The 57,671-nt window shown below is 63.6% G+C and carries 43 protein-coding genes (2 of these 43 only partly in view); 23 read left to right on the top strand and 20 right to left on the bottom strand.

Going from position 1 to position 57,671, the window contains the following annotated elements; genetic code table 11:
* On the top strand, window positions 1–3,304 hold the 3' portion of the coding sequence (locus BM282_RS16025; protein ID WP_089882912.1) for an Eco57I restriction-modification methylase domain-containing protein. It extends 188 nt beyond the left edge of the window; the window shows 3,304 of its 3,492 coding nt (coding positions 189–3,492); the start codon falls outside the window, past its left edge; its stop codon occupies window positions 3,302–3,304.
* Between the two features lie 262 nt (window positions 3,305–3,566).
* On the opposite strand, the gene BM282_RS16030 is transcribed toward BM282_RS16025, so the two are convergent.
* Window positions 3,567–3,845 (bottom strand): HalOD1 output domain-containing protein, encoded by a 279-nt coding sequence (locus tag BM282_RS16030; RefSeq protein WP_089882914.1) that lies wholly within the window; start codon window positions 3,843–3,845, stop codon window positions 3,567–3,569.
* A 156-nt stretch (window positions 3,846–4,001) separates the two neighbouring features.
* A complete protein-coding gene (locus BM282_RS16035) occupies window positions 4,002–6,764 on the bottom strand; it encodes a bacterio-opsin activator domain-containing protein (protein ID WP_089882916.1) in 2,763 nt (920 codons plus the stop codon).
* A 187-nt stretch (window positions 6,765–6,951) separates the two neighbouring features.
* Here BM282_RS16035 and BM282_RS16040 point away from each other — a divergent pair, with 187 nt between their 5' ends.
* The gene (locus tag BM282_RS16040) at window positions 6,952–7,929 is read left to right on the top strand and encodes a hypothetical protein (RefSeq protein ID WP_089882917.1); all 978 of its coding nucleotides are present in this window, start codon (window positions 6,952–6,954) and stop codon (window positions 7,927–7,929) included.
* Between the two features lie 460 nt (window positions 7,930–8,389).
* Here BM282_RS16040 and BM282_RS16045 read toward each other — a convergent pair whose 3' ends face one another.
* Complete coding sequence (locus BM282_RS16045) at window positions 8,390–9,298, bottom strand: hypothetical protein (protein ID WP_089882919.1); 909 nt, start codon at window positions 9,296–9,298, stop codon at window positions 8,390–8,392.
* A gap of 48 nt (window positions 9,299–9,346) precedes the next feature.
* Complete coding sequence (locus tag BM282_RS16050; protein ID WP_175501591.1) at window positions 9,347–10,174, bottom strand: helix-turn-helix transcriptional regulator; 828 nt, start codon at window positions 10,172–10,174, stop codon at window positions 9,347–9,349.
* 364 nt (window positions 10,175–10,538) lie between these two features.
* Here BM282_RS16050 and BM282_RS16055 point away from each other — a divergent pair, with 364 nt between their 5' ends.
* The 5 genes from BM282_RS16055 (at window position 10,539) to BM282_RS16075 (ending at window position 18,034) form a co-directional block, all read left to right on the top strand.
* Window positions 10,539–10,901, top strand: coding sequence for a hypothetical protein (locus BM282_RS16055; protein WP_089882921.1), 363 nt, complete (start codon window positions 10,539–10,541; stop codon window positions 10,899–10,901).
* A gap of 75 nt (window positions 10,902–10,976) precedes the next feature.
* The gene (locus tag BM282_RS16060) at window positions 10,977–12,539 is read left to right on the top strand and encodes a helix-turn-helix domain-containing protein (protein ID WP_139229745.1); all 1,563 of its coding nucleotides are present in this window, start codon (window positions 10,977–10,979) and stop codon (window positions 12,537–12,539) included.
* Window positions 12,540–12,696: 157 nt separating this feature from the next.
* Window positions 12,697–15,480 (top strand): bacterio-opsin activator domain-containing protein, encoded by a 2,784-nt coding sequence (locus BM282_RS16065; protein ID WP_089882924.1) that lies wholly within the window; start codon window positions 12,697–12,699, stop codon window positions 15,478–15,480.
* Between the two features lie 318 nt (window positions 15,481–15,798).
* A complete protein-coding gene (locus BM282_RS16070; RefSeq protein WP_089882925.1) occupies window positions 15,799–16,770 on the top strand; it encodes a hypothetical protein in 972 nt (323 codons plus the stop codon).
* 247 nt (window positions 16,771–17,017) lie between these two features.
* Window positions 17,018–18,034: a hypothetical protein gene (locus tag BM282_RS16075; protein WP_139229746.1), complete on the top strand. Its 1,017-nt coding sequence runs from the start codon at window positions 17,018–17,020 to the stop codon at window positions 18,032–18,034.
* 175 nt (window positions 18,035–18,209) lie between these two features.
* On the opposite strand, the gene BM282_RS18680 is transcribed toward BM282_RS16075, so the two are convergent.
* Window positions 18,210–18,377 (bottom strand): DUF7331 family protein, encoded by a 168-nt coding sequence (locus BM282_RS18680; protein WP_175501592.1) that lies wholly within the window; start codon window positions 18,375–18,377, stop codon window positions 18,210–18,212.
* 463 nt (window positions 18,378–18,840) lie between these two features.
* Here BM282_RS18680 and BM282_RS16080 point away from each other — a divergent pair, with 463 nt between their 5' ends.
* Entirely contained in the window at window positions 18,841–19,359 is a 519-nt protein-coding gene (locus tag BM282_RS16080; protein ID WP_089882929.1) for a DNA integrity scanning protein DisA nucleotide-binding domain protein, read from the top strand.
* A 380-nt stretch (window positions 19,360–19,739) separates the two neighbouring features.
* A complete protein-coding gene (locus BM282_RS16085; RefSeq protein WP_089882930.1) occupies window positions 19,740–20,711 on the top strand; it encodes a hypothetical protein in 972 nt (323 codons plus the stop codon).
* Window positions 20,712–21,358: 647 nt separating this feature from the next.
* On the opposite strand, the gene BM282_RS16090 is transcribed toward BM282_RS16085, so the two are convergent.
* Window positions 21,359–22,669: a right-handed parallel beta-helix repeat-containing protein gene (locus tag BM282_RS16090; RefSeq protein WP_175501593.1), complete on the bottom strand. Its 1,311-nt coding sequence runs from the start codon at window positions 22,667–22,669 to the stop codon at window positions 21,359–21,361.
* Between the two features lie 320 nt (window positions 22,670–22,989).
* Between BM282_RS16090 and BM282_RS16095 the strand changes: the two genes are divergently transcribed.
* Window positions 22,990–23,643 (top strand): bacterio-opsin activator domain-containing protein, encoded by a 654-nt coding sequence (locus BM282_RS16095; protein ID WP_175501594.1) that lies wholly within the window; start codon window positions 22,990–22,992, stop codon window positions 23,641–23,643.
* A gap of 30 nt (window positions 23,644–23,673) precedes the next feature.
* Here BM282_RS16095 and BM282_RS16100 read toward each other — a convergent pair whose 3' ends face one another.
* Both BM282_RS16100 and BM282_RS16105 read right to left on the bottom strand, forming a co-directional pair.
* Window positions 23,674–24,186 (bottom strand): hypothetical protein, encoded by a 513-nt coding sequence (locus tag BM282_RS16100; RefSeq protein WP_245758400.1) that lies wholly within the window; start codon window positions 24,184–24,186, stop codon window positions 23,674–23,676.
* A 79-nt stretch (window positions 24,187–24,265) separates the two neighbouring features.
* On the bottom strand, window positions 24,266–25,990 hold the full coding sequence (locus tag BM282_RS16105) for a S8 family peptidase (RefSeq protein WP_245758401.1): 1,725 nt from the start codon (window positions 25,988–25,990) through the stop codon (window positions 24,266–24,268).
* A gap of 359 nt (window positions 25,991–26,349) precedes the next feature.
* Between BM282_RS16105 and BM282_RS16110 the strand changes: the two genes are divergently transcribed.
* Together BM282_RS16110 and BM282_RS16115 are read left to right on the top strand one after the other, a co-directional pair.
* Window positions 26,350–26,727, top strand: coding sequence for a winged helix-turn-helix transcriptional regulator (locus BM282_RS16110; RefSeq protein WP_089882937.1), 378 nt, complete (start codon window positions 26,350–26,352; stop codon window positions 26,725–26,727).
* A 100-nt stretch (window positions 26,728–26,827) separates the two neighbouring features.
* Window positions 26,828–28,393: a DUF4397 domain-containing protein gene (locus BM282_RS16115; protein WP_089882939.1), complete on the top strand. Its 1,566-nt coding sequence runs from the start codon at window positions 26,828–26,830 to the stop codon at window positions 28,391–28,393.
* Between the two features lie 22 nt (window positions 28,394–28,415).
* Here BM282_RS16115 and BM282_RS16120 read toward each other — a convergent pair whose 3' ends face one another.
* Window positions 28,416–29,813 carry a hypothetical protein gene (locus BM282_RS16120; RefSeq protein ID WP_089882940.1) on the bottom strand — a complete coding sequence of 466 codons (1,398 nt, stop codon included), beginning with the start codon at window positions 29,811–29,813 and terminating at the stop codon, window positions 28,416–28,418.
* Between the two features lie 399 nt (window positions 29,814–30,212).
* Window positions 30,213–30,776 (bottom strand): PAS domain-containing protein, encoded by a 564-nt coding sequence (locus BM282_RS16125; RefSeq protein WP_089882942.1) that lies wholly within the window; start codon window positions 30,774–30,776, stop codon window positions 30,213–30,215.
* 292 nt (window positions 30,777–31,068) lie between these two features.
* Between BM282_RS16125 and BM282_RS16130 the strand changes: the two genes are divergently transcribed.
* A complete protein-coding gene (locus BM282_RS16130; protein WP_217642721.1) occupies window positions 31,069–32,424 on the top strand; it encodes a methyl-accepting chemotaxis protein in 1,356 nt (451 codons plus the stop codon).
* Between the two features lie 90 nt (window positions 32,425–32,514).
* A complete protein-coding gene (locus BM282_RS16135; protein WP_089882944.1) occupies window positions 32,515–33,966 on the top strand; it encodes a pyridoxal phosphate-dependent decarboxylase family protein in 1,452 nt (483 codons plus the stop codon).
* A gap of 32 nt (window positions 33,967–33,998) precedes the next feature.
* Here the strand turns inward: BM282_RS16135 and BM282_RS16140 are convergent, their stop codons facing one another.
* The gene (locus tag BM282_RS16140; RefSeq protein WP_139229748.1) at window positions 33,999–34,805 is read right to left on the bottom strand and encodes a hypothetical protein; all 807 of its coding nucleotides are present in this window, start codon (window positions 34,803–34,805) and stop codon (window positions 33,999–34,001) included.
* Between the two features lie 1,120 nt (window positions 34,806–35,925).
* Between BM282_RS16140 and BM282_RS16145 the strand changes: the two genes are divergently transcribed.
* Window positions 35,926–36,531, top strand: coding sequence for a metal-dependent hydrolase (locus tag BM282_RS16145; RefSeq protein WP_089882948.1), 606 nt, complete (start codon window positions 35,926–35,928; stop codon window positions 36,529–36,531).
* Window positions 36,532–37,224: 693 nt separating this feature from the next.
* On the opposite strand, the gene BM282_RS16150 is transcribed toward BM282_RS16145, so the two are convergent.
* The 4 genes from BM282_RS16150 to BM282_RS16165 all read right to left on the bottom strand — a co-directional run bounded on the left by BM282_RS16150 (window position 37,225) and on the right by BM282_RS16165 (window position 41,175).
* Window positions 37,225–38,511: a glycosyltransferase family 4 protein gene (locus tag BM282_RS16150; protein ID WP_089882950.1), complete on the bottom strand. Its 1,287-nt coding sequence runs from the start codon at window positions 38,509–38,511 to the stop codon at window positions 37,225–37,227.
* Between the two features lie 4 nt (window positions 38,512–38,515).
* Entirely contained in the window at window positions 38,516–39,535 is a 1,020-nt protein-coding gene (locus BM282_RS16155; RefSeq protein WP_089883175.1) for an NAD-dependent epimerase/dehydratase family protein, read from the bottom strand.
* Window positions 39,528–40,553 carry an NAD-dependent epimerase/dehydratase family protein gene (locus BM282_RS16160; RefSeq protein WP_089882953.1) on the bottom strand — a complete coding sequence of 342 codons (1,026 nt, stop codon included), beginning with the start codon at window positions 40,551–40,553 and terminating at the stop codon, window positions 39,528–39,530. Before BM282_RS16160 ends, BM282_RS16155 begins: the two co-directional genes overlap by 8 nt.
* A gap of 142 nt (window positions 40,554–40,695) precedes the next feature.
* Complete coding sequence (locus tag BM282_RS16165) at window positions 40,696–41,175, bottom strand: GDP-mannose mannosyl hydrolase (protein ID WP_245758402.1); 480 nt, start codon at window positions 41,173–41,175, stop codon at window positions 40,696–40,698.
* A 154-nt stretch (window positions 41,176–41,329) separates the two neighbouring features.
* Here BM282_RS16165 and BM282_RS16170 point away from each other — a divergent pair, with 154 nt between their 5' ends.
* Window positions 41,330–42,340 (top strand): NAD-dependent epimerase/dehydratase family protein, encoded by a 1,011-nt coding sequence (locus BM282_RS16170; protein WP_175501595.1) that lies wholly within the window; start codon window positions 41,330–41,332, stop codon window positions 42,338–42,340.
* A 107-nt stretch (window positions 42,341–42,447) separates the two neighbouring features.
* Here the strand turns inward: BM282_RS16170 and BM282_RS16175 are convergent, their stop codons facing one another.
* Window positions 42,448–43,785 (bottom strand): sulfatase, encoded by a 1,338-nt coding sequence (locus tag BM282_RS16175; RefSeq protein WP_089882955.1) that lies wholly within the window; start codon window positions 43,783–43,785, stop codon window positions 42,448–42,450.
* A gap of 162 nt (window positions 43,786–43,947) precedes the next feature.
* Window positions 43,948–45,168 (bottom strand): glycosyltransferase family 2 protein, encoded by a 1,221-nt coding sequence (locus tag BM282_RS16180; RefSeq protein WP_089882957.1) that lies wholly within the window; start codon window positions 45,166–45,168, stop codon window positions 43,948–43,950.
* A 460-nt stretch (window positions 45,169–45,628) separates the two neighbouring features.
* Between BM282_RS16180 and BM282_RS18685 the strand changes: the two genes are divergently transcribed.
* Both BM282_RS18685 and BM282_RS16190 read left to right on the top strand, forming a co-directional pair.
* A complete protein-coding gene (locus BM282_RS18685) occupies window positions 45,629–46,387 on the top strand; it encodes a carbohydrate-binding protein (RefSeq protein WP_175501596.1) in 759 nt (252 codons plus the stop codon).
* A 39-nt stretch (window positions 46,388–46,426) separates the two neighbouring features.
* On the top strand, window positions 46,427–47,551 hold the full coding sequence (locus BM282_RS16190; protein ID WP_089882961.1) for a hypothetical protein: 1,125 nt from the start codon (window positions 46,427–46,429) through the stop codon (window positions 47,549–47,551).
* Between the two features lie 54 nt (window positions 47,552–47,605).
* On the opposite strand, the gene BM282_RS16195 is transcribed toward BM282_RS16190, so the two are convergent.
* Window positions 47,606–48,835 (bottom strand): glycosyltransferase family 4 protein, encoded by a 1,230-nt coding sequence (locus tag BM282_RS16195; protein WP_089882963.1) that lies wholly within the window; start codon window positions 48,833–48,835, stop codon window positions 47,606–47,608.
* A gap of 219 nt (window positions 48,836–49,054) precedes the next feature.
* On the opposite strand from BM282_RS16195, the gene BM282_RS16200 reads away from it, so the two are divergent.
* The 3 genes from BM282_RS16200 (at window position 49,055) to BM282_RS16210 (ending at window position 53,255) form a co-directional block, all read left to right on the top strand.
* Entirely contained in the window at window positions 49,055–50,512 is a 1,458-nt protein-coding gene (locus tag BM282_RS16200) for an oligosaccharide flippase family protein (RefSeq protein ID WP_175501597.1), read from the top strand.
* Window positions 50,513–50,627: 115 nt separating this feature from the next.
* Window positions 50,628–52,244, top strand: a complete 1,617-nt coding sequence (locus BM282_RS16205) for an alkaline phosphatase family protein (protein WP_089882967.1) — start codon at window positions 50,628–50,630, stop codon at window positions 52,242–52,244.
* A 96-nt stretch (window positions 52,245–52,340) separates the two neighbouring features.
* Entirely contained in the window at window positions 52,341–53,255 is a 915-nt protein-coding gene (locus BM282_RS16210) for a glycosyltransferase family 2 protein (protein WP_175501598.1), read from the top strand.
* A gap of 58 nt (window positions 53,256–53,313) precedes the next feature.
* On the opposite strand, the gene BM282_RS16215 is transcribed toward BM282_RS16210, so the two are convergent.
* Window positions 53,314–53,577: a hypothetical protein gene (locus BM282_RS16215; RefSeq protein WP_089882971.1), complete on the bottom strand. Its 264-nt coding sequence runs from the start codon at window positions 53,575–53,577 to the stop codon at window positions 53,314–53,316.
* Window positions 53,578–53,785: 208 nt separating this feature from the next.
* Between BM282_RS16215 and BM282_RS16220 the strand changes: the two genes are divergently transcribed.
* The gene (locus BM282_RS16220) at window positions 53,786–55,765 is read left to right on the top strand and encodes a hypothetical protein (protein WP_089882974.1); all 1,980 of its coding nucleotides are present in this window, start codon (window positions 53,786–53,788) and stop codon (window positions 55,763–55,765) included.
* Window positions 55,766–55,849: 84 nt separating this feature from the next.
* Window positions 55,850–56,788, top strand: coding sequence for a sulfatase-like hydrolase/transferase (locus BM282_RS16225; protein WP_089882976.1), 939 nt, complete (start codon window positions 55,850–55,852; stop codon window positions 56,786–56,788).
* A gap of 18 nt (window positions 56,789–56,806) precedes the next feature.
* On the opposite strand, the gene BM282_RS16230 is transcribed toward BM282_RS16225, so the two are convergent.
* Window positions 56,807–57,671, bottom strand: partial view of a glycosyl hydrolase gene (locus BM282_RS16230; RefSeq protein WP_175501599.1) — the 3' portion only. The gene runs 158 nt beyond the window's last position; 865 of the gene's 1,023 nt are visible here — the last part of the coding sequence; its start codon lies beyond the right edge, outside the window; its stop codon occupies window positions 56,807–56,809.

Raw genomic sequence — 57,671 nt, forward strand, 5'->3', positions numbered from 1 at the left:
ACTCGCCGCGCCGTCCAGTGGCGACGGCCGCGGCGATGCACTCGGTGTCGACTGCGACGACGGCGACGGCGACGACGATTGCGGCGGCACGGCCACCACCGCGCCAGTCGCCGTCGAGTCGGTTTCGGCGGGCGGACTCGACGCCGCGGGACGCGAACCGGCCGCGAGGAGACTCGTCCGACGACTCGACGAGACCACCCGTTGGGGCGTCCTCACCGACGGCCGGTACTGGCGACTGTACGGCGGTGACGACCCGGACGAGGAACGGTTCGCGGAGTTCGACCTCCGAGCGGTCTTCGTCGGCGGTGACGGCGACGCCGACTCCGCGTCGCCGTCGCTCCACGCCTTCGTCTCGCTGTTCGCCCGCGAGGCGTTCGCCGGCGACGACTCGTTTCTCGACGGACTGTTCGACGCGGACACCGAGCGACGCCGGACGACGCGAAACTCGCTCTGCGACCGGTTCGTCGCGGCCGTCGAGACGCTGTCCGAGACGACCGGCGCGACGCCGGAGACGGCGTCGGCGCTCTGTTTCTGCCTCCTGTTCGACCTGTACGCCCTCGACCGGGCCGGCGTGTCGCGGTTCGCCGGCCGCTCGGACCACCTTCGGCGGGCGCGTCGGCGACTCGCGGCGTCCGGAGGAACTACGCCGGCGACCACTGACGAACTCGACTCCGCGACGCGCGACTGCCTCTCCGCGTGGGTCGCGAGCGCGGCGGATTCGACGCTCGGCGGGCCGTCCGCGGGTCGGTCCGACGCCGACCCGTCCGAGAGCGTCGCCGACTCCACTTCTGGAGTCCGCGCGCTCGATGCCGGCGCACTCGACGCCGACACGGTCCGGCGAGTCTGTACGCTCCTCGCGGCCGTTCCGGTCGGTGACGACGTCCGCGTCGTCGACTTCCGAACCGTCGAGACGCGTCTCTTCGCGGACGCGCACGAACGACTCGTCGACGCGCCGTTCGCCGACCCGTCTTCCGGTTCGACGACTCGACGGAAGGCGGACGGGTCGTTCTACACGCCGGCTCCGGTCGTTCGGTACCTCGCCGCGCGGGCCGTCGACTCGGCCGTCGGAGACGCGGAGACGGCGACTGCCGAAGACGGGACGGCGTCGATGGGCGCGGTCCGGGAACGACTGTTCGACGTGCGAGTCCTCGACCCGGCGATGGGGGGCGGGACGCTCCTCGTCGCCGTCGCCGACCGTCTCGTCTCGCACCTTCGGCGACTCGCCCGCGAGCGAGACGCTCCGGTCGAGTCGTACGCGTCTCTCCGTCGAACCGTCGTCTCGCGATGTCTCTACGGTGTCGACGGCAACCACTCGGCGGTGGCGGTCGCCCGTCTGGCCTGCCACGCGGAGACGCTGGGCCCCGATTCTCCGCCGCGCGACCGACCGCGGTGGTTCGACCACCTCCGATGGGGCGACACCCTCCTCGGTCCTGGTCCCGACGCGGAGTCGGAGTCGCGGTCGAACGACGCCGCCCGCCCCCCGGAGCAGTCTCTCGATTCGCCACATCGCAGGCCGCCACCGATACGCTGGAATTCGGGGTTTAGCGGTGCTTTCGGAGCCGAGAACAGCGGACAAGGTGGTGTTCGGTTCGACGCCGTCGTCGGGAACCCGCCCTGGAAGGGGACGGCGGGGCGGGCCGGCGTCAGTGCTCGCCTCGCGGCCGACGTGTCGACGTACCTCAGAGAGACGTTCGAATCGACGAAGGGAGCGCAACCGAACCTGTACGCGGCGTTTCTCGAACGCGCGTGTCGCCTCGCGCCGAGCGGATACGTCGCGTTCGTCGTCCCGGACGCGATACTCGTCAGACTCTCCGCCGCCCCCGCCCGTCGGTTCCTCCTCGAACGCGGCGTCCTCACGCACGTTCTCCGCGTCGGCCACGTCTTCCCCGACGCGAACGAGGGGGCGGCTATCGTCGTCTGCGGCCCCGTCGAGGTTGTCGGTACCGAGGTGGACGCTTCCGGCGCGGCCGAGACGGCGATTCGGACGTGGTACGGCGACGCCGACGAGTTCGCGGACGCCGTCGCGGCGGGGTCGCTGACGTACGGCCGACTCCGACGCGACGTGGTCGAGACCGAACCGTACGCTCGCCTCCAACTGCTCCGCGACGACATCGCCGACGGAGTGTTCCGAAAACTCGAACGGTTCGACCCGCTCGAATCGGTGGGAACCGTCGCTCGCGGCGAGGAGTTCGGCAAGCGGGACGAACGCGTCGTCTCGGGCGCGGACCCGTGCGGGGAGACGCGACGGCTCGTCCCCGGGTCGGCCGTCCGGCCGTACGCGCTTCGGAGCCGAGAGGTCCGGCGTGTGGCGACCGACGCGGTGACGAAAGACGTGTACGACCCGCCGAAACTGTGCTGTCGGCAGACCGGCCGGTTCCTCGTCGCGACGCTCGACACCGACGGCGTCGCGAACCTGAAGTCGGTCTACGACGTCCACGCTCGAGACGGCGACGAGCGGACGCTCTCGCACCTCCTCGGCCTCGTGAACTCGACGGTGTACAACTACTACCACTACGTCCGACGGAACGCGTACCCCGCGCAGTTCCCGCAGAACAACCAGCGAAACTACGAGACGCTCCCCGTCTGGAACGGGAGCGCCGACGACGAACTGGTCGAACTGGTCGACCGGCGGCGAACCCTCGCGCGAGAACTGGCCTCGCTGGACACCGAGATAGCCGCCGCCGTCCCCCCGGAAGCGGCGTCGGTCCCCCTCTCGCGGTTCGACCCCGTCCGTCTGGACGACTCGCTCTCTCGGTCACACCGGCGAGCGACCCCGGGCCTCCGTATCGCAGACCTGTCGGTGCGGGTCGAAGACGGCGCGGTGGTCCTCCGGGTGACGTACGTCGGCGGCGACGGCGGGGATGACGCCGACAGGCGTGGCGACGGGGCGGGCGACGACGGACGCGCGTGGACGGCCGCCCGAGACGTGTTCCGGTTCGAGGCGCCGACCCCGGACGAGAGGGCGGTCCTGACGACGTGGCTCCCGGCCGTCGGCGCGGCGACGGCGGCGGTCCGACGGGCGTCGGGACTCCGGCCGGTCGGCCGCAGTTCGCGGACGACGCCGGAGAAGCGACTTGCGGCGCTCTGCGTCCCGGACCCGACCGAGTACGCGCGACGAGTGGCGCGGTACGCGCGAGACTGCCGCGACGCGGCCGCCCTGTCCGCGTCGGCGTCGGCGTTAGACGACCGCATCGACGACCGCGTCGCGTCGCTGGTCGGTCTGACCGACGCGGAACGCGCGCACGTTCGAGCGACGATGACGGCGGTTCCCGGGTGGACGTCGCTTCGCGACGCCTCGCCGTGAGTCGGCGACCGATTGCGTGTTCGACGGCGGCACCCTCGCGAGCGTCGTCTTCCCGTGACTGACGGGTCTCGCGCCGACTCCCGTCGACGTTCTCGGCCGGACGGCTCTCTCGGAACACTGCTGTTTACGGAAGAATGATGGAGCACGTCGAAGTCGCCACGCGTCCGACGTGCGCGTTGGAGCGCCACGAGACGCCCGAGTTCCCCCCGGAACGCATCGGCGTCTCGTCGGTCAGCGGTTCGCTCGGTCGTCGTCGGGTCGTTCAGTCGGCCGCGATTTCGGTCTGCGGGATGACGTCGACGTCCCACGACTGGTCGACGACGACTTCGCACCCGTCCAGGGTGAAACTCACGTGACCCTCGACCATCGATTCGCTGCTCGGCATCCCGACGAACAGTTGCTTGACGGCGTCGAGGTCGACCACGTCGTGGAGTCGTTCGCCGAGTTCGAGCGGTTCGACGCCCTTCGCGTCTGCCACTGCGGTCACGATCTGCCAGTCGAGGTCTTCGTCCACCGTCTTGCCACCGTGTTTCTGAGTCATACTACAGCAACTGGGCTATCGGGATAAGTCAGTTGTAACTAACACGTTAGAGGGGAGACGACCTGGATACTATCTGTATAGCTATTCACTCGTGTCTTATTTTCTTCAAACTCGATATATTCGTCGTCTCCGCGTGTCACCCGGACCGAGGGGCGCTCAGAGCCGCCTCTCTCCGTCCTCTGCGAGGAGTTCGTCGAGGAGTTTGCGCTCGGCCACGCGGAGATGCCGCGCGAACGTCGGTTGCGCCACCCCGAGTGACTCTGCGAGGCTACTGGCCGTCCGCTCGCGCGGCCACGCGAAGTAGCCGGAGAAGTACGCGGTCCGAAGCGCCTCGAACTGCCGGTCGGTCAGCGACTCCCGAAGCCGCGCCCGGAACGACTGTTGCGTCTCGATGGAGCGTTCTCGCGTCCGCTTGGCGCTCAGCTCGGTTCCGGGGAACGTCTCCTGAAGGCGTTCGACGAACTCGCGGACGTCGGAGCCGGGCGTGAGTTCGACGACGACGTCGAGTGCGTCCGGCGTCGCGGTGAGCGTTCGGACGACGCCACCCAGTTCTGCGAGCCGCGACGGGAGCGCTTCGCTCGTCAGTTCGACCTCCAACAGCGTCTCGTCGTCTCGAGTGACGATGTCGCGCACGTGTTCGACGGCGAGGACCGACGACAGCGAGTCGAGGTCGACTTCGGTCCCCGTCACGGTCAGATAGAGCAGCGTCGACCCGCCCGCCTGCGGAACGCTGCCTTCCAGCCGTATCTCTCCGCCGACCGTCTGCGCGAGGCGGAGCAGTGGCGCGTTCGGACTCGTGACCCGGACGCCGAGTTCGATGAGCGACTCGGTGTGCAGCGACTCCTTTGCCTCCGCGCCGTTGATGGCGTTCGCCGTCGTCACGCCGAGTTCCTCGAACATCAGTCGCGTCTGGTCGTCGAACGCGTTCGGCTCCGTCGCGTAGACGGTCAGCGCGCCGTAGCTGAAGTCGTTGTACTGCAGTGGAACGCTGGCGACCGAGCCGAACTGGCGGTCGAGTGCGTCGCGCCGCCACTGATGGTCGCGAATCTCGGCGCCGACGTTGTCGACGAGCGTCGTCTCGCCCGAGTCGATGGTCAGCACGCTCGGTTCCGTCGCGAACGCGTCCGGGTCGTCGGCCAGGCGGTCGAGGTAGCCGCGTTCTTCGCCCGCCCACGCGTGCGGGACGACGGTCTCGGCCACCCGGTCGTACGTTCCGACCCACGCGAACGCGATACTCGGCCCGTCGACCAGTCGTTCGCAGACTGCCCGCTCTATCTCCTCGCGCGAGTCGGACTCGACGAGGACGCGGTTGACCTCCCGGAGCAGTTCGTTGAAGCGGTTGAGGTTCGTCAGTTCGTCGTTTCGCTCGGCGAGTTCGCCCCTGCGACGTTCGAGTTCGACAGAGCGGTCCACCCGGTCGAGTGCGGCCTCGGCGTTCGCCGCGAGGAGGTGGGTCAGCGTCGACTGTCCGCGCGGGGCGTCTTCGCCGGCGCTGAGCGTCGCGAGGACGCCGTGTTTTCCGAGCGGAATCGCGACGCTCTCGCGGTCGGCCGTCGGGTCGTTCGCGGCCGCGAGGGTGTCCCACTCGTCGAGCGGCGTGTGGTCGGCCCCGAGATGGACCGTCTCCGCTTCGACGAAACACGTCCACAGAGCGCCGTCGCCGGGGCCGATAGCGGGGGCCGTCCCCTCCCCCTCCCACACCACCGGCCGGAGTCGACCGACGGCTTCGTCGTAGAGGTAGACGACGACGGACTCCAGTTCGAGAATCTGCGTCGCGGTGTCGAGTACCGTCTCGGCGACGGCGGGTTTCGTCTGCGACTCGAACAGTTCGCGCGCGGAGCGGTTGAGTGCGGTCAGCGTCTGCTCGTACCGTTTTCGGTCGCTGATGTCGCGTACGACGCCGACCGACCCGTGCGACCCGTCGCTGAAACTGAGCGCGGAGAAACGCGTCTCGACGGGTATCGTCCCCCCGTCCGCGGTCTCGAGTTCGGCGTCGAGACGGCCGTCGTCCAGTTCGCCGGTGAGGATGTCCTGGATGACGTCGCTCGCCTCGACGATAACCGACTCGTCTGCGAGGATAGTCGAGTGCGCCCCGATCAACGTCTCTCGGTCGTACCCGGTCATCTCGAGGACGGCGTCGTTCACCTCCGTGATGAGGAAGTTCTCGTCGAGGGTGTATATCCCGTCGTCGATGGTCTCTAAGATGCGCTCGTACCGGTCGAGCGACTCTCTCGTCTCCGTCTCTTCGGTCACGTCTCGCCAGCGGATCGCGAGGCCGTCTCGGAGGGGGACCGTCCGCACTGCGACCCGCCGACCGTCGTCCAACGTCTCCTCGAACGCCGCGGCGCTCTCCGAGAGAACGGACTCCCAGCAACGCGGAGCGACCGCGCGCGCGTCTGCCCACGCCCGCCACAGCGTCTGGTCGCCGGGTGCGGGTTCCGTCTCGCGGACGACGTCGTCGAACGCCGTCGTCGCCGAACGGAGTCGCCACCGACGGTCGAGGACGCACACGGCGTCGTCGAACGCGGCGGCCGAGTCGACGAGGTCCGTCGTGGCGACGGTGTCCGCCGCGTCCAGTTCGGTGACGCCCGTGACCCACGCCAGTCGGGAGGGCAGTGTGTCGTCGGGGGGGAGTACGTCGTCCGCCCCCGCGCGGTACGCGCGTTCGACCGTCTCGTCGTCGGGGTCCGGAAAGACGGCGAGGACCAGTCCGCCGATTCCGCTCGCTCGTTCCGTCGCTTCGATGCTCGTACAGACGATGCAGTCCGCGCGCCCGTCCGACTCGACGTCGGCGGCGTCTCCGAGGGCCGTTCGCGTGTCGGCGAGCAACAGTTCGCGAACGTGCGTCGTGTGGGGGCCGTCACCGAGGAGACTCACCCGTACCTCTGCGGACTGCGATGGAGTCGACTCGGCGGTCATGACGAGTGGGTTGCGCTCCCCCGGCAATAAGTGGTCGTTTCAGACTCGCAGAGAAATTCATTATTTTGTGAATGTATCTGGAATGCTCCAGGAATGCGGCAATATTATATTCTTATTTAGCTGAATGTCTGCTAATCAGGCTAGTTAAGTAGGAAGATTAATAAATTAGACCCTAATTAATACGGGTATGTCGGGGAGAGCAGCATACCAACACTCGGATGGTGTCCTTGGGGGGAACCACGCAGAGTGTATCGAGGAAGTCCAAGCAACCGAACTACCACCAGCAATCGTCGAACTCTCGAACGAGTACGACCGTCGGGTCGGCGACCGCGACGTGTTCCTCTGGAAGTGGATTCACACCCTGTTCGACGCGTTCACGCTACCCTGCGTGCCGTCGGAGGCGTGGGAAGAAGTGAAGGAGGCGAAGACGGTGTTCACGATGTTCATCACCGTCTTAGACGACGTCGCGGACCGGTCGGGGGACGGTGCGACGTTCGAACAGGCCCGCCGCATTCCGTACTCGCCCGAGTCCGTCGACTCGGAAGCGCCCGGCGTCGACACCGAAGTCGTCGAGTTCGCCGCGAAGCTCTGGGACGACGTTAACGAGCGATTAACGGACGCTCCGTGCTACGAAGAGCATCTCGACGTGTTCCGGTTCGACATCCGACAAGCGCTCAACGCGATGGAGTACGCGCGCGTCGTCAACGACAACAAAGACATCGCCAACATGGCGGAGTCGCGCCACCACGGTCCGTTCAACATGGTGATGTTCCCGTACGCGGGGATGGACCTGATGTGGACGCCCGACTTCGACCGGAACGAACTGGGCGAACTCCGGAATCTCCTCTTGGACCTCCAGAAGATGGCCCGTATCGGAAACTGGGTGACCACGTGGGAACGCGAACTGTTCGAGAACGACTACACCGCGGGAGTCGTCGTCGAGGCACTGGACGAGAACATCATCACGACCGACGACGACCCCGAGAACGCTATCGCGGCGATCAACGAGCACGAAGTCGTCGACCAGTTCGAGGAGGAGTGGGAACGACGCTACCGAGAGGTATCGGCCCGCGACTACGGCATCGATAGCTTCGACGCCGACACCCTCGTCCGCGGGATGCGGACGGTCATGGAGTTCCACCTCGGAAGCTACGGGCAGAAGTAACGCCGCGCGCGGACCGCAACCCCGCGACCACGGGCCGACGGTCCACTCTTTTCTCTTCTTTCGACTCCGTTCTGAGCGACTGGTGAGGCGGTCGCGACGACGGCACCGACGGACGCCCTTCCGCGAACGACGAGACTCACGCCGCCACAGTAATAGACGCTCGTCCAGAACGGTGTAGCGATAAAAAAGTTGAGACACTTCCGAAGCCCGCCGGTTATGAGTCTATTAACGACACCAAAACACTCGTATCGATTTCGGAAGCGAAAAATAAACTCCTAATATGGTGAATTGAAAACCCGATACTCTGGACGAATGTTTCGTATACCTGACTTCTGGGGGCCGATATTTTCACTACCCTCTCGTCTGCCTTCGAACACGTCGTCCGAAGAGTATCTATTACAATCATACGTATGTAACGTGGTTTTCTGAAGGTCAGTGTTTCCGGGCGTCGCACGGGACTTCACCGGCGACCGACGCTCTCGCTCGATTCGGTCAGGGCGGCCGGGAGGTCCGCGGGTCGTCGTTCCAGCGTCTCCAGTTCCGCGCAGTACCCCGCGCCGGAGTACTCGTAGCGAGCGAGGAGTTCGTCGACGAGTTCCACCACGTCGGCCGTGTCGGGGTACGTCCGCAAGAGCCATCGGATGGGCGTCTCGATGCCGTCGCGTCGGTCCTGTTCGACGTCCCGGACGTCGTCGTAGACGAGGTAGTGCGCTCGGTGTGTCCGGAGGTCGGCGCGGATTCGAGCGGCCGTCTCGTCGTCGAGTCCGCCCAGAAGCGCCGGAATCGCCGCGAACACGTCGATATCTGCCGCTCGGTAGTCGTACACCGTCCCCAGTACGTCCATCGCCTCTCGCTCGGTTCCGACCGCCCGGAGGGACGGACGAGCGTACCGTTCGACGAGCGGAATCCGAGCCGAGGTCAGAAAGTAGTCCGCGACGGCCGTGCGGACGGTCTCGCGGTCGACGTCGGGGACGCTGAGGAAGGCGAACTGACTCGCGTACGCGACGTTGACCGCGAGTGCCAACCGGTAGTCTCGTTCGGCGTCCCGCGTGTCGATGAACGCGTCGAACATCGTCATCAGCACGTCGAGTCCGACGAGGACCCGTGCGACCGTCGAACGCTCGTCGGCGGTCAGTTCCGCCTCGACGGCGACGAGCGCCGGAATCGCGCGGCGGAGTGCGCTCTCGGCACGCCAGGAGTCCAGCGGGAGGTTCAGACGGCCGCAGAAGGGGTCCGCGTCCACCCACGAGGGGAGCGTCTGCTCGGACGTCGCGGCACACCGGAGCGTGTCGTCTCCGAGTGCCGCGTAGACGTCAGCGAGGTCGCTCTCCTCGCTTTCGAGTCCGAGTGCCTCGAACCAGTCCGTCATCGCCTCTCACCGTCCGTTCGGGACGCACCCCCAGTCCGAGCGGTCACCTCAGGTGCCCGCGCTGGCGGCGGAGTCGTCCGGGAGGAGGTCCGCTCCGCTCGTGATTTCGCGCGTCGTACGGGGTCGAAACTGCTTCCACATCTGGTGGCCCCACTCGTAGGCGCGTTCCGTCTCCGTCGTGAGGATTCCCCGGGGGTTCCCGTCGTCGTCGTAGACGACGATTCCGACGAGCGCGTGCGGTTCCTCGACCAACAGCAGACCCATCGGGAGCGTCTCCGGTGTGACCCATACCGTGAGGTTCCCGCTGTCCAGCGCGTTCGTGATGGCCTCGGGGTAGTCGGCGACGAGATACTCCCACGACGGCACCTCGAAGATGAGTTCCGCTTCGAGTTCGTCGTTCACGAACTGCTCGTAGAAGAGGTCGACGTAGTCCGGAAGGACGACGGGACCGAGACCCTTCAGCGCCGTCGCCTCCCGGACGATACGCTCGACGACAGCGACGGGCCGAATCGGCGCGTACCGCTCTGCGAACACCGTCTCGGCGCCTTCGAGGACGCCGAGCGTGATGTCGGTGTCCACCGGCAAGTGCGCGAGCAGTTTTCGCGGAACGTAGATGTCTTCGACCGCCTGCCGGTGGCGCCTGTGTTCGTCGTACAGGAGTCGCCCGGCGAGCGTGAGTTCGTATCCGCCGTCTATCGACCGGACCAACTGGTGCGATTCGAGTTCGTGCAACGCGTTGTAGACCGTCGACCGAGAGAGTCCGAGCGACCCGACGAGGTCGGCGCTCCGTCTCGGCCCCGCCGTCAGTTTCTCGACGACGTCTACGCGTCGGGCGACCACGTCGTCGGCTTGCTCGGAGTTCGTCTCGGCGGCCATCTTATGCTCGAGTGAAACATTGCCACCGAACGAAGATATCTATAGAGCCTAGCCTACGTAGGGTGGGTGACCCGAACTTCCCCGACGGTCGACTGCCCCCGCCTCGGTCGTGGCCGGACCGGAACGCGTCCAACGCCGTTGGACGTGGCCCGTCCGTTTGTACTCGTCTCTCTCGGTCGTCTCGCCGCGCCGGACAGCGTTCGGGGTTACCGGACGGAGACCGCCTGAGACGCTGGTCACCGGACGATTAATGTGGCGCTCGCGCGTACACGTAGTGACTGATTCGCCGCGTCACCGTCGCCACCGGGGGGAATCCCTCCGCCGACTTCTCACGGTGCGCGGCTTCAGAAACGGGACGCAACACATGAGTACCTTCGACGAACGAACGGCGGACGACTTCGACGGCCGCTTCGACGAACGCCCGCTTCCGGTGACGCTCCAGTATCTCGACTATCGCTGCTCGCGGGACGGTATCCCCCTCGGTGAGTGGCTTCGAGCGATGTACGAGACGGGCGGGGCGGTGTGTCTCCGATGCCAGAAGATGGGCGTCGAACTCTTCTTGTGTTGGGACGAAGACGCCGCCGCATTGCGGGAGGTGACTCGGTTGGCCGACGGACTGACGCTCCGACCGACGGTAGCCGACCCGGTCCGGACGAGTGCGATGCTGACCGTCGCCGACACCATCGAACCAGTTCTCGCGAGTGAGACGCCGTTCGCGACTCGGTGACCGATTCTGTCATATGCATGTGACTTACTCACGGCCCTGAACTAGCGTTATGCGGTCGGCAGACCATCGATGAGCATGTCGCAGCGTGGGGGTTCGGTCGCTCGTCTGCCGTTCGAAGAGGTGGTGAAGGATGTCGAATCGTACGCGGTCCTCACGCTGACAGCGGACGGTCTGATCACGAGTTGGAACGACGGCTGTGCCCGCCTGTTTCTCCGGTCGCACGAGGAGGCGGTCGGCCACCCGTTCGAGACGCTCGTCCAGCAGTGGGGCTCGGACTGCATCGCGCTCTCGTCGCTGTTGGCGCGTGCCGAGAAAGCGGGTCGAAGCGAGGGCGAACAGTGGTGTCGCCGCTCTGACGGCGCGGTCTGCAAACTGCACGTCGTGGTCGAAACCGTCGACGAGGGGGGGTTCCTCGTCGTCGTCGCCGACACGACGCTGGGTCCGGCGACTCACGCCCCGTGGGACAACGAGGGCGAACTGGCCGTCCTCGACAGTATCCACCGCGTCACCCGGGAACTCGTCCGAGAGGTGACGACGGCTTCGGGCGGGGAGCACACCGAATCCACCCTCTGTGACCTCCTCGTCGAACTCCCGTTCTACACCGAGGCGTGGGTGGGCGAGTGGGACGAGACGCAGGGAGCGCTGGTCCCGCGCACCGGGTCCGTCGACGAACGAAACTACCACTTGGTCGCGACGGTGAACCCCGCGTCGCTCGGACTCACGACCGGGACGACGTTCGTCGCGCACCCGGCGAGCGAGGACGAGTTCGGCGAGGAGTCGACTCGGGAGTCGGTGGTGGAGTCGACCGTCGTGGTTCCGATGGCCGACGGGGAGACGGTGACCGAAGCGCTCGTCGTCCACGCGCGTCGCCGCGACCCGGTCGGCGAACACGAGCGGATGGCGCTCGCGGCACTCGCCGAGACGGTCGCGTTCGTGAAACACGCTCGCTGGCACGACCCGAGACCGCGAGACCAGACGAGCGTGGAGTTCGAGTTCGTGAGCGAACGTCCCTCGACGCCGTTCGGCGTCGTCGCCGCACAGTGCGAGTGTGACTGCTGGGTCGACGATATCGTCTCGACGACCGACGGCACCGCCGTCCAGTTCTTCTCGGTCCGCGGCGAGTCCCCGTCCCGGGTGGCGCGCCTCTTAGACGGGATGCCGGACGTCGAAGCGTATCGGTTCGTCGACCGCGGGGTCGTCCTCCGAGTCATGGGCCGCATCGGGCGTGCGGACTTTCTCACGAAACTGGTCGACGCCGGTGGCGCCGTCCAATCCGCGAGTGCGGACTCGGGCCTGTCTCAGGTCGTCGTCCGCACCACCGCCTCGAACGCCGCCCGCATCGCTGGACTCGTCCAACGCGACTACCCCGAGTGGGAGATGACGCGAAAGTGGACCGTCGCACGGACGGCGGGTGCCCCGACGTACGCCACCGCGTCACTGGAGAACAGACTCACCGAGAAACAACTGACTGCGCTTCGGATGGCGTACCTCATGGGGTACTACGACCACCCGCGGAAGGCGACTGCCGAAGAGGTGGCGGCCGCCCTCGGTATCTCCGGGTCGACGCTCCACCAACATCTCCAGGTCGCCGTGCGGAAACTCCTCGAGACGTCTCTCCGACAGACTGGGGTGCAGTAGCGGCGTTCAGACGAGACTCGAACCTGCGCGTCGGGAGACACCTTCACGACGCTGACACAATCGCCCAGACGGACGTGTCCACCGTGGTACGTGACGTACCGTGATATCGAGGTATCATACGTATGCTGTGTTCTCTCGTTTATCTAGCGGTGATTGGATGGCTACATCTGTTCCGGATGGGGGAGCGCAGTTCTACGAAGCGGTACTCGAGGGGAGCATGGATGGGTTCGTCGTCGTGAACGGCGACGGCGTCGTCGTCTTCGTCAATCCGGCGCTCGAACTGTTTCTCGGTCACGCTCCGAAGAGCCTCCTGGGGAGGCCCGTCGAGAGTTTCGTCTCGGGCGACGAGGTGGGGTTCGTCGTCCCGCCCGACGACGAGACGGGTCAGAGAGGCGAGCGTACGCCGAACCGAACGGTCGAACTCGTCGACGCCGACGGACGAACCGTCACCGTCTCCAGCGTCGTCGAGTACCTGACGCACGAGGACGCGCCGTTCACGGCGTGTCGGTTCTCGCTGGACGGGTCGGACGTCGACGGAGAGCGGACGTACTACGCGCCGTTGTTCGAGGACGCCGCCGACCCCATCCTCCAGTACAGCCATCGCGAGTCGACGGCGACGGTACGCGCGGTGAACGAGGCGTTCGACGTCGCGTTCGGGGAACTCGGCGACGTGACCGGGCGAGCGGTGTTCGACGTCCTCGCCGAGGTGGGAGCGCACGAGGACGTCCGCGAGGACGGGACCGGGTTACGTCCCGACGAGACGCGCCTGGAGACGACGGTTCGGAGAGCGACGGCGGGGGAGACGCGAGCGTACGCCGTCCGCTCGATACCCGTCGAACGGACGGGGTGGCACGGTGGGTTCGTCGTCTTCACCGAGGCGGATGCAGAGGCCGGCGTCGAGACGACACACTGGGAGTCGACGGCGCTCGAAACGACGCTCGCGGGCATCGCCGTCCTCGACGCTGACGGGCGGTTCGCCGAGGTGAACCGGGCGACGGTCGAGATGTACGGTTTCGACCGGTCGGACGCCCTCGTCGGTGAGTCGTGGCTGAGCTTCTACGACGAACGCGAAGCCCAGCGTCTCGAGACGGCGGCGGTTCCGAGAGTCGACGAGACGGGGCAGTGGGCCGGGGAGACGGTTGCTCGCCGTGCCGACGGGACGGCGTTCTACCAAGAGTTAACGCTGACGAGACTCGACGACGGGGGGATGTTCTGGATCGCACAGGACATCTCGGCGCTGGAGGCGACGGTCGAACGACTCGAAGCGCTGACGCAGGCGAGTCGTCGGTTGATGGCCGCGGAGACGACCGACGAGATAGCGCGCGCCACCGTCGAGACGGTCGAAGACGTCCTGGGGTTCGACGTCGCCTGCGTCCGCCTGTTCGACCCCGAACGGCACACGTTCGAAATCGCCGACTCGACGCCCGAAGCGCGAAGACTCGTGGAGACGTACCCCGGGTTCGACCTCGACGCGTCCAACGCCGGGCGGGCGTTCCGGAACGAGGAGACGGTTCGCGTCACGGTCGACGAGGTGGGACTCCTCGCCGAGTCGACGGCGCTCCACGTCCCCCTCCCCGAGTACGGGGCGCTGACGGTGTACGAACTGGCGGCAGCGGAGGACGAAGTCATCTCGAACCACCTGCACCTCCTCGCCACGAACGTCTGCACCGCACTGGAGCGGACGATTCGGGAGGCGGAACTCTGTCGGCACGAACGAGAGATTCAGTCGCAACACTCCGAACTCGACACGCTGAACCGCATCAACACGCTGCTCTTCGAACTCACGCCGCGGCTGATGACGACCACGACGCGGTCGGAAGTGTACCAGACCGTCTGCGAGGAACTGGCAGCCTCGGAGTTCTACGAGAGCGCGTGGGTCGGTGCCGTCACGACGATAGACGGTCAACTCGAACTCCTCGCGGAGGCCGGGTTGGACGAGGGCTACCGGCGGTCGCTGGAGACGCTCCCGGTGACGTACGTCGCCCAAGGGACGGTCGCAGAGGCCGTGCAGACCAAAGCGCTGCACATCGCTCGTCGGTACCGCGACGACCCGGACGAACAGTCGGGGACTCCGGGAACCCGGACCGTCGAAGCCGTCGCCGCCGTTCCCCTCGTGCGCGGGGAACAAATATACGGCGTGCTCGTCCTCGCGGCGTCCCGCGACGACGTGTTCACCGAGAGCATCCAGCGCCACCTCGAGATGCTCGGAGAGGCCGTCGGGTTCGTCGTCGGGTCAATCCTGAACAGCGAACTGTTGCTCTCGGACCGCATCCTCGAACTGGAGTTCCAGACGGCGTTCGAGGACTGCCTCCCGGTGGCGTTCTCGAAGGAACTCGGCTGTCGGTGCGAGTTCGAGATGTTCGTCCCGCTGGAGACGGACCGCTGTCTCGTCTACCTCCAGATGAGCGGTGCGGACCCCGAAGAAGCGCTGGCCGTCGCCGCGTCGATAGACAACGTCGACGACTGCCGCGTCGTCAACGAGTACGACGACGAGTTCCTCTTGGAACTGACCGCGGAGAAGACGATAATCGAGACGCTGATGCGCGTCGGCGCGGCCGTCCCGTCGATGGTCGCCGAAGACGGCACCGCTCGAATCACCGTCGAGACGTCGCCGAAGGCGGACGTTCGGAGCATCACCGAGACGCTCCGCGGACAGTTCCCGGACGCACAACTCGTCACGAAGCGGGAGGTGTCCCGGCAGGTCCGCACGGCCGCCGAACTCCGCGAGGGACTCAAAGACACGCTCACCGACAAGCAGTTGCTGGCCATCGAGACGGCTCACGTCGCCGGGTTCTACAACTGGCCCCGCGGGACGAGCGCGAAGGAACTCGCGGCGTCGCTCGGCGTCTCCGCGCCGACGCTTCACCAGCATCTCCGGAAGGCCGAACAGAAACTCGTCGAGGCGTTCTTCGCCGAACGGGACCGTCACGCGGCCGAGTGAGTTCCCAGCGACGCCTCTTTCGGTACAGATTCGGCTTCCTCGACCGCCATCCCGGTCTCGTTTCATCCTGTGACTTTCTCGACAGACGGACTGGTTACCTAACCGGGTTGGTTCTCGCGTGAACACGGAGTAGGCCGCGGCTACACGCCACCCGAGAGCGATATTCACAGTATCCCACTCTAGTCGTACTGCCCTTCGGCACCGCGGGTCGCGGTTCGAACCGCTTGTCGGTGACGCGAGACGCGTGACGATGCGTGGGACGTAAGCACACAAGAGAAGACTATGTCGAACATAATTCGGAAATTGCTGGTAACGTTGATGGTGCTCTCCGTCGCCTTCGCGGGAGGCGTCGGGGCCGTCAGTGCGCAGTCCGAAGTCGAGGTGAGCAACGGTGACCTCGACATCGAACTCGACGGGACGGAAATCGAGCGAAACGACGGTGACGTAGAGATCGAAGACGACGAGTCCGACCTCGACTTCGAGGTCGACAGTGACGGAACGCTCGACATCGAGAGCGGTGACGTCGAAATCGAGCAAGACCGCGACCGCGTCGAAGTCGAGAACGACGACGGCGACGGCCTCGACTTCGAGTCGTCCGACGACGGACGAACGGTCGACATCGAGAGCGGTGACGTCGAAATCGAGCAGAAGAACGGCGACGTCGAGATAGAGAACGACGACCTCGACTTCGAGGTCGAAAACGACGGCCGCAAAGTGGACATCGAGTCCGGTGATGTCGAAATCGAACAGGACGACGACGAACTGGAAGTCGAGACCGACGACTTCGACTTCGACCTCGACGGTGACGGCAGATTCGACTTCGAGAGCCTCGAAGGCCCGGTTGACATCGAGTTCAACGCCGACGGCTCCATCGAAATCGAGACCTCGCGCGGTGAGATAGAGATCAGCGCCGACGGGAAAGTCGAAGTCGACTTCGACGACCTCGAGTACGAGAACGACGACGGTAAGATCGAGTTCGAAGACGCCGCTAACGACATCGAACTCGACGGTGACGAACTCGAGTTCGAGACCGACGACCTGGAGTTCGAGAACGATGGCGACGGTGACCTCGAGTACGAGGACGCCGACAACGAAATCGAACTCGACGGCCAGGACCTCGACGTCGAGACCAGCAGCGGTCTGGACCTCGAGAGCGACGGTGACGGTGACGTCGAGTACGAAGACGACGACAACGACATCGAAGTCGACGGCGACAGCTTAGAGGTCGAGGGCCGCAACGGCCTCGACGTCGAAGCCGACGGCGACGAAGTCGAAGTTCAGTTCAACTGAGCGCGACTTCCCACCCACCCGAACACGCACCACCGCAGTGCGACCGACGCGGACTTTTTGTGAATCTTCGGTTACCTAGCCGGTGTCGTCTCCGGCGTCGAACAGCCTAGGCGTCACCTCCACACCCGTGAGAAACCTCTGTTTCGGTATCCCACTGTAGTCGCAACTGCCCTCCGCACCACGACTCGCGGTCTACCCCGGCGTCGACGATGCGAGACCTGAGACGACGTGTGGGACGTACGCAACTATGACGAACGTAATTCGAACAGTACTGGTGGCGTTTATGGCGCTCTCCGTCGTCCTCGCGGGCGGCGTCGCGAGCGTCAGTGCACAGCAGTCCGAAGTCGAGGTGAGCGACGGCGACGTCGACATCGAACTCGACGGACAGAAGGTGGAACGAAAGGGTGGAACTCTCCAGATAGAAGACGACGAAGCCGAACTCGACTTCGAACTCGACAGCGACGGGAAGTTGGACCTCGAGAGCCGGCAACTCGAGGTCGAACAGGACGGCGACGACGTCGAGATAGAGAACGACGACGGCGACGGCCTCGACTTCGAGTCGTCCGACGACGGCGCTCGAATCGACGTGGAGAGCGGCGACGTCGAAATCGAGCAGAGCGACGGCGACGTGGAGGTCGAGAACGACGACCTCGACTTCGAGACGTCCGACGACGGCGACCGCGTCGACATCGAGAGCGGCGACGTCGACATCGAACAGGACGACGGCGAGTACGAAGTCGACACGGACGACTTCGAGTTCGACCTCGACGGTGACGGCAAGTTCGACTTCGAGAGCCTCGAAGGCCCAGTCGATATCGAGTTCAACTCCGACGGCTCCATCGAAATCGAGACCGAACGCGGCGAGATAGAGATCAGCGCCGACGGAAGCTTCGAGGTCGACTTCGACGACCTGGAGTACGAGAACGACGGTGACGGTGACATCGAGTTCGAGGACGCCGACAACGAGATCGAACAGGACGCCGACGGCGGACTGGAGGTCGAGACCGGCGACCTGGAGTACGAGAACGACGGCGACGGTGACGTGGAGTTCGAGGACGCAGACAACGACATCGAACTCGACGGCGAAGACCTCGAAGTCGAGACGAGCGACGACCAGGACCTCGAAAGCGACGGTAACGGCCGGGTCGAGTTCAGCGACGGTGAGAACGACATCGAAGTCGACGGCGACCGACTCGACTTCAAGGGTCGAAACGGCCTGAACGTCGAACTGAACGGCGACGACGTCGAAGTGTCGCACGACTGAACGCGAACCCGACCGACCGCGCGAGACCCTCACGGGTCACCGCGTCCGCTGTGTATTTTGTCGACTCTGCCGAAGAACACCGGACGGAGTGGTGTGCGCCGCGGCGGGCGGCGTCGGCACGCCTACTCGGATAGCTATCGGAAGAAGGAGGAGGGCGAGGAGGTGAACACGACGACTACGCCAGGTCCGCCGCGGACACCGGGGCCGTCGAGTTGATCCACGCGTCGGGGTTCAGCCGGTCGTATATCATCACCGTGCCGCCCGCGAGGATCAACTCGACGTAACGGCCCGTGTTCGGTTCCTGTGGTGCTTCAGTTCCGTTGTTGGGGTCGACTGTGGCCATGGTAGTTGCCACACGGCGGTACTGGCGGGGGCGGCGCCGTCGCGCTTCGTCGCCGGACCCGAGACACCGTCTTGTGGTCTCGACTACTAGTACGTGCGGTTGGTGCCTGTAGTTCGCCGTTCACAGGATAGGTCGCCCGGCACCTACGAGCGTAGGACACCGTTCACCAGCCGAGAACTGCGACCCTCTCGCGTCGGACTCGTCTCTCGGACTTCGGGGCGACGACGCGACGGGTCCGAGGCGGTGCCACGAATCCTAGGGCCGTCTGACGCTAGCCAGTCAGGTAGTAGCTACTACAGCGTTCCGAGCGAACTGTAGGTTGTCTCTCGTGAGACGCTCGGAGACGACGAACACCGACTCCCGCTGACGCCCTCCACGACGCCCTCACTCGACCGACTCCGACAACACCGAGAGATTCAGTATCTCGCTTCGCCGACGCACACCGGCGAGCACACGACGGACAATGAGTACCGAACAGACACCCACCGAACTCGTCTTCCGCTGTCTCGAACGGCTCCGTCTGCACTTCCCCCACTGGGGAGAGACGTTCGTCAGAGGCCCCGGGTTGTACGTCGCAGTCGTCGACCCCGACGTCCTACCCACCTACGCCCAACCGTTGGGAACGAACAGATGGCCCGTCGCCGAGACGCCCACTGTCTTCGACGCAGAGCAACTCTACCGGACGGCCACCGCGGTGGCCTACGCGATGGACGGTGCCGTCGTCGTCGAACCGGACGGTCGGATTCGCGAACAGATGGTCCGGTTCTTCGACCTCGACGACGAGCGAACGGCGGACGACGCCGGCCCCGAGTACCGACCGTGGATGGGTACCAGACACGTGAGTGCCGTCGAGACGTCCCTTCGAGCGGGCGTCTGCGCGACGCTCACGCTGAGCGAAGAGACCGGACGCGTGACGATGTTCCGCGACGGTCGAATCGTCTCCGAACTCCCGGCCGCCGAGGCCGTTCCCACTCACGAATAACCGATGTTTTCGGCGCTCACCCGACGACTGACGAGCGACGGCAGCCAAATTTTTCCTGACACGTCTTCCGAGAGACCTGTCGAACGGCGTCGATAACCGTCCGACGACGGACCGAACGGTTACCGAAGCGGGTAGGGGGCGTGTCAGTTAACGGGTCAGGTACAGACTACTCGGAACTCCCAGTCGAATCTGTGGTTGTCTCCCGGGGACGGCGGTTCGCCGTTCCACGGTGGTGCCCTCCTTCGCGGGAACACACGGGAGGTCCGGGGACGATGTCCTCGTCCACGCGGGTTGTACCCGTCGCGGGGACTCGTCTCCGGCGCGGTGACAAAGAGAGAAAACCCATGAAGAGCGTATTTAGAACTGCACTGACCCTGATTATGGCGCTGGTCCTCGTCGTAGGACCGGGAGCGATGGCCGTCAGTGCGCAGTCTGACGTCGAGGTGAGTAACGGCGACGTCGATATCGAAGTGAACGGACAGGAAATCGAAAAGAGCGGCGACCGCGTGGAAGTCGAAGACGACGAGTCCGACCTCGACTTCGAGGTCGAAGACAACGGCGCGACCGTAGACATCGAGTCCGGTGACGTCGAAATCGAGCAGAAGGACGGTGCCGTGGAAGTCGAGAACGAAGACCTCGACTACGAAACCTCCGCCGACGGCTCTGAAGTCGACATCGAGTCCGGCACGCTCGAAATAGAACAGAAGGACGGCGCCGTGGAAGTCGAGGACTCCGACCTCGACCTCGACTACGAGACCTCCGACAACGGCGCGGTGGTGGACATCGAGTCTAACGGCGTCGAAATCGAACAGGACGGCGACGACGTGGAAGTCGAGAGCGACGACGTCGACCTCGAATCGAGCGACGGTAGCTTCGACTTCGAGAGCATGAGCGGTCCCGTCGACATCGAAATCGACGCTGACGGCACCTACGAAGTCAAGTTCGACGGCGGCGAGATCGAGTCCGACGGCAACGGCGAACTCGAAGTCGAGTTCGACGGCCTCGACTACGAGAACGACGGCGACGGTGACCTCGAATTCACCACCGACGACGTCGACATCGAACAGGACGGCGACGAACTCGAACTCGACACGGCCGACGTGGAGTACGAGAACAACGGTGACGGCGACCTCGAGTTCGCCGACGCCGAGACTGACATCGAACAGGACGGCGCTGGCCTCGAAGTCGACACCGAATCCGGCCTCGACTACGAGAACGACGGCGACGGTGACGTGGAGTTCGAGGACGGCGAGACCGACATCGAACTCGACGGTAGCGACCTCGACGTCGAGGGCCGCAACGGCCTCGACGTGGAAGTCAACGACGACGAGACGGAAGTTCAGTTCGACTGAACCCCCGCACTCGGTTCCCGAACACCGTCTGACGCCCGCGGGGGCGACGAGACGGACTTTTTGTACGCGACGGTTACAGTTCTCCGAGTGACGGCCGCACGTCTACGGTGACGTCTACACGCCTGTGACGACGCTCACACGTCCGTGGGCCTGCGGTTCCGCTCACAGTCGGTGTGAGTCGTTCTGACCGTCGGCGTCGCCCACCTCGCTCGCGAGTTGCGTGGTCATTTTGGCTGTTCGGCCGTGACCATCCCGGTCTCCGAAGTCGAGAGCGCGCCGCCCCGATTCCCCGAGACGACCGCCGGCGGGGACCGCGACGAACGGAGACCGAGACGCCGAGAGCGAACGTGACTGCGACAGCAGGACGCGACTGCGATGGACGCGTGCGTACCGACGAAGCGGCGGAGTGCGACGACGCTAGGAAGCGAGGACGCCGTGTCGCAGAGTCTCCTCTCGAACCGTGACCGCGAACGGTGCGCCGCTCGTACATCCTGACCGTCTCTCGCCGAGAGACGGCACTGTTCTCCTCGCTCTCTGTTCACCCTCTCCCGTCTCCCGGCGTACTCGTCACATCGTCGCGACGCTCTGCGAGGGTGGAAATCAGGAGAACGGCCGAAAAGGGAGAGACGAAGAGAGAGCGCCGACGTTCAGCGGATGAAGATGTTGATGCGGTCGTTGTCGGAGACGATGTTCCGGTTGAGACGCGTCGTCGGCGAGCGGAAGACGGCGATACCGACGTCGTTCCGTCTGACCGTCGACCCGGTCACGAGCGTCTGAGACGACGTGCGGACGTCGACACCAGTCCCGCCGTTACTGGTGACGAGAGCGTCTCGGACCGTCGTGTTCGAGGCGCTGAGGACGCTGATACCGGTCTCGTCGTTCCGTTCGACGACGGTCTCGGTCAGGCTGGTTCCGTTCGAGAAGTCGACGGCCGCGCCGACGACGACATTGTTCGAGAAGTCGCCTTCCCGAACGCTGGTCCCCTCGGAACCGTCGACGAGGAGGCCACCCAGTTCGTTCCGTTCGCTCGTCACGCCGAACAGTGAGGTGTCCGTCGCGCCGAGGACGACGACGCCGACGCCGTCGTTCCGGGTCAGTTCGCTTGTCACCACGGACGCGTTCGTCGCGTTCCAGAGGAGGATACCGAACCCGCTGTCTCTCACCTCCACGTCTCGAACGGTCGTCGCGTCCGCGCCGTCGACGTAGACGCCGACGTACCACCCGGTGACTCTGAGGTCGGTGACGGTGACGTTCGTGAGCGCCGGTTGCTCCGGAGCGGTGTCGTTGTCGGGCGACTCGGCCGGTGGAGCGGTGTCGTTACCGGGTGTCTGTCCCGGGGGAACGGTGTCGTTGTCCGGCGTCTCACTCGGTGGTGTCGTATCGTTGTCGGGAGTGTCGTCCGGTGACGTGTCGTTTCCGGGCGCGTCCGTCTCGTTCGCGGACGCCGGAGACCGCTCGACGGGCCTCGTGGGCGTCAGCGGCCCGTCCGCTCCCAGTATCTCGTCGGTGGGCGCGTTCAGCGACGTGGCGGTGAACATCGCCGGTGGCGACTGCGCGCCGTCGTTCGGTGTCGATTGGTTCGGCGTCTCGTTCGGCACCTGCGGCGTCGGGTCGACGGTCACCGCGGCGCTCACCGGAGCCGCGAGTTCGAGGGACCGTCGGTCGTCGCGGAAGTTCGAGGCGGACGGGACGTTGTCGCCGTCCCAGGTGCCTTCTATGCGCTTTCCGTCGCCGTCGAGGACCACGTCGCTCGCGGCGATTCGGATACACGTCGCGTCGGTCACGTCTCTGAGGTTCTCCGTGAGGACGTACCGACCGGGTTCCGTAATCGTGGTACACGCGTCTATCGGAGTCGGTTCTGCTGCCACTGGTTGGATGGTCGCGAAGGGGCCGGCCGTCACACTCGCGACGAGGACCAACGTCACGGCGATAACTGCGTATCGGATGCGTCTGTGCATCGTTTCGAGTACGCGAGGTATCGGCATAAGACTGCGTGAAGAATCGTTACCAATTGGAACCGGCGTTACTCCGCGGGACCGCGGTTTTCCGCGGGTAGAACGGCTCTCGGTGCCGATAGGGTGACGTTCTTTGCACGCGAAGTACCACTCGTCGAAGGGCGACTCGCCGACCGTCGTATCTCGACGGGCGTTCGTCTCCACTGCCCTCGGACAAACGCCCCTCCACGCCGTACTGAGCGCGGCGGCGGAGTCGGTGGCACCCCGACGCCCGAACAATGACCCGCCTGAATCAGAAGCCGCCAGCGCCCGCCGGGAGGACGGTGGAACTCGAGTACCGAATCAGAGACGACCGCGTCTTCCTCGTCGCCGAGTCGGGCAAGATGAACTGCGAACTCGTCCTCAACGAGGTGGTCCCCCAGTCGGGTGGAAACCTCTTGGAGTTCGTCACGGTCCGCGACGCCCCGGCGGACAGTGTGCTCGCGGACGCACTCGACCGCCCCGACGTACTGGACGCCCGCGTCATCACCGAAGACGCGGACGCCGGACTCTTAGAGCTCCTCGTGACCGACCCCGAACTCGTGGGACTGGTCGGCGACGCCCGTGCGATTCCGCGTCTCGTTCGCGCGGACCGGGGCGTCGGCCACGTCGTCGTCGAGGTGCCGCCGGGCGGGGACCCGCAGCGAGTCGTCGCGATGTTCCGCGAGCGCCATCCCGGGTCGAAACTCGTCGCGCGCCGCGAACACGACGGCGCTCCACTCTTCACCGAGTACGTCCTCCGCGAACGAGTGCTCGACGAACTCACCGACCGGCAACGAGAGGTCTTTCTCACCGCCTACGAGATGGGCTACTTCGACCAACCGCGCCGGGTGTCTGCCGTCCAGTGTGCGGACTACCTCGGTATCTCACAGTCGACGTTCAGTCAACATTTCCGCGTCGCACTTCGGAAGATACTCGACGGGCTCTTGGCCGTCTGAGCGTCCGAACGTGGCTCGTCCGGTGGACGGTCAGTCGTCCCGACGAACCTCCAGCAACTGACCGTTCTCGTCGTAGATTCGAACGACTTTGTCGCCGTCGTCGTCCTTTCTCTCGCGGCGGCGGAGCACACCGTTCTCGTCGAACTCCTCGCGTCTCTCGTCGCCGTCGTCGTCCTTCCTCTCGCGGAGGCGGAGGACGCCGTTCTCGTCGTACACCTCGCGTCTCTCGTCGCCGTCCGCTTCCTCCTCTTCGAACAGGCGGAGGACGCCGTTCTCGTCGTACACTTCTCGGGTCTCGTCGCCGTCGTCGTCCGTCACTTCGCGCACCGTTCCGGACGGCCCCGTACAGAAGTAGAACTCCTCGTCGTCGTCCTTGTAGCGGACGAACCGAGCACACCGTTCTGTCGACCCGCTCCGGTACTCGACGTCCGCGGCCGACGCCGGTGTGGCCGCGGCGATGACCCAGAGCGCTCCCGATACCGATAGTGCGGTCGCTCGGAGATATCGACGCCGAGTCGGACCGTGACGTCTCTCACGCTCCATGCCTCTAGAGAGGCGTCGTTCGCGTATAACTGAGACGCAGTTTCGTCGACGCCGCGCGAAACTCCGCGGGGGAACGCAGTCAGTCGTCGCACCCCTGCGTCTCGAACTCGACGGGTTCGCCGCGCACTTCGACGTCGTCGCTGATGCCGACGGCGACGTACACGTACGTCGTGTCGGGTTCGAGGTCTTCGACCTCCTCGTCGAAGTCGTCCGGGTCGTCCGTGTCGCCCGCCTCGACGCGGCGGAGCGTTCCGCTCTTGTCGCCCTTCTCCCAGCAGTCGAAGACGGTCACGACTTCCTCGACGCGCCCGTCGACGCTGGTCACGTAGCCGACCAAGTCGGCCTCGTCCTCTTCGACGTCTTCTGGCTCGCCCGTCTCGATGCTGAACAGGTCCGTCGGGTTGGCTCCGGTCGTGAAGTCCGTCTGCCGACCGGTGACGCGTTCGCCACCCGCCACCGCGAACGCCACGAAGGCGTACGTCGTGTCGCTGGAGAGGCCGTCGAGCGTCGTCTCGAATGCGCCCGTCTCGGAGCGTTCGCCGACGTCGACCGTCTCTTTCGTGCCGTCTTCGTCGTCGACGTCCCAGTACTCGAAGCCGACGGTGGCGGCGGACTGCTCGCCGAGGCTGTCGAGCGACCCCGTGATGGTGGCGCTCGTCTTCTCGACGTCCGTCGCGCCGCCCGTGGAGACGGCGAAGCCGTCGCCCGTGTCACCGTCGTCGCCACCGTCGCTTCCCTCACCGACCGCGGCGTCGACGTTGAGCAAGCCGTTGCCCTGTTCGTCGTCGTCCATCCCGAGGTCCTCGGTGGTCGAAGCGAGTCGGCCGCGAATCTCGTCTGCGGAGTAGCCGGCGGCCTTCAGCGTGGCGACTGCGCCCGTGACGTGCGGCGTCGCCATCGACGTGCCCGAGTAGTACTTGTAGTCTCCGTCGATGACGGTCGAGGGGATTCGGACGCCCGGTGCGACGATTTCGACGGCGTCGCCGGTCAGAGAGAAGTCGGCCAAGTCGTCGTCGTCGTCGGTGGCACCGACCGCGATGGCTTCCGGGTAGGCCGCCGGGTAGTGGACCGACTTCTCGTCGGGTTCCTCGTTACCCGCCGCGGCGACGACGACGACGCCCTTGTCCGTCGCGTACTTGACGGCGTCGTGGATTATCTCCGAGGAACTGGTGCTCCCGAGACTCAGACTCGCGACGTCGTAGCCCTGGTCTGCAACCCACACGAGACCGTCGGCGATGCTCGATGCGCTGCCCGACCCGCTCGCGGAGATGACTTTGACGCCGTGGAGCGTCGTGTCCGGACAGACGCCGACGACGCCGCCACTGTTCGAGACGGCACCGGCGATACCGGCGCAGTGGGTTCCGTGGCTGTGGTCGTCGTCCCAGTCGCGGCGACAGCCGTCGTCACACGGGACGGTGGCGTAGCCCTCGCCGAGGTTGGCCTTCAGGTCCGGGTGGTCGCTGTCGATACCCGTGTCGATGATGGCGACGTGCGTCTCTTTGCCCGTCACACCCTCGTCGTGGACCGTATCGGCACCGATTCGGTCGACACCCCACGGAGTGACCTGACGCTCGACGTCGACTCGCTCGACGCTCGACTGCCCTTCGACTTCGTGGCCGAGAACCGAGAACTCCGTCTCCGTCTCGACGTATCGAACGCCCGGTCGAGCCTGTATCGACGGCTCCGTGCTCACCGGGAAGTCGCCGACGACGACGTAGCCGCGGTCTCCGAGGTCTAGTTCACGAACGACGCGTTCGGCACGGTTCTTGACGGCGCTCGCGGCGGACTTCGATTCGGTCCCCACGATTCGCCGTTCTGTCGACTCGGCCGCCGACGCTTCTCCGACGAGTCCAGCGCCAGCCCCGAGGACACACAGCATCCGCAATAATTCACGCCTTGACGATTGCTTCGCCCAATCGGTCATCGCTCGGCTGTAGTTATGGCCACTAGTTATATGCACTGCCGATGCTCAGCGCTCCCGAGCCGGATTGCACCGATAGACACCAAGTTGCGTTATCGTCTGTCATTTCATATGATAACAACCCACATGATTTTTGCCCCGATTAGTTACCCCTTTCCACCCCGACACGAACGGACTAGGTTGCGGGAAGGTTACTGGGCTAGCGTCGGAGTCTTACCGGTTTCACGACCTACTGGTGGCGTATGTCCGAGATATCCCATCAGCGACCGCCCGAGACGAACCGAACCGACCCCGAGACGAACCGACTGGACGACCAGACCGCGCTCACGACGCTCGCTTCGCTCATCGGACGGAAGTGGCACCTCGTCGTCCTCCACCGACTCGACGACGGTCCGAAGGGGTTCAGCGCCCTCCTCAGCGAGATAGACGGCATCTCGAACAAGGTGTTGGCGGACCACCTCAAAGACCTCGAATCGAAGCGACTCGTCGAACGTGTCGTCCGCAGCGAACGACCGTTCCGGGTCACCTACTCGCTGACCGACCACGGCGAGTCCATCCACTCGCTCGTCGTCCCCGTCCTGAACGGTTCGGTGGACGTCTTCGTCGAGGGGGACAGATGACCACGCTCGCCCGTCCCGCCGTTCGACTCGCTCGCCGGGCACGTCTCGTCTCCGGGGACCGGTTCGGCGTCCCATCGCTGTTCGTACGCGAGGACCGACCGTGACGCGCGTTCGTCGGTCCGTCCTCGCGCTTCTGTTGGTCGTCGTGGTCGTCACCGCCGGGAGTGTTCCCCTGGGCGTCGCGGCGACGACGGCGTCGCCAGCCGCCGCGACCGCTGTCGACTCGACTGCCCGTCTCGACGGACTCCAGACCGGTCTCGCGCAGTCGGACCCGTCCGGGCTTCCGACGGAGACGGCCGACCCCATCGCCCAACAGACGCCGGCCGAGAACGTCACTCGGGTCCGCGCGATTCACGTCGCCCCCATCGTCCCCGCCCTCGACTTCTTCGTCGAGAACGACGTCGTCGTCGCCGACATCGCCTACGGGCGAGCGAGCGAGTACGTCCGCGTCGAACCCGACCGGAGAGATTACGAGTTCGAGATAGAGGTCAACTCGTCGGGTGACGAGATATTCGAGACCGAAATCGAACTCGAACAGAACGTGGACTACTCCGTCGTGATGGCCGCGCGGACGTCCAGTTCCGGAGCGATCAGCTTCCAACCGGTGCTCACGACCGACGACTACGCTCGACCGACCGCAGAGAACGCCTCCGTCCGAATCGTCCACGCGTCGCCGGACGTCTCGCGGTTCGCGATGACCGTCGAAGAGACGGACACGGTGCTCGCGAACGGTCTCTCGTTCCGCCAGTCCGGTGACTACGTCACCCTTCCGGCGGGAGCGACGACGCTCGAACTCCGCAGTTCGACGCCGTCCGGAGACGTTCTGGCGTTGTTCGACGTCCCCCTCCGCGGGGGCACCGCTTACACCGTCGTCGTCACGGGTTACGTCGACGTCGAAGACGCGCCCGTCGACGTCCCCGTCGAACTCGTCGTCGTCGCCGACGTCGGCCCGGGAAGCGACGCCCGGATTCCGGCGAGCGAAGAAGAGACTCCCGCCACACCGCCGTCTATCCGCGCGGTCCACGCCTCGTCGTTCCTCCCGGCGACCGACGTCCGTATCGACGACCGAGTCGTGGCCGGCGGACTCTCGTTCGGCGACGTCAGCGCCTACGAACCGGTCGAGTCCGACACCGGCAACTACTCCGTCGACATCGCGGTGAACTCGACGGGCACGAGCATCTCCAGTGGCGTCGTCCCCCTCGCCTCCGGGGAGCGATACACCGTCGTGATGGCCGCGACGGTTCCCGAACCCGGCCGAATCGCGTTCGCGCCCACGCTCCTCGTCGACGACTTCGAGACGCCCGCCGCGGACACGGCCGCCGTGCGAGTCGTCCACGCGTCGCCGGACACCGCGTCGCTCGACGTGACCGCCGTACAGACGGGGACTGCGCTGGCGAGCGACCTCTCGTTCCGCCAGTCCGGTGACTACGTCGTCCTCCCCGCCGGCGTCGTGACGCTCGACGTCCGTGCGGACTCCACCGACGGGACGAGTGCCGCCGAGACGGTCCACGCGACGCTCGAAGACGGCTCCGTCTACACGATATTCGTCGTCGGCTTCGTGAACCCGGACGCGACCGGATTCGACGCGCCCTTCGAGGTCCTCCTCGCGGAGGATACGAGCGAACGCAGTCAGTCGACCGTCCCCCTCGAGTGCGGTGCGGTCTGAACGTCCGGCGATTCGGTTCTTTTCAGTCGTGTTCGGTCAGTTCGACGCGGAGTTCGTCGCCGCGCTGTGTGACCTCGAACCACGGTCCGTCGAGTTCGACGTTCTCCCCGCGTATCTCGACGTCGAACGACCCTTCCGGAAGTCTGATTTCGACGTCGAGTCTGTCACCGACTCGTTCGTAATCGACGGTCGGCCCCTCGACGTACACGTCCTCTCCGTTCCGTTCGATGCGCCACTCGCCCGACTCGACGTCGAAGTCGCGCCGGTTGTCCTCGGCCTCGAAGTCAACGTCGACGCCCCGGACGCGGAGTTCGCCGCCTCGCTGTTCGATGTCGAACCCCGGCCCGGTCACCTCCACGTCGTCGCCTCGCACCTCGACTTCGAGCGTCTCGTCCCCGACCGAAATCTCGACGTCGATGCGCCCGTCGTCGTTCTCGTAGTCGACGCCCGGCCCCTCGACGTCGACGCCGTCGTCGGTGTGGACGACGCGGAACGTGCGCGTCGGTGCGGATTCGAAGGTCGTCTCTTCGGCGGTGACGCTCGACTCCTCCGCGGCGGCGTCTCCCGTCTCGGACTCGTTCTGTGCAGATTCGTCCGCTCTCGTCTCGTTTCGCACCACTTCGCCGTCTCCCTCCTCGGGCGTCGTCTCCGCGCCGACTCCCGTAGAACGCTCCGTCACGTTCGGTGCGCCCGCCCGACCGTCGTCGCTCGTGACCGCCGTGTCACTCCCTTGGGCGTCGAGTTCGCGGGTCTCTGGATTATCGGCGTCCCTCTCTCCCGCGACACTCTCGGCGGCCGAACTCGACTCTGACGCTGGCGTCGACGTCGGACTGGGCGTCTCCGGGGACTCCGTCTCGGTGGCCGCCGGCGAGTCGGTGGCGTTCGAGGAGTCCGAATCGTCCGGTGTCTCGGTGGACGCGTCCGCCCCGTCCGACTCCGAGGCGTTCTCCGTCTTCGACTCCCCGCTCACGTCGCCTCCCGCCGTCGACTGACTGTCGGTGCTCGGCGTCGGTTCGACGTCCCGTACTACATCGTCTGAGCGACTGAGACCCGCACCTCGGGTCAGTTTCTCCCGCTCTCGCGTTCCGGATTCGGTTTCGGGTTCGGACTCGGCTTCGGACTCCATCTCTGCCTCGGATTCGGAATCAGCGCTCGGGGTCGAGTCGTTTCGAGTCGCCGTGACCGTCGTCTCCGACTCGGTGTCGTGGTCGCCTTCGGCCGCCGCTTCTACCTCGGCGGGAGGGACGAGTTCGGTGACGGTTCGCTGGACCATCTGGACGTCCACTCCGGCGGAACTGAGCGCAGAGACGAGTACGATCAGCGCCACGATGGAGTGCTTGTACATTGGCTCACCCAGTCGAGAGACGACCGTCTCGGCGAGTCGGAGTTCTCTCAGCGTAGATATTCGTCTCGTTACCATATGAACGACGAACCTATTTTGAGCGGTTCGCGTCGTCTAATCGAGTCCGAGAGTGGTTCGGGTGGGCGACGACCGGCCGACTCCGAGAGACGGCCCCGACGACTTCTGCACCCGTCGAGTTTACAACGACTTCCGTCTGCTCGTCGTCCTGACGTCTTCCGGACTTCGGCTAGTGCGGTTCGAGCGAAACGCGGAGTCCGACGCCCGACGTGTTTCGAACGGGCTATTTTGACCGCCGAACTGTTCACGACTGTCCAACGGGACAACTGAACTGCCGAAAGACGTGATTCGCTCCGCTCGCCTCCCCTCGGACTGGACGAGGTGCGTCCGTTCGAACGTCGTTTCCAGGCCCTCCGACGCCGAACAGTCGTGGTCGGTACCGATAGAAGGGAAACGTATCTATTCAGACGCTCGGGAGCCGACCGCTTCTTGCACTCCGAGCCAGTTGGTGACGGTTCCGCTCTCGTCTTCGAGCGGCGTCAGCGACACGCGGTTTCTGAACGGCGTCCCGTCTCGTCGGTAGTTCGTCAGTTCGACTGTCACCGACTCCCAGATGTCGACCGCTTCGTGCAGTCTCTCGACGGCGGGTCTCTCCGTCTGTGCACCCTGCAGCAGTCGGGGGTTCTCGCCGTGCAGGTCGCTCATCGAATACCCCGTCAGGTCGCGCCACGTCCGGTTTGCGACGCGGATTGGGTTGTCTTGGTACGCCGGCCCCGACAGCGTCAGTCCGAACGGGGCGTCGTCGAACACCCACACTCGCCAGACGAGTTCGCGTTCGCGGGCCGTCAGACCCGAACGAACGTCGGTGTCCACCCCGGCGTCGAGTTCCGCGAGTCCGTCGGCTACGGCCCGCTCGACGCGGGCCGCTCCGGGTCCGTGTTCCCGCAGGAGCGGTTTCGCCTCGGTTCGGAACGTCCGTTCGTCTGCGTCGAAGAGTGTCGCGAGCGTCCGGCGGAGCGCCATCTGTGTCTTCGCCTTCGCGTGCGGGCGCAAACGTCTGTCGCCTTCCCGGAGACTCGGTGGGGCGGCACGCTGCGTCGGCGTTCCGGACGGATTTTTCGGACGACGAGTCGGTCGGAGTATCTGTTCTGAGTTTCGAGCTGTCCGCGTCCAGCGAGAGCCGCAAACGTTGCCGAACGGACTAGTACGACAGAATGCGGTCTTTCTCTCCGTACGGTATCTCCACTGCAGAAAGTAATATCACCATTGATAATTTTCTCCATATCTTGATATGCTCCTCTTCCCGTTGGTGAGTATGAGCGAAACCGCGATGACAGGAGAGCGCCGGACCGCCGATACGGACGCGTTGTACGCGCCGCCCGCCGACGCGTCCGAAACCGACCGTCTCCGCCACGAACGCGACTTCTGGCGTCGGCAGTTCGAACAACTCGTCGAACAGTTCCCCGAACCAGCGATGGTCGTCGACGAGGGCGGCTATCTGACGCACTGGAATCAGCCGATGACGGAGTTGCTGGGTCGCTCCGGTGCCGAAGTCATCGGCGAACACTCCCGAGACGTCATCGGAACGAACGACGTGGACGAGATTCTCGCCGAGACCATCGTCCGGACCGGCGAGACCATCCGCGAGGACCGAGTCCGCTCGGGTGCCGACACCGACGGCGAACCGTGGCACGTCCGGGCCGCCGGTCAACCGCTCACGACCGCCGACGGCACCGTCGTCGGCGCGTTCGAGTTCGTCAGTCGCGTGACGGAACTCGTCGAACAGCGACGGGAGGTCGAACGGGTGGGGAACCGCATCGAAGCCGAGGTCGAAGGCGGCGTCGAGGAGTTGCTCGAGACGTCTCGTCGCGTCGCCGACCGGAGCCGAGAGATAGACGACACCGCGGGCGAACAGGCCGAACATCTCTCCGCGGTGCGCGCGGAGATGGAGTCGCTCAGCGCGACGGTCGAAGAGATAGCCTCCAGCGCCAACGAGGTGAGTCGGCGGACGAAGGCGGCGGGCGAACGGGCCGAAGCGTCCGAAGAGGCCGCAGAAGAGGTTCTCGCTCTGATGCGTGAGGTGTCTGCGGCGAGCCGAGAACTGAGCGAGAACCACGAGGAACTCCAGTCGTGGGTCGCCGACATCGACAGCATCGTCGACGTCCTCGACGACATCGCGGGACAGATCAATCTGCTCGCGCTGAACGCCTCCATCGAGGCCGCCCGCGCGAACGTGAAGGGGAACGGGTTCGCCGTCGTCGCCGACGAGATAAAACGACTCGCCGACCAGTCGAAAGAGGAGGTGAAAGACGCCGAGAACGTCGTCGCGCGCGTCACGGAGAACACGACGGAGACGTCGGCGAGCGTCGAGGAGACGACCGAACGGGTCGAGGAGACGGTCGACCGAGTCGAGTCGTTGAGCGAGAACCAGAGCCACATCAGAGAGACCGTCACCGAAGCGTCGACGAGCGTGGACGAGATCGCCCGGGCGACCGACGAACAAGCCGACAGCGCCGAAGAGGTGGCGAGTATGCTCAACAAGACCGTCGACGGCGTCGACACGGTCGTCGGCGAGGTGCGGGCACTCACCGGCGACAACGAGGAACTCGCGACGAAGGTGGTCGGCGTCCGCGAGACGGTGGGCGAACTCAGCGCGGACATCAACCAGTAGGGCGCTCTCGGTCCGACCCGGCACGACCTGACCCGTCACGACCCGCCCCGCGCGACCGTTTATCCGCACACCCGACGAACCGACGGTACCATGAACCGTTCTGCGCTGCCCGACGCCGGATTCATCGACCCCAGCGGAGCGAACGACGAGGCCGTCAGAGACCTCACAGAACGGGTCGTCGACGGTCTCCTCGCGCAACTCACCGGGGCGTCGGAGCGGTCGCCGCTTCCCGACGACCCGACTTCGCTCTCGGCGGCGATTCCCGACGAGTCCCGAGAAAGCGCCGAACTACTCGCCGACCTCGAAGCGGCCGTGGAGGGGTCGATGAACCCCGCCGCCCCCGGATACATCGGTCACATGGACACGGTGCCGACGACGGTGTCCGTGCTGGGCGACCTCGTCGCGTCGGCGGTCAACAACAACATGCTGAGCGTGGAGATGTCGCCCGTGTTCTCCGAGTTGGAAGTCCGACTAACCGAGACCATCGCTACCGAGTTCGGACTCGGCCCCGACGCCGGCGGCGTTCTCACGAGCGGAGGGACCCTCGCGAACCTCCACGCGCTTGCGGTCGCCCGAAACGACTCCTTCGACGTTCACGAAGGTGGTCTGGCCGCCGTCGACCGCGAACCGGTCCTGTTCGCGTCGTCGGTCGCGCACACCTCTCTCCAGAAGGCCGCGATGCTGCTCGGACTCGGTGCGGACGCCGTCGTTCCCGTCGAGACGGACGGCGACTCCCGGATGGACCCGGTCGCACTGGACCGTGCGGTGACGGACGCGAGAGAGAGCGGTCGAGCACCCTTCTGCGTCGTCGCGACGGCCGGAACGACGACGACGGGTAACGTCGACCCGCTTCCGGCGATACGGAACGTCGCCCGCGAACACGACCTCTGGTTCCACGTCGACGCGGCCTACGGTGGGGCACTCGTCTTCTCCCGCCGAGAGCGCGACCGCCTCCGCGGAATCGACGCGGCCGATTCGGTGACGTTTAACCCGCAGAAGTGGTGCTACGTGGCGAAGACGTGCGCGATGGCGCTGTTCGCCGACGCCGACGTGCTTCGCGAGGAGTTCCGAATCGGTGCACCGTACATGCGGGGCGACGACGCGATACCGAACCTCGGCGAACTGAGCGTCCAGGGGACCCGCCGGGCGGACGTGCTGAAGTTGTGGCTCACCTTCCAACACCTCGGACGCGACGGACTCGAACAGTTACTGGACGAGAGCTACCGCCTGACCGCACTCGTTCGTGACCGGGTCGAGCGCCGCGACTCGCTCGAACTCGCCAGCGACCCGGAGACGAACATCGTCTGCTTCCGGGCGACGCCCGACTGGTGCCCGCGGGACGAACGAGACGAACTGAACGGCCGACTCCAGCGAACGCTCCTCTCCGAGTACGACGTCTTCGTCTCGCTTCCGACCTACCGAGGCAGTCGATGGCTCCGCACCGTTCTGTTGAACCCGTTCACGGGCGAAGAGACGCTCGACGACCTGTTCGAGGGCGTCGACACGTTCCTGCGCGCGGCGCGGTCCGAGTACGTCTCCTAGGCCCGTGTCGGCGCGGAAGACGCGATGGGCGACTACTTTCGCCGCCCCCGCGCCGCCGCACGGGCGGACGTAGGAACTCCTCGGGGAACCCGCAGGTCCGCGCCCTCCTTCGGCGGGTCGCCCGTGTAGTCCTTCGGTGCCATCCGTCCGCCGACGCCTCGGCAGTCGACGAGGTGTGGTCTCGCGCGGCCGTGCCGACTCCCCGAGGTGATTCGCGTCGCGAACTGCAACCGCTCGTATCTCGGCTTGTTGAAGAACGCCCACCCGCTTCGCGCCGGTCCGGCCTTCGTGTAGGGTTTCGCGGCGACGCAGTCGACGCACGTCGACCCGTCGGTACCGAGTCGGAAAGCCGTGTGGGCGAACTTCTCCGCGTAGACGTTCTGCAGGTGGACGTCGCCGCCGTATCCGGCGTGTCGGTCGTTGCGGTGGGGCGGATTTCCGCTGTTCGAACAGTAGAACGGCTGGTACCAGTCGGTCACGAACCCGTTTCGGAACGTCGCCCGCCCGGCGTGGTCGATGGCGGTGAACGCGAACGCGTGGCCCCCTGCGTCGTTCGACCCGCCGGACGTCGTCCCTCCAGTGTAGAACCCGTCCAGGACGAACCGCTCGCCCTTCGGAACCATCACGGCGAAGACGTGGCCCACGCCGCCCGCCCGGGCGTTCACCCCGCGTTCGATGCCGACGTTCGTCCACCGCCCGCCCGAGTCGACAACGATACGGACGGACCCACCGTTCGGCACGACGAGCGTGTTCGACAGGTCGTCTTCGGAGGTTCGGAACACCCTGCTCTCGCCTCGTTCCAGTTCGATGACGGACGGTCCGACGTCGTCGACGCTCATCTCGTCCGGACCGTCCGCCGCGGTCCGAATAGCCGTTGGGGCCGCGGGCGACGACCCTCCGACCGCGAACCGCGCCTCTGGGGGTCCGGCTCTCCCACTCGTGAGAAACGCGCCCGCGCCGGCTAGTCGAAGGAAGCGCCGTCGCGGGAGGAGACGCTCCTCGTCCATACCAGTCCTACGTCGCGAACCAGCATCCCCGAGCGGGTACCATCGGGATACCGTCGATACCCTCGCGCTCGTGTTACTGTTCGGGACCGAAGCAATGGCCCAGGGCTCACCCCGTTTGATCGGTGGGGGACCCTTGGGTACAAAGCTGGTTGGAAAAAGGGTACTGGCAAGGAACCAGTAGCATTCTACATCGAAAACGGAACGAGGTTGTCCGCGGCACAGGTTAGGGGCAAAACAAAGACACCGCTCTTCCCTCGAACATTCAATAGCGACAAGCGACCATATTTATCATTCCATCTACATATAGTTCCACACGAAAACATGAAAGTGACACTAACTAAACCACGCGTATATTTGTGCGTCTTGTTGCTAATACTAGCATCTGGGTATGTTAGACCGTCCAACGACCGTTCTAATTCGGTTGCCATCTTTAATGGTTCTAACCTAGGTTCTGAAACAGCAGTCGAAGCGTCTCTCTTTCCTTGATTCACCCGAATCCACGCATCAGAGCCGCTCTCTCCGGTACGTAGTCTCAACTTCCAAACAAGCTATTTACTATAGCACTATAAGATTTATAGATTGCATATTGCCGGCTTGGAGTGGCTGTAACGCACGAATTCGGCATTTTAGCATTGCTCCCGATTCACTTTGTTTTAGCCCAATAAAACAAAGTCTGTTTCAAGGGTTAACGCTGTCTGTCGGCCTTACTCGATACGCGATACGCATTGGGCCTTAGTAGGGGGAAGCAGTCGCTTTCAGTCTCCGAGACACGCCCGATATCGGATTCGATTCCCTTCGGCAAGTAGCTTCGTCGACGAAGAACCAACGCTCGTGTGGGGCACCGCTCTCGAACGGAACGCCGGCGCGAATCACCCGTGGCGGACACGAACGTCTCGGTTCGAGAGCGTCCGACGACAACTATTTGACGGCCACTGTCGATTCTACGTACATAATGTGGCCTCATGGACATTTATCGGTCGGGTATATACTCTACTCCGCGTACACGCGTGTACAACTCGACAGACCGCCCGAGTGGCCTGCGATGTTTCTCATACTCGTCGGTACGCAACTTCCCGACCTGATCGACAAACCGCTCTGGTTGCTCGGTATCCTCCCGAGCGGTCGAGCACTGGGACACTCACTCCTCTTCGCCGTTCCTCTCGCCGTACTTGTGACGCTAGCGCTGCGGCGCGTGTTCGACGCACACTGGTTGGGAGTCGCGTTCGGTATCGGGTACGTCTCTGCGTTGCTCGGTGACGGGGCTCTGTTCTTGATACAGGGCACTCTCACCAGAGACCTCGTCGAGATTTCGTTCTGGTTCTGGCCGTTCAACTTACCCGCAGGACAGATCGTCGACGCACTCGGCGTGACTCCGGGAATCGCCGCGGCCATCGCACAGAAGAGCGCGTGGACCGCTGCAAACCTTCCGGACGGTGCGCCACTGAGGCTGTGGATTCGGTCCTTCGAACTAGCCGCGACTGTCGTCGCCGTCTTGATGTGGATGTACGACGGGATGCCCGGTGTCGACACGCTTCGTCGCCTCTACTCGAACCGCTAGTTCGACGTCGAGACCAGTCGAGCGACGGTCCACCGACAGAGACCGACATCCCCGGTGGTATGACGAGGTTATGTACCTAAATGTCAGAACTAGCACCTGAGGCGCACGAGGGGGGCTCGTTGACACCAACAGCGGAGAACCACCAGGCACGGATAGAGTCGGTCTAGAAGACACAGAATTCACGGTCGGACGGGGCTACACACCGAGCCCGCATTTTATGTCGGATTATTCCAAAAATGTCTATGAGAATATAATTCTGAGGTGGTTTCACAGCGTCTGTGCCGACCACTGAAGGATGCGGCCTTCGCAAACGACGCCAGCAGAACCGTCGGTGCTATCATTATATATATATCCTCTGGCCAGTGAATAAAACGTGTAAACTGATAGATTATTCCTCACGGACGTAAATTTGGAAGTGACTACCACGGAAGGCTGTTCGTCGCTCTCGACGGTTAGGAGTTACATTGTTACGCTTGTAATGGTATATTCGAAGACATCTAACTCGGAGCAGATGGGAGAGCGCGAATAGTTTTCGACTAACCCCGGTTTACGCGTTCGCGAGCGAGTTACGTGCGGGTCGTACTCTGGTACTCGAAGGAAAGACGACCGATTCGTCGATGAAAATCACGTGACGGTAGACGGCTGTCCGGCGAAGTAACGGCCCAACGAACCGGTAGAGAGTGTCTCTCTCCGTCAGTTGCGGAGGAGATATTCTCTGGAGACAGGTTCGGGAGCAGTGCCGCTTAGCACCTCGTAGTAGGCGTCGATGGAGCGAGTCGCCGTGAAGTTCTGCTCGAACGCCTCGCGTGCGTTTCTGCCCTGTATCTCGACGAGTTCGGGGTCGTCTCGCCATCGCCGTACCGCCTCGACGACGCCTTGGACGTCACCCTGTGCGACAGTGATTCCGGCGTCGGCCTCGCGGACGATGCGAGATTCGTCGTCGTCCGGTTGCGCGATACAGAGGACGGGGGTGCCCGCCGCCATCGAGGTGTACAGTTTACTCGACACACAGACGCCTTCGAAGCCCTCGCGGACGGCGACGATAGAGACGTCACCACAAGTGAGACTGTACGGCAGGTCGTCCCAGTCTTGATATGGGAGGAACTTCACCGTCTCGTCTTTCACGCCCAAGCGTTCCGCGAGTTCGACGATGTTTCGTTTGTTGTCCCCCTCGCCGATGATGAGGAACTGGACCTCCTCGTCTTCGAGTTCCGCCGCCGCTTCCACGACCGTCTCGAGGTCGTGAAAGTGCGCGATGTTCCCCGAGTAGAAGACCGTAAACGGCTCGACCAGTCCGTGTTCGTCACTGAACCAGTTGTCCGCTTTCTCTCTCGGTTCGATGAACGTCTCGTCCTCCCAGTTGTGGATTATCTCGACCTTCTCGGGGTCGAACCCCGGGCCGGCCCGCCGAATCACCCGCTCTCTCATCACGGGGCCGAGGACGACGACGTGTGCCGCGTCGTGCAGAGCGTACTGGTGGAGTCGTGACCAGAGACGAGTGACGAGGTCGTCTTCCGAGAGGTATCCGAGTTCCACCGGTTGGTCCGGATAGAGGTCGTAGACGACGTACGTGTACTCCCAGCCACGGAGTTTGGCGACCGCCCACATGGCGACCGGGAGCATCGGTGGGTTCGAGACGAACACGAGTTCGCGCTCGCGTCGTGGTCGACTGACGAGGAGTGCGACCGACATCCAGACGGTGAAGACAGCCCAGTTGAACAGGCGTCGCGGGAGCGACGACTGGCGAAACTGCGGCGCGCGGATGCGCTTCACTAAGACACCGTCGTGTACCGACGTTCGAGGCTGTCTGTCGTTGGAACCGCTGTGATAGTTCGGTTGGCTCGTGTAGACGGTCATGTCCAGCCCCCGGTCTTCCAGGCCGACGGCGAGTTCCGTCATCAACTGGCCCGTCGACGCCGTATCGGGGTGAAAGTACTCGGTGACGAGTGCGAACTCTTTGTCCGCGTTCGTGTCGCTCATCGTCTCACCGTTCGTGGAGGAGCGTCTCGAGGTTCTCTTGGACGTACGCCTTGTCGCGGTTGTTCACGTACCAGTCGAGCGTGTTCTCGATGCCCTCTTCGAGGGTGTACTGCGGTTCCCACCCGAGAAGCTCTTCGGCTCGCGTCGTGTCCGCCGCTCGGTGTCTCACGCCGACGGGTTTGTCGGTCATGTACTCTATTTCGGAGGGTTCCCAGTTGAGCCGCTCGAATATCGCCTGTGCGGCCTCGTTGATGGTGACGTAGCGGCTGATACCCGCGTTGACGGGCGTCGCGTCGGTGATGTTCTCCGAGGCGAGTCTGAGCGCGCGGGTGATGTCTCGTACGTACGTGAAGTTACGCGTCTGTTCGCCGTCGCCCCAGATGCGGAACGGGTCTTGCTCGGCGTAGGCTTTGGCCATCAGGGCGACGATAGCGTGCGTCTCGTTCTCACGCGGGCCGTACGCCGTGAAGATGCGGACGGAACTGGCGTCGATTCCGTACTGTTCGTGGTACGCCTGCAGCGAACGCTCGCCCATCAGCTTCGCCCAGCCGTACACCTCGTCGGCGTACGCGCCGCCTCGTTCGTCGAAGCTGACCATGTCTTCGCTGAGCCGTCTCCGCTCTTGTTGAATGTCGGTGGGGTACGTGCAGGCGCTCGACGCGAAGGTGATTCGGTCGACGCCGTTCAGCGCCGCCGTCTCGAACACGATGTTGTCGAGTGCCATGTTCGTCGCACAGTTGGCGGGGTAACTCGAGATGTAGCCGCGCCCGCCGTGGTCCGCGGCGAGGTGGAACACGGTGTCTACGTCTTTCGTCGCCTCGTCGGCGAACTCCCAGTGTTTGAGGTTCCCGCTGACGATTTCGACGTCGTCTCGGACCGATTCGAGGTTCACTTTCTCGCCGCTCGAGAAGTCGTCGGCGACGCGGACGTCCGCACCCGCCGCGACCAAGTCTTCCACCAGGTGGCTCCCGATGAACGATGCGCCACCGGTGACGAGGACCCGTTCGCCCGTCCACTCACTCATCTTGCTGCCCTCCATCGGCCGCGACGGCCTGTCTCGTGTGTCCGAGTTCGTCCTCCGCCCACTCGTAGACGCGCCGGAGGCCGTCGTCGATAGAGATTGTCGGTTCCCACTCCAGCGTCTGTTTCATCTTGGTCATATCTGCGGCGTATCTGTCGGTTCCGGTCGGTTTCGAGAGGTCGTGTTCGATGGAGAGGTTCTTTCCGCTGATCTCGATGATTTTCTCGGCCAGCGAGGTGATGCTCACCACGTCGTTCGAGTTTCCGAGGTTCAGCGGCGTCCCGTCGGTGTCTGTCTCGACGACGCGAATCATTCCGTCGACGAGGTCGGTTACGTAGATGAACCCGCGTTCTTGGCTCCCGTCGCCGAACAGTTCTATCGTCCCGCCGTCCGCCGCTTCGATGACCTTTCGGCAGAGCGAGGGGATGACGTGACTGCTCGACGGGTCCAGGCTCTCGCGGGGGCCGTAGGCGTTGAAGATTCGGACGCTGTCGGTTTGCATCCCCGTGTCTTTGCGGTACGCGTCGCAGGCGACTTCGCCGAGAACCTTCGCCCATCCGTACGTACTGTGTGGGTCGGCGGGGATGCCCTGTTCCTCGGAGAACAGATTCAGGCCGTCATGTTGCTGGCGGTAGATACACGCGCTCGAGGCGAACAGAAACCGGTCGACGCCGTTGATACGGGCCGCTTCGAGCATCTGCTGATTCATGAGGACGCTCGGTGTGAGACCACCGACGTTCTCGCGCTGGATGTAGTGAATTCCGCCGACGCTCGCGGCGAGGTGGAACACGGTGTCTACCCCTTCGGTCGCCGCGACACACCCGCTGTGAGTCGTCAGGTCGACTCGTCGGAGTTCGATGTCCTCGAGGAGGTGTTCTATCTTCCCGAGGTCACCCCGAGAGAAGTTGTCCGCGACGACGACATCTGCACCCAGTTCGACGAGTCGTTCGGTCAGGAAAGAGCCGATAAATCCACCACCGCCGGTGACGAGCACTGAACAGTCTTTCCAATCGACTATCATGTATAGTCTCTCAGCCGTTTCTATCTTATAACTTACTCTACACTATGGTTCACGAGAATATCTGTATTCGAAGCGTCTCGACGGGGCCGAACAGAGCGCTGCACGGCGAAACGGCGGTTGCGGCCGAGAATCGTCGCGGCGCTCAGTCGAACACCTCCTCCACTGCGTCGAGGTAGCGCTCGACGTACGGATGGAACGACGGGAACGGCGGTTCGAAGACGCGAAGTTCCGCGTGCTGGTCGTCGGGGCGCAGTTCGTCGGACTCCGGCCGGACGAGGAACGCGGTGGCGAGGTAGTGTTTTCCCACCACGTCGTCGAACTCCGACGTATCGTAGAAGTGCTCGAACGTCCCGAGTCGTCGCTCGACGGAGACTTCCGTGCCGAGTTCACCGCGAGCGACGCGTTGAAGCGCGTCGGTCAGCCGTTCACCTTTCCAGACGGTTCCACCGGGAACGAACCACGTTCCCTTCGCGGGTTCGTTCTGTCGCTTGCCGAGGACGATGCCGCCGTCGTGTTCGACGACCATGTCCACGGAGACGAGGGGGACGTGCTCGACGACTGTCTTCCAGTCGTCGTCCGACAGACGGTGCGAATCATCGACTTCGTGGGGTAACTTCGTCACGCGTGTGTGTAGCTCTCACGACGCAATGTATCTGAGGGATTCGACGACGGTGGCCGTCGAGTCGGACCCGACCCGACGTTCTGTGAATGCTGATATTCACACTCCGTCTGCTATATGCTATTGATTTAACACTAAGGAGGTGGATGAGGAAGGTATGGGCTCGAAAGTGTTCATCACCGGAATCGCGGGATTCCTCGGGAGCCACATCGCCGACGCCTTCATCGAAGATGGGTACGAGGTGTGTGGGGTCGACAATCTCTGTGGAGGGTACCGAACGAACGTACCCGTCGAAGCGGACTTTTACGAGGTGGACTGCACCGATTTAGATGGGTTGAAGGATGCAATGGAGGGGGCAGATATCGTCTACCACGCCGCCGCTCGGGCGCACGAGGGCCTCAGCGTGTTCTCGCCCGCACAGATCAACGAGAGTATCTATCAGGCGACGACCTGCACGTTGTCGGCCGCCGCCGACTGCGAAGTGGACCGTTTCGTCTACTGTTCGAGCATGTCCCGATACGGCGCCCAAGAGACGCCGTTCACCGAGGACATGGAGCCGAAGCCACAGGACCCGTACGCGATCAGTAAGGTCGCGAGCGAGGAGATGACTCGGCTGATGGCTGAGATACACGGGTTCGAGCACGTCATCGCCGTGCCCCACAACATCATCGGACCCCGTCAACGATTCGACGACCCGTTCCGAAACGTCGCGTCGATATTCATCAACCGGATGTTGCAGGGCAAACAGCCCATCATCTACGGAACCGGCGAACAGAAGCGCTGCTTCACTTTCGTCCAAGACGGCGTTCGTCCCCTGAAAAAACTGGCACACCAGGACAACGTGGTCGGCGAGATAATCAACATCGGTCCGGACGACGAGTTCATCACTATCAACACGCTGGCGAAGGTCATTGCGGACATCCTCGAGTTCGACCTCGACCCTATCTACATGTCCGACCGTCCGCAAGAGGTCAAACTCGCGAACTGTTCGGCAGACAAGGCGAGACGCCTGCTCGGCTACGAGACCGAGTACACGCTTCGCGACGGACTCGAAGAGATGACCGACTACATCAAAGAGCACGGGCCGCGCGAGTTCGATTACGAACACCTCACGCTGGAGATCGTGAACGACCAGACGCCGGAGACGTGGACCAACCAACTCATCTGAGACGCCGCCGGTGACACGGTTCGGCGACGTACCGTCTCGGAGGCGCGGTGTGTGGTCTGTTCGGGCGTATTCTTTCTATCGTCGAAAATGGTAGCGCGCGTTTCTGTTCAGCGGTAGCCCAAGTCCTCTAGTCGCGCCTCCACGTCCGCGGTCAACTCCTCGTCGACGGACTCCCCAACGTCGAGTTTGTGGCTCCGCAATCGGGCCTCTGCGGCGTCTTCGAGTCGCGCTACCGCTCGGTCCGTGACCGAACTCGGGTCGACACGTCGCATCGAGTCGACCTCGAAGAGGCGACGTTCGCCGGCAATTTCGTCGGCTTCGTAGAGCCAGTCGTCGGAGCGGACCCCGACGATGGGGTTGCCGCCGACTTCGTGCTCTGCGACGACGTAGGCTCTGGACCCGACGCCCGGCGCTCGTCCCTCGTACGACTCCGGAACGTCCAGACCGAGAGCCTCGTGGAAGAGCGGCGGGAGGTCGAGGAGGCTGACGAGTTCGTCCGCAGCGTCCGCGACCGACTCCGGCGCGTTCAGCACGACGAGAGGGACGTGCAGGAGTTCGTCGTACATACGCTCGGGCTTGCCGTACTTGCCGTACTCACCGAACAGTTCCCCGTGGTCCGACGTGAGGACGACGAGCGTGTCTTCGAGCAGACCGTTCCGTTCGAGGGCGTCGAGGAGGCGCTCGACCTGCCGGTCGACGTATCTGATGGCGGCGCGGTAGAGCGCGAGCATGTCGTCGATGTCGTCCTCCGAGAGCGCGTCGGGGTTCCGAATCAGCGACGAGTACCACTCCGAGACGGTGGCGTTGTCGACGTGTTCGACGCCGAACGCCGCTCTGTCGGCACGCGGGGGGAAACAGGGATGGTGTACGTCCATGTAGTGTGCCCAACCGAAGAACGGCGTCCGCGTCTCTGACAACCACGCTATCGTGTCGTCCGTGATGACTTCGGCGCTGACGTACGGGCGTGACTTTCCGCTGACCGCTCTGTAGCCCGACTTCAGCAGTCCGGTGAAGTTCACCAGGTCGTCCAGTCGCTGGATTTTCGGATTGTTTATCTCGATGCCGCGGGGGAATATCTTCGTCGCAACGCCCATGAGGGGGTTCTGGTAGTCTTCGAACGCCTCGAACCCGACGTCGTAGTGAAAGTGCGACGAGAGGAACGGATTGCTGTGGAACCCGCCCGTAGCCAGTCCCCTGTCGCCGAGTTCGACGGCGACTCGCGGCCGTGCGTCGTCCAGCGGTCCGAGTCCGCCGTACGACAGTGGGAGCGTCCCGGTGAGCATCCCCGGGAACGACGTCGTCGTGCCCGGACCGGTCGCAAACGCACGACTGAAGTCGATTCCCCGAGACTCCAGTCGCGGCGCGGCGGAGAGCGAGGGCTTCATCGTCTGCCACGTGTCGTATCGAAGCGAGTCGATGGTCACGAGAAGGACGTTCTCAACCATGGTGCTCACCTCGGTTCTCGTCTTCGGTGAGAGTCGCTACCGCGTGTTTGCCGGTGAGAACGCCGTTCGCCTCCCGGACTGAGAGGTACACACTCATTACGTACCACTGTAAACTGTCTATCGCATAATATTATTTTCTCTCTGAAAAGTGCGGTGGAGCGACTACGAGTCGGCGATCGTACTGAGGAAGAACGCCGTGAACACCAACTGCATCCCGAGAATCATCGCCGTGAGGGCGACGACGCTGCTGCTCAGACTGGGCAGAGCAGTGAGACCGCTCGCCCACCAGTTGAAGATGGCGTACCCCGAGTACAGCGCGCTTGCACCGAACACGAGTACGCCCGTGGTCGCCCCGTGTTCGAGTTGGACGTGGTCGATGATAAACCGAGTTATCGGGTCTTTCGCCTCGCGGACGGGTTCTCCCGCTACCGTCGCGAACGCGCCGAGACACGTGACCTGTGCGCCAACCAGAATGAACAGGCTTCCGGCGAGTATCGTCCGAATGCTCGGGACGAACGGACCGATGGACGCACCGGAGAGTGCGACGAGCAAGACGAACAGTCCGAGCGACGAGAGGAGGATTCCCGGCCCCGAGAACAGATAACCGGGAGCGTTGATGAGCATGAACCGAACGTGCCGCCAGCCGTCTCGGAAACTGTCGAGTGTCGCCTCACCCTTACGGGGATGGTACGTTATCGGAACTTCCTCGATGACGAGTCCGCGCGCACCCGCCTCCATAATCATCTCGGAGGCGAACTCCATACCCGTCGAACCGAGGTTCATCCTCTCGTACGCATCGCGGCTGAACACTCGCATACCGCTGTGCGCGTCCGAGACGTTGGTTCCGTAGAACGTGTTCAAGAACCGCGTCAAGAGGGGATTACCGACGAACTTGTGAAGAGAAGGCATCGCGCCAGGGAGAATCTGTCCCTGAAGTCTCGAACCGAGGACCATGTCCGCCTTTCCGACACGTACCATCTCGACCATCGCCGGCAACTCCTCGAAGTCGTACGTCGTGTCCGCGTCACCCATCGCGATGAGTTCGCCGCGAGTTCGCTCGAACGCGTACCGGTACGCGTAGCCGTAGCCCGCGCCGTCGGGCGTTACCACCCGAGCGCCCATCTCGCGCGCGATTTCCGGGGTCCGGTCCGTCGACGAGTCGGAGACGACTATCTCGCCCGGAATCTGTAGCTCTTTGAGTGCGACTTTGATTCGTTGGATGCACTCGGCGATTCCCCCTTCCTCGTTCAGCGTGGGCATGACGACAGAGAGAACCGGCGTCTGCTCGCTTTCGGCAGTCACGAGATACTCTTCCTCCGCTGACTGCCCGTTCAGTTCGGTCGGAACCGACGACGTACCACTCGGCCGCGCTTGCGTAGACATCCTATTTTTCCTCGAATTACCGCAGTTGCTCTGTTAGACGATATCCCCGCGTCCGATTGACAAGTTGACAGTTGAACATAAGTCTTTTTCTATCATAAATGTGAGAGTCACAGATATTGAAGAGTTCTCGATTCAGTGACGACGGTTCCAGAGTGGACCACCGCGTTTCATCCCCTCAAAGTAGCTTTGAACGGCGTTCAGCACCCCCGTTCGAAATCGTCGACCCGGTGGTCGAAAAGATATCAATATTGATGAATTCGTAGTAGTGCTGTCTGGATGATAGCCCCCACATAATATCATAAATAGTATATTTCGATAAGAAACTCGTCCTCGTCTGTTGAATATCGAAGATAAGAAAAGATATGTAAAATAATCTAATCTAGTTGTATAGCCCGTTCTCGGTTGACATACTATCATGCGATTACGAAAGAAGAAGCCGGTTCTCCGGTACAGGAAACGTATGGGTGAGCAAGATGGAACAGACGAAATCCGCGGCGATTCGACCCGTTTGAGTCGCCGCTCGTATCTGGCACTCGGGGGAAGTACGGTTACAGCAGCCCTCCTCGGCGGTTGTCTCGGGGGGACGAGAGGCACCGCAGCGGAGATGCAACCGATTCGGTCGTTCGGCTACGGTGGGGCACCGGTCGTCGCCCAGCAGGCGATGGTCGTAAGCACCGCGACGAAAACCGAGACCGAACCGAACGACGACCGAAGTCACGCGACCAGCATCGAAGTCGGGGACACGGTCGCTGGCACGTTGTCGTCCGCAGAGGTCGACTGGTACGCGTTCGACGTCGACTCGGGGAGAACGTTCACCGCCGAACTCGAACGGGCGAGCGCGGACGGCGTCTCGCTCGTCGCCGTGTTCGGACCGGACGGCGACAACCTCGACCAGGTGTACGTCGGGAGCGATACACCGGTCCCGGTCACCGAAACCGCAGCCCAGTCTGGAACGTACTTCGCAGAGGTCGTCGACATCAACCAGAGCGCCAGCGACTACACGCTTCGGGTGAACTGGGCAGGAGACCAGCCGACAGAGACGCCCACGCCGACGTCGACTGAGACAGCCACACCGACGCCGACCGAGACGTCAACACCGGCACCATCTCCAACGCCGACGCCGACCGAGACGGCCACACCGACGCCGACGCCCATCTCGGAACCGGAGTACGGAGTCGTCGGCTATGGCGAGGCCAAATACGGCGGCCAAGCCAGCTAACGACCGCATCGAACGTCGACAATCAACAAGAGAGAAACCATGAAACACGGAATACTCACGATACGGAAGAATCAACTCGAAGCAATCGAACAGTGGCTCGGCCACGAGGTCGACCTCGTCACGACGACGTACAACCAAGGCCAGTGGGGAGCGAGCGGTATCACGTGGGACGACAGCAACAAGCTCTCGGTCCTCGAACAACTGTTCGGGAGCAACACCTCCCGACAGCTCGTCGTCGCCTACGAGATGGCCGGCGCGGACCGCGGCAACTACGAGGCAGTGGCCCGCGGCGACCACGACGACAAGCACCGAAGGCTCGCCCGCGAACTCGTCAGCATGGGCATGGGGGACACCATCTTCCGCCTGAACCACGAGTTCAACCTCGAGTGGGGCCACAAGTCCGCGTGGGACAACCCCGACGCGTACCGCGACGCGTTCGCGCGGACCGTCCGAGAGATGCAGTCGGTCTCCGGCGCGAACTTCACGTTCTGTTTCGCCCCGGCGCGCAACCGCCTCGGCGTCGCCCCCGAAGCGTGGCCCGTTCCCTCGAAGTACTGGCCCGACGGCGAACCCGCACCCATCGTGACGCCGTCGCTGTACGACGCGCACGGCACCTACCCCGACGACCTCTCCACCGTCTCCGACAGCGAACTCGCCGACCTCCGGAAGAAGGCGTGGGGCAACATCAAGAGCCTCATTCAGATGTGGGAGAACTTCGCCGCCGAACGCGGTGCGGGCTTCGGGACGGCCGAATGGGGCGTCGCGAACGACGCCTACCCCAACCCCGGCGGTGGCGACAACCCCTCCTACATCCGGAACCTCATCGAGTACGGTGAGTCGAAGGGATGGGAGTTCCAAGCGTACTGGAACGCCGCGTCGGCGTCGGGCGGTGGCCACCGCGTGTACCCGCCCAAGGCGGACGGACTGCCGAACGCGTCCGCGGAGTTCCAGAACATCGTCGGCCAGCGCCTCAGCGGCGGCACCTCAGACGGTGGCTCCACCGGCGACGGGTCGACGACCGACCCGGCCCAGTACGGCGACTACAACACCCCCCAAGAGGGAACGGTCGACTGGCACATCCCGCTCAACGAGAACTTCGCGGACATCGAAGCGGACATCAAGGACCTGGCCGCTCGCATCGCAGAGTTAGAGCAGTCCAACTGACGCCGCCTTCGCGGGGCCACCCGCATCCGAAGGCGGTGCGACGAATCGGACGAACTACCGGGCGGCCCGCACGACGCTGTCGAGAGACGCCCGAACGCGTTCCATCTCGCGTGACCAGTTGTACCGGTCCTCGACGGCACGGCGGCCGTTCTCTCCGAGCGCCCGTTGGTCGCTTTCGGAGAGTTCTCGGATGCGGTCTGCGGTCTGTGACGGCGTCGTCGCCGGGGGAAGGACGACGCCGCAGTTCTCTTCTTCGACGATGCGTTCGACCGGAGCCATAGCCGTCGCGAGCACCGGTAGTCCGAGCATCATGTAGTCGAACAGTTTGTTCGGGACGGTCAAGTCGGTGAGCGGACTCACCTCGTGCGGGATGACGCCGACGTCCGCGGACGCGAGTATCTGCGGGACCGCTTCGGAGTCGACCCAGCCGAGGAACCTGACGTGTTCGTCGACGCCGAGTCGTTCGGCCTGCGCCTCCAGCGCGGACTTGTGCGGTCCGTCGCCGGCGACGACGAAACGGACGTGCGGGTCACTCTCGTGATTCAGTTCCGCCATCGCGTCGAGAATCGTGCCGAGGCCGCGGAACTCGTTTAGAACGCCGACATAGACGAGCGTGAGCGCACCGCCGTCGGCCGCGACGGCCGCCGTCTCCGTCGTCTCGTCGGGAATCTCCTCGAGGTCGGGCGTGTTGCTCACGACGACGAGTCGACTCGGAGAGATGCCCTTTTCGACCAACTGCTCTCGGCGTTCCTCGACGACGACCCACGTCTGGTCGGCGAGTGCGATAGTCGCTCGTTCCATCCCCCACACGAGACGTTCGTGCTGGAGTATCGACCCCACTCGCGAGTTCGACGGGAGAGAGTTGGCCAGACCGACGTAGTTCTCGCGGAGGTCGAACACGACCGGAACACCGACCAGTTTCGCCGCGAGAGCGGTCGGAATCCCCGCGCGGATACCGTCGACGATGACCACGTCCGGTCGGTCCCGGACGAACTGCAGAACGAGCCAGAGGAACCAGAACGGATTCAGCGGAACCGACGCCCGGAGGACGGTGGCGAGCCTCGGGGTCCACCCCCACGAGAACCGTCGTACCGTTCCGTACGGCAAGTGCTCTGTCACCGGGTCGTCTTCGCCGTCCGCCTGCCCCCGGGCGGGGTCGAACGACGTGTTCCGAGCGTAGATGACCACGTCCTCGCCGTCTCTATCGAGGTACTTCGCGAACTTCTTCGTCCGAACTTGTCTGTCTACGGGATAGTTGCTCTGTACGGATATTGCTACTTTCATTGTCGTGGCTCCGCCGGGTGTTCGTCTGGCAGCCGTGCAGAGACAGTGTCTTGCCAACTAATTGAATTTATGGGGTCGTCGACGACGGCAGTATCTCTCAGCGGGCCCGACTCCCGCCGCAGGAGAACGAGAGTCCCGAGACCCGTCGTCGTGGTCCAGACGTGCCCAGTCGGGGACCCACAGCAATCTTTTTTTGACACCTCAACGATACGTAGGCAGATGAGCGACCCTGAATCGGAGAAACGCGACGGTGTACTCGGGCGATTCGTACGAGATTTCGGACTCTACTCCGTCGCGAAGGTCGTTCCGGCGATAACCAGCCTGCTCGCTCTCGTCATCTTCACCCGGTTCTTCCCGCCGAGTTCGTACGGGATGTACGCGTTGGCGGCCACCTTCGTCGGTATCTTCAGTAGTCTCTGCTTCGACTGGGTCGGGCGGGCGGTGTACCGGTTCGCCGCGGAGATAGAGGACACCGTCGTCGTCGGTAACGCCGTCTCGCTCGTCACTCTCACCGCCGCAGCGTTCACGCTCCTCGCGACGGTCGTCTACTTTCTCTTCGAGCAAGAGATCGGAAAGTACCGACCGTTCTATATCGCCGTCGTCGTCGTCGTCGTCGTTCAGGGGTTTTTCCAGATATTCACGTGGTTCTTCCAGACGACGATGCAGTCGAAGCGGGTGATGGGCTATCGGGTTTTCGAGTCGGTGCTGAAGTTGGGTTTCTCTCTGTTCATCGCCATCGTCCTCCTCGAACACATCGTCGGATGGATATGGGGGGCGGTAGTCGCGACGGGACTCACCGTCCTCGCGATGGGCTACAAACTGGGACCGAGGCTCCTCCGGCCTCGCCTCCAACCCGAAGTAGTCACGCGATTCTCGCGGTACGGGATACCGATGCTCGGCTGGATTATCGGTGTGCCACTCCTCGGGCAGGCCGACCTGGTCGTCCTCGAGTTTATCCGCGGAACCGCCGCCGTCGGCGTCTACTCGTCGAACTATCAGATAACAGATCGGAGCGTCCGACTGGTGTTCGCCCCCATCATCGCGGCGGCGTACCCCATCATCATGAACGCGCTGAACGATTCGGACGAAGAGCAGGTCGCAGACCTCCTCACCAAGTTCACCCGCTACTTCTTCATCATCGCGATTCCGACGTTCGTCGGCATCGCCGTCTTGAGTCTCCCGCTGAGTTCGATACTCCTCGACGACCGGTACCGAGAGGGGTACGTCATCATCCCCCTCGTCGCGAGCGGTGTGCTCTTCTTGAGCCTCGCTAACCTCGGCCAGATAAGCATGGAGATACGGGAGCGGACGAAAGTCATCTCCGGCGTCGTCCTCGGTGCCGTCGTCGTCAACCTCGTGCTGAACGTTCCCCTCATCACCTATTTCGGATACCTCGGTGCCGCCGTCGCGACGGCGGTCAGTTACGCGGTGTACGCGGCGTTCATCTACCGGTTCTCGAAGCAACACCTCCAGTGGAGACTCCCTACGAGGACGATTCGAAATTCGCTCGTCGGCGGGGTTTTGATGAGTACGCCGCCGGTGCTCCTGTACGTCACCGGGATGTACTCGATTCCCCGTATCGTCGTCGCACTCACTCTCGGTTGTCTGCTGTACGCGATGGCGATGTTCTCGCTCGACGAGATAGACAGAGCGCAACTTCGCTCGATAGTCGACTGACGACGGTCGTACTCCTGAATTTTCTCGGTGTACGGCGCTCGAACGGCGGGTTCGGCGCACGGAGGGTCGTTTCAATCAGAATATATTTGCTGTAGCGTGCTGAATCAGTGACGTGATGGATACGTTACTCATCGGACTGGACGGGCTCGACCCGGACTTGGTCAACGAGTGGATCGACGACCTGCCGACGCTACGAACGCTGATGGAGTCGGGGTCGCACGGCCGTCTCCGTTCGTCCGACCCCCCGCTGTCCTCGCCGGCGTGGCAGTGGATGTTCACGGGCAAACAGGGGGGAAAACACGGCTGTTTCGGGTTCACTCGCCGGAAGGAGAACTCGTACGAACGGGTTCCCGTCAACCTGAGCGACGTCCACGCGGAGACGTTGTGGGAGGCGCTCGACGCCGCCGGCGTCTCCTGCGGCGTCGTGAACGTCCCTGAGACGTATCCGCCGACCGAACTCGAACACGGCTACATGATATCCGGGTGGCCGATTCCGAACCGGACGAACCCCGGGTCGCCACCGGAAGTCGTCACGGAACTCGAAGCCGAGATGGGCGAACGGTACAAGGTGAAGCCGACGGCGATGGGACCGGAGCTACAGGACTTCACGAGCGAACAGGTGTTCGAGGATATGAAGGCCGCCATCTGGCACCGAAAACGAGCGTTCGAGACGCTCTTTTCCCAGCACGACGTCGACGTCTTCTTCGGCGTCTTCACGGCGACCGACGTCGCCGGGCACTACCTCGTCGACGATAGACGTCGCCTGAAGCAGACGTACGTCGAACAGGACAAAGCCCTCGGGGAACTCGTCGAACTGGTCTCGGACGACACGGACATCATCGTCATGAGCGACCACGGTCACGGCGCACAGGGGGACCGAAACTTCCACGTGCTGGAGTGGCTTCGACAGGAAGGCTACCTCACAGTCGACACCGAGTCCGAGACCCGGTCTCTCGACAGACGACTGCTGCGTCGTGCGGGGCTGACCAGAGAGAACCTCCTCCGGGCGAAGAACCGACTCGGTATCGGTGACGTGCGAGAAATACTTCCGCAGACGCTGTTCGACGTGGCGAAAGAGACGATTCCCGCGGCGGACGAGCGAGAGAGCGGACTCGCAGCCAGCGACGTCGACTGGAGCGAGACCACCGCGTACGTCGGCTCCGAGCAGAACGTCATCTTCCTCAACACCGAAGACGTACACCCCGAAGGGACGGTTCCGCGAGAGCAGATTCCGGACCTCACCGCGGAGATACGAGACAAGCTCCTGTCGATTCGACACCCGGAACGGGACGAACCGCTCGTCACCGACATCGGAACCCGCGAAGAGATATTCTCGGGACCGTACGAGGAGTACGCGCCCTGTATCGTCTTCGTCATGGACGGGATGCGGTGCAAGGTTCACACGGGGCTCAACGACGGGGAACTGTTCAGCGACAACGACATGGGAGAACACCGTCAGAACGGAATACTCGTCACCTCCGGACCGTCGTTCTCCCGACTCGGAGCCGCACCGGACCGCTCGATTCTCGACGTGTTTCCGCTCGCGTTGCTGCTCTCGGGGACGTCGATTCCGGAGGACGTCGACGGTGAGATTCCGTCGGAGCGGCTGGAACCGACGGCCGACCCGACGTTCCGCGAGAGCAGAGACGAAGCGCGAGACGTGGACACCTACTCGGCGGCCGAATCGGCCGACATCGAAGAGCAACTGCGTGGACTCGGCTATCTCGACTGAACCGGTTTCGCAGAGACGAGAACGCCAGCGAAGGATGCCCGCGAAACACGACACGGCCTAGAAGTATTTTTGATGTCATTCGACGTAACTGCACGCATGACCGACACCTCGTCCGCCGACGAGACGTGGCCCAGCGTCGAGTTGATAGTGCTCAACTGGGAGAGCTACGAAGACACCGCAGAGTGTCTCGACTCTCTTGACGCTCTCGACTATCCGAACGTCCGAGTCGTCGTCGTCGACAACGGGTCGACCGACGGGTCCGGCGAGCGGTTGGCCGAAGAGTTCCCCGAGTACGAGTTCATCTTCAACGAGGAGAACCTCGGCTTCGCCGCGGGGAACAACGTCGGAATCAGGCGTGCGATGGAACGCGACGCCGACTACGTCTTGTTACTGAACAACGACACCGTCGTCACCGAAGGCTTCCTTCGGCCGTTGGTGGAGACGGCGGAGTCGGGTGACCGCGTGGCGGCGGTCGGTGGTGTCAACCGCTACTACCACTCCGACGGGATTCACAACGCGGGGGTGCGTTTCCCCCTCGCACTGGGCGGAAAGACGATGCTCTGGGACAGACCGCGCGGCGAAGAACCGTACGAGTCGGACTACGTTCCGAGCTGTCTAGTTTTACTCTCGGCAGAGTTCATCGAACAGCACGACGTCCTCTGCGAGGACTACTTCATCGGCATGGAAGACACCGACCTCGCGTGGCAGGCGCGACAGAACGGCTGGAAAGTACTCGTCGACCCCCGGTCGGTCATCTACCACAAGACGGGGATGACGTCCTCGAAGTCGCACTTCGTCGTCTATCACACCCTGCGCAACCGGTTTCGGTTCGCCTCGAACCGCCTCTCGTCCCGCCAGCGAGTGCTCTTCCTCGCTTCGCTGGGTATCCAGTTACTCGGGACGGTCCTGCTCTGGGCCGTCCGAAACCACGGTGACAAGATTCGTGCGGCGAAGCTAGCGCTCAAAGACCACGTCTTCGACCGACAACTCCGGTCGTACAGCCAACTGTGATTCGAGCGAAACTGTAACTCGAACGTCGCCGGACGCGCACACGGTGATTCTGTGACGTTCAGATGCGGTTGAGGATGTCGAGGAAGTACCGCGTGACGATGAAGGCGTACGTGAGTGCCCACGCGGCGGTGACGAATCGGAGTCGTCTGCGCCACCGGGAAGTCCCGTGCGTCGGGGCGGTCGCTTCGAGGCTGAACAGGTACCCGACGAACCCCACGAAGAACAACAAGCGGACGTCGAAGGCGTCGAACGCGACGAGAACCGCCAACGTGACGAGGAGCGACGAGAGATGCAGCACGAGGAAGCGAGTTCGGTCGTTCATGGAATCGGAGTCCGTGCACGGTCGGATGCGTCGAGAGAACTCGACGCGTTGCCGTCCATCGACCGAACTGTATTCGTGAACTGACTTAAATGTGAGCCACGACGCCGAGACGGTCCGTCACCCCTTCACCGTCGGCTAATTCAGCGCACAGACCGGGAGAAAAGTTGAATACCGTTCATCGTGAACCAACGGCACGTATTTGTCGACTATGCAACGTGACTTGACCGACCTCCTCGTCCGTGCGTTCTTTCCCCTCGCGATCGCGGGAAGCGCTACCGCAGTCGCACTCGTCGGCGTAGTGTTGAATCCGAAAATCGCGCTCAAGGGAAGCTACGCGCTCATCGGGATGGTCCTCGCGTCTGTTATCTACTACGCGCTCCGGTTCGATCCCGAAGACGAGAGTGAACGCACCGGAGAGAGCCGTCACCTCGCGAAAGTCGTCTACGTCCTCGTCTTCCTCTCCGTCGCCGCAATCAACCTCTGGTCGGTCGAACGTGCGCTGGTGCTCCTGAGCGTCCTTCCACTCGGGTACGCACTGTTGGTCGTGCAACTCCAGCGCAGGACGGCGGGTGTGAGACTGCTCCCACAGATCGTCGGGTTGTACGCCGTCTCTCCGTTGACGCTGTACCTCGACACGGGGTTCTACTTCAGCAGAGGCGACACGATAAAACACATCGACAAGATCGAGCTGATATTCGCTCAAGGGACGACGTCCGCCCTTCTGACGAGCGACCTCTATCACTTCTTCCCCGGCCTGCATCTGATGACCGGGACCCTCAAAGAGATCGCAGGTATCGGTGCGTACGACGCGTTCATGCTGGCCGGGATAAGTTCGTACGCGATGCTCGTCCTCCTCGTCTACCTGGTCTACAGCCAACTGCTCAACGCCACCAGATTAGCCTGTGTGACCGCGTTCACGCTGACGATGCTGGGGCCGATACTGACCTACGCGACGTACTTCTTCCCGCAGGCGTTCGCGGTCGTACTCATCATGTTCACGATGTTCGTCGGACTTCGAATCCGCTACACCGCATCTCGAACACCGCTCGTCCTCCTCACCGTGGTCCTCTCTTCGGCGCTGGCGTTCACGCACCACCTGACGCTCGTGTTCTTCGCGTTCCCCGTCGCGTTCGTGCTGTTCGTTCCCCCCGTCGCGCGCCGACTGTTCCCGAAGAGAACCGAGTTGAGAGAGCTAGCGACGCCACGCACGGTTCCGCTGGTCGTCGGCGGCGTGGCCGGGTTTTCGTACTGGATTCAGGCGGACGTGTTCTTGCAGGCCCTCGTCGCATCGCTTCATCGTATCTTCGGGAATCAGGTCGTCGGCGACACGAACACCGAGACGTCGTCGCTGTTCGTCCGCGGCGTGACGGTGCCCGACCTGACCGTCGAGATGGCGGCACGGAGTCTGGTCAGTCCAGACGGCATCTACAACACGCTGTTGCTCGCCGTGTTCGCAGTCGGTGTCGTCACGATACTCGGTAACCGGGACCGGTTCAAACGCCCGGCGATGTTCGTCCTCGTCGGTCTGTCGAGTGCGCTGTTGATGTTCCAGACACCGCTCGTCGCACTCGGCTACAAGCGCGTCCGATTGCCGCTGAGTTTCTTCTTCGTCATCGTCGTCGCCGCGGGGGTGTACTACCTCCTCAACAGCGACACGAGAAACGTCGTCGGGCGGGCGTTCGTCGTGCTACTCGTCGTCTCGTTGGCCGTCTCAGCCTCGCTCGTCACCGGCGACGACCTCTACGGAGTGCACAAAGGCCCCGACCTGGGTGAACTGCAACCGACGCCCGAACCGCAGAAAGAGTTCTCCGAACACGAACTCCGGAGCATGGAGGTGGCGAGCCAGTACGCGAGGGCGTACGAGGTACCGGTAGAGACGGACTGGGTGACAGCCGGTGGTCTCGGTATCGACTTAGAGGCCGGTCAGATGAAGGTGAAAGCGGGGCAGTTGCGGGCCGAAGAGGGAGCGCTCCTCTATCGAACGCGGTGGCCGCAACACAGCGTCGTCGTCATCACGGAACAGCGATTCGAGTTGGTGATGTCGGAGTCGGGTTACGACGAGTTGCTCGAAGAGAACTCGAAGGTGTACACGACGGGGTCGCTCGGAATCCTGTGGTCCGACGACTCTATCCTCGTCGCGGAGAGTCTGGGGCAACAGCCACAGAACGACACCGCGGCGGGGGCGTGAGAGCGGGTCACGGGAATCGTCGCCCCGCGCCGTCGGCCGGTCGAGGCTAATCTATATGTCGCTACGAGATGAGCTATTGACAGGATGTCGTTACTCCACCGGCTACCACAGGGCCTCGACAGGGCGCGTAAGTACTACTCTAACGAGGACGCCGTCACGGCGACGAAACGCGTCACCTACGACGTCCAGGCCGAAGCCGTGCGTCTCCTGTTCGACCACTTCCAAGAGGACTACGGGACGCCGATATACGAGCGAGACTGGGACGTGCTGATAATCTTAGACGCCTGTCGAGCGGACCTGATGAACGAAGTCGCGGACGACTACCCGTTCTTGGAGAAGTACGAGACGTACAACTCCATCGGGAGTAACTCCGCCGAGTGGCTCAAGAAGAACTTCGTCGACGAGTACGCCGACGAGATGAAGAAGACGGCGATGGTGTCGGGCAACCCCCACACGGACGTCTACCTCGACGAAGACGACTTCGCTGTCCTCGACGAGGTGTGGCGGTACGCGTGGGAGAAAGAGGACGAACTGTTCAGGGCGAACTACATCACGGACCGCGCCATCTCCGTCATGCGCGAGCATCAACCCGAGCGGATGATCGTCCACTACATGCAGCCACACCACCCGTTCATCCCGTACTTCGAGGGGTTCGAGACCGAACTTCACGGGAAGTGGCTCAACCAGTGGCGAGACGTCCGCATCGGACTCGCCTCGAAGAGCGAGAAATGGCGGCAGTACCGGGACAACCTCCACTACGTGCTGGAGTACGTCGACTTGCTCCTCCACAGCATCGACTCCGATTCTGTCGTCATCAGCTCCGACCACGGGGAGGCCATCGGCGAGTGGGGAATCTACGGCCACTACGACGTTCCGCTGCAGGTACTGCGGGAGGTGCCGTGGATAGAGACCGTCGCCGAGGACAACGGAGAGTACGTCCCGGAGTTCACCCCCGAGCACACGGACAGCGAGGGAGCGAGACACGACGTCGAAGACCAACTCGAAAAGCTGGGATACCTGTGAGGAGCGCGCGCAGTCGGACTACGGTTCGCCGAACAACTGTCTGAACGTCTCGGAAGACTCCGCGAGATACGGGTACTTCTCCGAGCGGTACAGTTCCTCTGGACCGATGTAGTGCGGACCCGCGACGAACCCCCAGAGGTTGTGCCATTCGACGACGTCGTTGTTCGCGAGCATCCAGTCGGCGAACTGTTCGAGGAAGTACGTGTTGTCTCCGCCGCCGGAGTTCTGCCACCCGTCGGCCGTCACACCGTACTCGGGGAACACGAGCGGTTTCTCGTGTTCGCGGGCGAAGTCCGCCCAGAAGTTCAGCCCGTAGTTCGCCTCTCGGCCTTCGAGTACTCCGTCCCACGCACTTTCTCTCCGGTCGGAGACGCACTGGTCGTCGCAGTCTTCGGGGAACGGGTAGCCGTCACCCTTGTCGTACACGGTCAGACCCACTTGGTCGACCCACTCGTCTCCGGGGTACGCGTCCGTCGGCACCATGTGCTTCTTCCAGATATTGGGCGCCCAGACGAACGAGAAGTCGCTCCCGTCGACGCTCCGCATCGACTCGACGACACGCTTCCACGCCTCGATGTAGAGTTCCGGCCGCCCGACGGCACCGTCGACGGCCCAGCGTCCGTTGAACTCCCACCCGGTGCGGACACACGCGCTTGCCAGACCGTTATCGACCATCTCGGACGCCAGCAGCCGATACTTGTCGTCGTGTTCACCGGCGGCGACGGCCTCCATGTCCGTCTCGCTCGACGGAAACATCTCGAACGAGAAGACGATTTTCCGACAGTCGAGTAGCTGTTCGAGGGGAAGTTCGAGCGGCCAGTTCTTCAGTCGGTAGTCCTCCCAACTGTCGTGGAAGAGAGCGAACGAATAGTAGTCGGCGGTT

The organism is Halogeometricum limi (assembly GCF_900115785.1).
GTDB classification, from domain to species: Archaea; Halobacteriota; Halobacteria; order Halobacteriales; family Haloferacaceae; genus Halogeometricum; species Halogeometricum limi.

Coding starts and splice junctions, on each gene's coding strand:
- BM282_RS16030 (WP_089882914.1), bottom strand. CDS start 3,845: ATGACTCAGAAACACGGTGGCAAGACGGTGGACGAAGACCTCGACTGG.
- BM282_RS16035 (WP_089882916.1), bottom strand. CDS start 6,764: ATGACCGCCGAGTCGACTCCATCGCAGTCCGCAGAGGTACGGGTGAGT.
- BM282_RS16040 (WP_089882917.1), top strand. CDS start 6,952: ATGTCGGGGAGAGCAGCATACCAACACTCGGATGGTGTCCTTGGGGGG.
- BM282_RS16045 (WP_089882919.1), bottom strand. CDS start 9,298: ATGACGGACTGGTTCGAGGCACTCGGACTCGAAAGCGAGGAGAGCGAC.
- BM282_RS16050 (WP_175501591.1), bottom strand. CDS start 10,174: ATGGCCGCCGAGACGAACTCCGAGCAAGCCGACGACGTGGTCGCCCGA.
- BM282_RS16055 (WP_089882921.1), top strand. CDS start 10,539: ATGAGTACCTTCGACGAACGAACGGCGGACGACTTCGACGGCCGCTTC.
- BM282_RS16060 (WP_139229745.1), top strand. CDS start 10,977: ATGTCGCAGCGTGGGGGTTCGGTCGCTCGTCTGCCGTTCGAAGAGGTG.
- BM282_RS16065 (WP_089882924.1), top strand. CDS start 12,697: ATGGCTACATCTGTTCCGGATGGGGGAGCGCAGTTCTACGAAGCGGTA.
- BM282_RS16070 (WP_089882925.1), top strand. CDS start 15,799: ATGGTGCTCTCCGTCGCCTTCGCGGGAGGCGTCGGGGCCGTCAGTGCG.
- BM282_RS16075 (WP_139229746.1), top strand. CDS start 17,018: ATGACGAACGTAATTCGAACAGTACTGGTGGCGTTTATGGCGCTCTCC.
- BM282_RS18680 (WP_175501592.1), bottom strand. CDS start 18,377: ATGGCCACAGTCGACCCCAACAACGGAACTGAAGCACCACAGGAACCG.
- BM282_RS16080 (WP_089882929.1), top strand. CDS start 18,841: ATGAGTACCGAACAGACACCCACCGAACTCGTCTTCCGCTGTCTCGAA.
- BM282_RS16085 (WP_089882930.1), top strand. CDS start 19,740: ATGGCGCTGGTCCTCGTCGTAGGACCGGGAGCGATGGCCGTCAGTGCG.
- BM282_RS16090 (WP_175501593.1), bottom strand. CDS start 22,669: ATGCACAGACGCATCCGATACGCAGTTATCGCCGTGACGTTGGTCCTC.
- BM282_RS16100 (WP_245758400.1), bottom strand. CDS start 24,186: ATGGAGCGTGAGAGACGTCACGGTCCGACTCGGCGTCGATATCTCCGA.
- BM282_RS16110 (WP_089882937.1), top strand. CDS start 26,350: ATGTCCGAGATATCCCATCAGCGACCGCCCGAGACGAACCGAACCGAC.
- BM282_RS16120 (WP_089882940.1), bottom strand. CDS start 29,813: ATGGTAACGAGACGAATATCTACGCTGAGAGAACTCCGACTCGCCGAG.
- BM282_RS16125 (WP_089882942.1), bottom strand. CDS start 30,776: ATGGCGCTCCGCCGGACGCTCGCGACACTCTTCGACGCAGACGAACGG.
- BM282_RS16130 (WP_217642721.1), top strand. CDS start 31,069: ATGAGCGAAACCGCGATGACAGGAGAGCGCCGGACCGCCGATACGGAC.
- BM282_RS16135 (WP_089882944.1), top strand. CDS start 32,515: ATGAACCGTTCTGCGCTGCCCGACGCCGGATTCATCGACCCCAGCGGA.
- BM282_RS16140 (WP_139229748.1), bottom strand. CDS start 34,805: ATGAGCGTCGACGACGTCGGACCGTCCGTCATCGAACTGGAACGAGGC.
- BM282_RS16145 (WP_089882948.1), top strand. CDS start 35,926: ATGTGGCCTCATGGACATTTATCGGTCGGGTATATACTCTACTCCGCG.
- BM282_RS16150 (WP_089882950.1), bottom strand. CDS start 38,511: ATGAGCGACACGAACGCGGACAAAGAGTTCGCACTCGTCACCGAGTAC.
- BM282_RS16155 (WP_089883175.1), bottom strand. CDS start 39,535: ATGAGTGAGTGGACGGGCGAACGGGTCCTCGTCACCGGTGGCGCATCG.
- BM282_RS16160 (WP_089882953.1), bottom strand. CDS start 40,553: ATGATAGTCGATTGGAAAGACTGTTCAGTGCTCGTCACCGGCGGTGGT.
- BM282_RS16170 (WP_175501595.1), top strand. CDS start 41,330: ATGGGCTCGAAAGTGTTCATCACCGGAATCGCGGGATTCCTCGGGAGC.
- BM282_RS16175 (WP_089882955.1), bottom strand. CDS start 43,785: ATGGTTGAGAACGTCCTTCTCGTGACCATCGACTCGCTTCGATACGAC.
- BM282_RS16180 (WP_089882957.1), bottom strand. CDS start 45,168: ATGTCTACGCAAGCGCGGCCGAGTGGTACGTCGTCGGTTCCGACCGAA.
- BM282_RS18685 (WP_175501596.1), top strand. CDS start 45,629: ATGGGTGAGCAAGATGGAACAGACGAAATCCGCGGCGATTCGACCCGT.
- BM282_RS16190 (WP_089882961.1), top strand. CDS start 46,427: ATGAAACACGGAATACTCACGATACGGAAGAATCAACTCGAAGCAATC.
- BM282_RS16195 (WP_089882963.1), bottom strand. CDS start 48,835: ATGAAAGTAGCAATATCCGTACAGAGCAACTATCCCGTAGACAGACAA.
- BM282_RS16200 (WP_175501597.1), top strand. CDS start 49,055: ATGAGCGACCCTGAATCGGAGAAACGCGACGGTGTACTCGGGCGATTC.
- BM282_RS16205 (WP_089882967.1), top strand. CDS start 50,628: ATGGATACGTTACTCATCGGACTGGACGGGCTCGACCCGGACTTGGTC.
- BM282_RS16210 (WP_175501598.1), top strand. CDS start 52,341: ATGACCGACACCTCGTCCGCCGACGAGACGTGGCCCAGCGTCGAGTTG.
- BM282_RS16215 (WP_089882971.1), bottom strand. CDS start 53,577: ATGAACGACCGAACTCGCTTCCTCGTGCTGCATCTCTCGTCGCTCCTC.
- BM282_RS16220 (WP_089882974.1), top strand. CDS start 53,786: ATGCAACGTGACTTGACCGACCTCCTCGTCCGTGCGTTCTTTCCCCTC.
- BM282_RS16225 (WP_089882976.1), top strand. CDS start 55,850: ATGTCGTTACTCCACCGGCTACCACAGGGCCTCGACAGGGCGCGTAAG.